General features: G+C 74.3%; 43 protein-coding genes (1 of these 43 only partly in view). 18 read left to right on the forward strand and 25 right to left on the reverse strand.

Going from position 1 to position 51,440, the window contains the following annotated elements; all coding sequences use genetic code 11:
- Positions 1-570: the beginning of a hypothetical protein gene (locus ACFYON_RS16670; RefSeq protein WP_354874778.1), read on the reverse strand. 1,002 nt of this gene lie to the left of the window's left edge; only the first 570 of its 1,572 coding nucleotides appear in the window; the start codon lies at positions 568-570; its stop codon lies beyond the left edge, outside the window.
- A 36-nt stretch (positions 571-606) separates the two neighbouring features.
- On the opposite strand from ACFYON_RS16670, the gene mptB (ACFYON_RS16675) reads away from it, so the two are divergent.
- Positions 607-2,019 (forward strand): polyprenol phosphomannose-dependent alpha 1,6 mannosyltransferase MptB, encoded by a 1,413-nt coding sequence (gene mptB, locus ACFYON_RS16675; RefSeq protein WP_387188780.1) that lies wholly within the window; start codon positions 607-609, stop codon positions 2,017-2,019.
- Positions 2,020-2,030: 11 nt separating this feature from the next.
- Positions 2,031-3,518 (forward strand): polyprenol phosphomannose-dependent alpha 1,6 mannosyltransferase MptB, encoded by a 1,488-nt coding sequence (mptB, locus tag ACFYON_RS16680; RefSeq protein ID WP_355015302.1) that lies wholly within the window; start codon positions 2,031-2,033, stop codon positions 3,516-3,518.
- Positions 3,519-3,743: 225 nt separating this feature from the next.
- Here mptB (ACFYON_RS16680) and glnA read toward each other — a convergent pair whose 3' ends face one another.
- Entirely contained in the window at positions 3,744-5,168 is a 1,425-nt protein-coding gene (glnA, locus tag ACFYON_RS16685; protein ID WP_355015301.1) for a type I glutamate--ammonia ligase, read from the reverse strand.
- Between the two features lie 183 nt (positions 5,169-5,351).
- Between glnA and ACFYON_RS16690 the strand changes: the two genes are divergently transcribed.
- On the forward strand, positions 5,352-5,753 hold the full coding sequence (locus tag ACFYON_RS16690; RefSeq protein WP_387188779.1) for an RDD family protein: 402 nt from the start codon (positions 5,352-5,354) through the stop codon (positions 5,751-5,753).
- A gap of 61 nt (positions 5,754-5,814) precedes the next feature.
- On the opposite strand, the gene ACFYON_RS16695 is transcribed toward ACFYON_RS16690, so the two are convergent.
- On the reverse strand, positions 5,815-6,504 hold the full coding sequence (locus ACFYON_RS16695; protein ID WP_354869830.1) for a DUF4191 domain-containing protein: 690 nt from the start codon (positions 6,502-6,504) through the stop codon (positions 5,815-5,817).
- Between the two features lie 215 nt (positions 6,505-6,719).
- Between ACFYON_RS16695 and ACFYON_RS16700 the strand changes: the two genes are divergently transcribed.
- The gene (locus tag ACFYON_RS16700; RefSeq protein ID WP_354869832.1) at positions 6,720-6,890 is read left to right on the forward strand and encodes a hypothetical protein; all 171 of its coding nucleotides are present in this window, start codon (positions 6,720-6,722) and stop codon (positions 6,888-6,890) included.
- A complete protein-coding gene (locus ACFYON_RS16705) occupies positions 6,887-9,919 on the forward strand; it encodes an AAA family ATPase (RefSeq protein WP_354869834.1) in 3,033 nt (1,010 codons plus the stop codon). The genes ACFYON_RS16700 and ACFYON_RS16705 overlap by 4 nt, the downstream gene beginning before the upstream one ends.
- On the opposite strand, the gene ACFYON_RS16710 is transcribed toward ACFYON_RS16705, so the two are convergent.
- Both ACFYON_RS16710 and lipA read right to left on the reverse strand, forming a co-directional pair.
- Positions 9,879-11,513: a DUF423 domain-containing protein gene (locus ACFYON_RS16710; protein WP_354869836.1), complete on the reverse strand. Its 1,635-nt coding sequence runs from the start codon at positions 11,511-11,513 to the stop codon at positions 9,879-9,881. The two genes, ACFYON_RS16705 and ACFYON_RS16710, sit on opposite strands and share 41 nt — an antisense overlap.
- Before the next feature lie 60 nt (positions 11,514-11,573).
- Entirely contained in the window at positions 11,574-12,620 is a 1,047-nt protein-coding gene (gene lipA, locus ACFYON_RS16715) for a lipoyl synthase (RefSeq protein ID WP_354869839.1), read from the reverse strand.
- Between the two features lie 356 nt (positions 12,621-12,976).
- Here lipA and aspS point away from each other — a divergent pair, with 356 nt between their 5' ends.
- Positions 12,977-14,263 carry an aspartate--tRNA(Asn) ligase gene (gene aspS / locus ACFYON_RS16720; protein WP_354869841.1) on the forward strand — a complete coding sequence of 429 codons (1,287 nt, stop codon included), beginning with the start codon at positions 12,977-12,979 and terminating at the stop codon, positions 14,261-14,263.
- A 365-nt stretch (positions 14,264-14,628) separates the two neighbouring features.
- On the opposite strand, the gene ACFYON_RS16725 is transcribed toward aspS, so the two are convergent.
- The 3 genes from ACFYON_RS16725 to ACFYON_RS16735 form a co-directional block, all read right to left on the reverse strand.
- Positions 14,629-15,021, reverse strand: a complete 393-nt coding sequence (locus ACFYON_RS16725) for a VOC family protein (RefSeq protein ID WP_354869844.1) — start codon at positions 15,019-15,021, stop codon at positions 14,629-14,631.
- A 5-nt stretch (positions 15,022-15,026) separates the two neighbouring features.
- Positions 15,027-15,668, reverse strand: coding sequence for a lipoyl(octanoyl) transferase LipB (gene lipB, locus ACFYON_RS16730; protein ID WP_354869846.1), 642 nt, complete (start codon positions 15,666-15,668; stop codon positions 15,027-15,029).
- A gap of 70 nt (positions 15,669-15,738) precedes the next feature.
- The gene (locus ACFYON_RS16735) at positions 15,739-17,550 is read right to left on the reverse strand and encodes a DUF2079 domain-containing protein (RefSeq protein WP_354869849.1); all 1,812 of its coding nucleotides are present in this window, start codon (positions 17,548-17,550) and stop codon (positions 15,739-15,741) included.
- A gap of 173 nt (positions 17,551-17,723) precedes the next feature.
- Here ACFYON_RS16735 and ACFYON_RS16740 point away from each other — a divergent pair, with 173 nt between their 5' ends.
- Positions 17,724-18,947, forward strand: a complete 1,224-nt coding sequence (locus ACFYON_RS16740; protein WP_354869852.1) for a PHB depolymerase family esterase — start codon at positions 17,724-17,726, stop codon at positions 18,945-18,947.
- A gap of 21 nt (positions 18,948-18,968) precedes the next feature.
- On the opposite strand, the gene ACFYON_RS16745 is transcribed toward ACFYON_RS16740, so the two are convergent.
- From ACFYON_RS16745 to lpdA, 6 genes are all read right to left on the reverse strand, one after another.
- Positions 18,969-19,868: a TIGR01777 family oxidoreductase gene (locus tag ACFYON_RS16745; protein ID WP_354869854.1), complete on the reverse strand. Its 900-nt coding sequence runs from the start codon at positions 19,866-19,868 to the stop codon at positions 18,969-18,971.
- 127 nt (positions 19,869-19,995) lie between these two features.
- The gene (locus ACFYON_RS16750; protein WP_355015295.1) at positions 19,996-21,006 is read right to left on the reverse strand and encodes an aldo/keto reductase; all 1,011 of its coding nucleotides are present in this window, start codon (positions 21,004-21,006) and stop codon (positions 19,996-19,998) included.
- 11 nt (positions 21,007-21,017) lie between these two features.
- Positions 21,018-21,965: an LLM class flavin-dependent oxidoreductase gene (locus tag ACFYON_RS16755; RefSeq protein ID WP_355047463.1), complete on the reverse strand. Its 948-nt coding sequence runs from the start codon at positions 21,963-21,965 to the stop codon at positions 21,018-21,020.
- 104 nt (positions 21,966-22,069) lie between these two features.
- Entirely contained in the window at positions 22,070-23,404 is a 1,335-nt protein-coding gene (locus tag ACFYON_RS16760) for a low temperature requirement protein A (RefSeq protein ID WP_355047462.1), read from the reverse strand.
- 135 nt (positions 23,405-23,539) lie between these two features.
- Complete coding sequence (gene sucB, locus ACFYON_RS16765; protein ID WP_354869865.1) at positions 23,540-25,420, reverse strand: 2-oxoglutarate dehydrogenase, E2 component, dihydrolipoamide succinyltransferase; 1,881 nt, start codon at positions 25,418-25,420, stop codon at positions 23,540-23,542.
- 67 nt (positions 25,421-25,487) lie between these two features.
- The gene (gene lpdA / locus ACFYON_RS16770; RefSeq protein WP_354869868.1) at positions 25,488-26,879 is read right to left on the reverse strand and encodes a dihydrolipoyl dehydrogenase; all 1,392 of its coding nucleotides are present in this window, start codon (positions 26,877-26,879) and stop codon (positions 25,488-25,490) included.
- Between the two features lie 177 nt (positions 26,880-27,056).
- Here lpdA and ACFYON_RS16775 point away from each other — a divergent pair, with 177 nt between their 5' ends.
- Complete coding sequence (locus tag ACFYON_RS16775; RefSeq protein ID WP_354869870.1) at positions 27,057-27,386, forward strand: hypothetical protein; 330 nt, start codon at positions 27,057-27,059, stop codon at positions 27,384-27,386.
- Positions 27,387-27,462: 76 nt separating this feature from the next.
- Here ACFYON_RS16775 and ACFYON_RS16780 read toward each other — a convergent pair whose 3' ends face one another.
- Entirely contained in the window at positions 27,463-29,031 is a 1,569-nt protein-coding gene (locus ACFYON_RS16780) for a leucyl aminopeptidase (RefSeq protein ID WP_354869872.1), read from the reverse strand.
- A gap of 165 nt (positions 29,032-29,196) precedes the next feature.
- On the opposite strand from ACFYON_RS16780, the gene gcvT reads away from it, so the two are divergent.
- On the forward strand, positions 29,197-30,321 hold the full coding sequence (gcvT, locus tag ACFYON_RS16785) for a glycine cleavage system aminomethyltransferase GcvT (RefSeq protein ID WP_354869875.1): 1,125 nt from the start codon (positions 29,197-29,199) through the stop codon (positions 30,319-30,321).
- A 10-nt stretch (positions 30,322-30,331) separates the two neighbouring features.
- Here the strand turns inward: gcvT and ACFYON_RS16790 are convergent, their stop codons facing one another.
- The 4 genes from ACFYON_RS16790 to ACFYON_RS16805 all read right to left on the reverse strand — a co-directional run bounded on the left by ACFYON_RS16790 (position 30,332) and on the right by ACFYON_RS16805 (position 34,631).
- Entirely contained in the window at positions 30,332-31,621 is a 1,290-nt protein-coding gene (locus tag ACFYON_RS16790; protein ID WP_354869878.1) for a DUF2314 domain-containing protein, read from the reverse strand.
- Positions 31,622-31,684: 63 nt separating this feature from the next.
- Positions 31,685-32,458, reverse strand: a complete 774-nt coding sequence (cobS, locus tag ACFYON_RS16795) for an adenosylcobinamide-GDP ribazoletransferase (RefSeq protein ID WP_354869880.1) — start codon at positions 32,456-32,458, stop codon at positions 31,685-31,687.
- A complete protein-coding gene (locus tag ACFYON_RS16800; RefSeq protein WP_354869882.1) occupies positions 32,448-34,373 on the reverse strand; it encodes a bifunctional adenosylcobinamide kinase/adenosylcobinamide-phosphate guanylyltransferase in 1,926 nt (641 codons plus the stop codon). Before ACFYON_RS16800 ends, cobS begins: the two co-directional genes overlap by 11 nt.
- A gap of 48 nt (positions 34,374-34,421) precedes the next feature.
- The gene (locus tag ACFYON_RS16805) at positions 34,422-34,631 is read right to left on the reverse strand and encodes a hypothetical protein (RefSeq protein WP_030500114.1); all 210 of its coding nucleotides are present in this window, start codon (positions 34,629-34,631) and stop codon (positions 34,422-34,424) included.
- 175 nt (positions 34,632-34,806) lie between these two features.
- On the opposite strand from ACFYON_RS16805, the gene ACFYON_RS16810 reads away from it, so the two are divergent.
- Positions 34,807-35,007: a hypothetical protein gene (locus ACFYON_RS16810; protein ID WP_354869885.1), complete on the forward strand. Its 201-nt coding sequence runs from the start codon at positions 34,807-34,809 to the stop codon at positions 35,005-35,007.
- Positions 35,004-35,798 carry a site-2 protease family protein gene (locus ACFYON_RS16815; RefSeq protein ID WP_128138698.1) on the forward strand — a complete coding sequence of 265 codons (795 nt, stop codon included), beginning with the start codon at positions 35,004-35,006 and terminating at the stop codon, positions 35,796-35,798. Before ACFYON_RS16810 ends, ACFYON_RS16815 begins: the two co-directional genes overlap by 4 nt.
- Positions 35,799-35,849: 51 nt before the next feature.
- On the opposite strand, the gene ACFYON_RS16820 is transcribed toward ACFYON_RS16815, so the two are convergent.
- Entirely contained in the window at positions 35,850-36,848 is a 999-nt protein-coding gene (locus ACFYON_RS16820; RefSeq protein WP_354869888.1) for an aldo/keto reductase family protein, read from the reverse strand.
- A 67-nt stretch (positions 36,849-36,915) separates the two neighbouring features.
- Entirely contained in the window at positions 36,916-41,619 is a 4,704-nt protein-coding gene (locus ACFYON_RS16825; protein ID WP_357708951.1) for a WG repeat-containing protein, read from the reverse strand.
- Positions 41,620-41,780: 161 nt separating this feature from the next.
- Between ACFYON_RS16825 and ACFYON_RS16830 the strand changes: the two genes are divergently transcribed.
- The 3 genes from ACFYON_RS16830 to ACFYON_RS16840 are packed head-to-tail and all read left to right on the forward strand — an operon-like array spanning position 41,781 to position 44,453.
- Entirely contained in the window at positions 41,781-42,632 is an 852-nt protein-coding gene (locus tag ACFYON_RS16830) for an ABC-2 family transporter protein (protein ID WP_354869894.1), read from the forward strand.
- A gap of 46 nt (positions 42,633-42,678) precedes the next feature.
- Positions 42,679-43,479: an ABC-2 family transporter protein gene (locus ACFYON_RS16835; protein WP_354869897.1), complete on the forward strand. Its 801-nt coding sequence runs from the start codon at positions 42,679-42,681 to the stop codon at positions 43,477-43,479.
- A complete protein-coding gene (locus tag ACFYON_RS16840) occupies positions 43,476-44,453 on the forward strand; it encodes an ATP-binding cassette domain-containing protein (protein WP_354869899.1) in 978 nt (325 codons plus the stop codon). The genes ACFYON_RS16835 and ACFYON_RS16840 overlap by 4 nt, the downstream gene beginning before the upstream one ends.
- Here the strand turns inward: ACFYON_RS16840 and ACFYON_RS16845 are convergent.
- Positions 44,437-44,997: an XRE family transcriptional regulator gene (locus tag ACFYON_RS16845; protein WP_354869902.1), complete on the reverse strand. Its 561-nt coding sequence runs from the start codon at positions 44,995-44,997 to the stop codon at positions 44,437-44,439. The genes ACFYON_RS16840 and ACFYON_RS16845 overlap by 17 nt on opposite strands.
- Before the next feature lie 66 nt (positions 44,998-45,063).
- On the opposite strand from ACFYON_RS16845, the gene ACFYON_RS16850 reads away from it, so the two are divergent.
- A complete protein-coding gene (locus ACFYON_RS16850; RefSeq protein WP_354869905.1) occupies positions 45,064-45,801 on the forward strand; it encodes an AzlC family ABC transporter permease in 738 nt (245 codons plus the stop codon).
- Entirely contained in the window at positions 45,795-46,103 is a 309-nt protein-coding gene (locus ACFYON_RS16855; protein WP_354869907.1) for an AzlD domain-containing protein, read from the forward strand. The genes ACFYON_RS16850 and ACFYON_RS16855 overlap by 7 nt, the downstream gene beginning before the upstream one ends.
- 77 nt (positions 46,104-46,180) lie before the next feature.
- Here the strand turns inward: ACFYON_RS16855 and ACFYON_RS16860 are convergent, their stop codons facing one another.
- From ACFYON_RS16860 to nadA, 3 genes are all read right to left on the reverse strand, one after another.
- The gene (locus tag ACFYON_RS16860) at positions 46,181-46,786 is read right to left on the reverse strand and encodes a DUF3043 domain-containing protein (RefSeq protein WP_354869910.1); all 606 of its coding nucleotides are present in this window, start codon (positions 46,784-46,786) and stop codon (positions 46,181-46,183) included.
- A 78-nt stretch (positions 46,787-46,864) separates the two neighbouring features.
- Positions 46,865-48,220, reverse strand: coding sequence for a UDP-N-acetylglucosamine 1-carboxyvinyltransferase (gene murA / locus ACFYON_RS16865; RefSeq protein ID WP_354869911.1), 1,356 nt, complete (start codon positions 48,218-48,220; stop codon positions 46,865-46,867).
- A gap of 214 nt (positions 48,221-48,434) precedes the next feature.
- The gene (gene nadA / locus ACFYON_RS16870) at positions 48,435-49,610 is read right to left on the reverse strand and encodes a quinolinate synthase NadA (RefSeq protein ID WP_354869913.1); all 1,176 of its coding nucleotides are present in this window, start codon (positions 49,608-49,610) and stop codon (positions 48,435-48,437) included.
- Between the two features lie 43 nt (positions 49,611-49,653).
- On the opposite strand from nadA, the gene ACFYON_RS16875 reads away from it, so the two are divergent.
- Both ACFYON_RS16875 and erpA read left to right on the forward strand, forming a co-directional pair.
- The gene (locus ACFYON_RS16875; protein ID WP_354869916.1) at positions 49,654-50,814 is read left to right on the forward strand and encodes a glycerate kinase; all 1,161 of its coding nucleotides are present in this window, start codon (positions 49,654-49,656) and stop codon (positions 50,812-50,814) included.
- Positions 50,815-50,953: 139 nt separating this feature from the next.
- Positions 50,954-51,322 (forward strand): iron-sulfur cluster insertion protein ErpA, encoded by a 369-nt coding sequence (erpA, locus tag ACFYON_RS16880; RefSeq protein WP_269704820.1) that lies wholly within the window; start codon positions 50,954-50,956, stop codon positions 51,320-51,322.
- The last annotated feature ends 118 nt before the right edge of the window (positions 51,323-51,440 follow it).

Consider the following 51,440-nt stretch of genomic DNA (forward strand, 5'->3'; position numbering starts at 1 on the left):
CGGTACGGCGAGCAGCAGGCCGTCGGCGTACCGGCGGGTCAGCAGCAGCGCGGCACCGGCGAGCCCGACGAACAGCCCGGCCACCGGGCTGGCCGCCGAGGCGAGCAGCGCGGCGGCAACGGCGGCGACCGGCCGGGCGCGGCGGGCGGGGACGGTGAGCGCGAGCAGCGCGGCCAGGCCGAACGCGACGCCGAGGGCGTAGGTGACCCGGCCGGAGACCAGGTTGCCGGCGATCGTCGCCACGCCGACCAGGCTGCCCAGCAGTGGGCGGGGCACCCGGGTCCGCACCAGCAGGGCGGCGAACGCGGTCGCGGAGGCGAGCAGGGCGAGCGCGCCGGTCAGGCGTACCCCGAGCAGCGCCATCAGCGGCGGCGAGACGAGGCTGTAGCCCCACGGGTGCACGCCGCCGTACCAGCGCAGATCGACCAGGGCGGCCCCGTGGTCGGCGAAGAAGCCGGCGCGGGCGACCTGCGCGGACAGGTCCGAGCCGGTGGCCGGCAGGATGAGGTGGAGCACGGCGAGGACGAGCGCGGACACGGTGGAGACCGCCACCACACGACCGCCCCGCATGCCCACCTCCTGATCGCGAACCACCGTACTGGCAGCATGTCGGGCGTGTCTCACCACCTCTCGCGTTGGATCGGCCTGGCGGGTTCGGTGCTGCTCGCCGTGGCCGCGTTCCTCGGCGGCGCCCTGCCCGACGGCGAGTTGCGTCCCACCCCGGTCAGCATCTGGCAGGGCCCGAACGGGCCGCTGACCATCGGGTTGTGGCTGGTCGGCACCGGGCTGCTGGCGTGGGCCTGGTGGTCGCTGCGGGACCGGGTGCCGTCGTCGCGCTGGGTGCTGGTCACCGTGGCGCTGTGGCTGCTGCCGATGCTCGTCGCGCCGCCACTGGGCAGCCGCGACGTGTACGCGTACGCGTGCCAGGGCGCCAGCTTCTCGGCCGGGATCAACCCCTACGACCAGGGCGTGTCAGCGCTGCCCTGCCCCTGGCTGGACACCATCTCCTACATCTGGCGGGACACTCCGGCGCCGTACGGGCCGCTGTTCGTGCTGCTCGCCGGCGCGGTGGTGGAGGCCACCGGCTCGCTGCTCGGCGCCGTCGCGCTGTTCCGGGTGCTCGCCGTGGCCGGGGTGGCGCTGACCGCGTGGGCCGTGCCGGTGCTGGCCCGCCGCTGCGGGGTGCCGCCGCAGCGGGCGCTCTGGCTGGCGCTGGCGAGCCCGCTGGTGCCCGTGCACCTGGTCTCCGGCGCGCACAACGACGCGCTGATGATCGGCCTGCTCGTGGCCGGACTGGCAGTGGTGGCGGCCCGACCGGGCCGGCCCGGACCGCTGCTCGCCGGTGGGGTGCTGCTCGGACTGGCCGCCGCCGTCAAGATCACTGCGCTGGTGGTGATGCCGTTCGCCGCGCTCGCCGCGATCGTCGGGGCGTACCGGATCAGGACGCTCGTGCGTGACGGCGGGTGGGTGGTCGGCGGCTCGCTCGCGGCGCTCGCCGCGGTGACAGTCGTCTCCGGCCTGGGCCTGGGGTTCGTCAGCGGGCTCGAACAGGGCGGGCTGGTGGTGGCCTGGACCTCGCCGCCGACGGCGGTCGGGCAGACCGTCGGCTACCTGCTGGTGCCGTTCGGGGTGCACGTCGACGCGTTGCCGGTGACCCGGGCGATCGGCATGGTGGTGCTGGTCGCCGTGCTGATCTGGCTCTGGTTCCGGTCGTTCCGTCGCGGTGAGCCGTTCTGGCACGCCGGCCTGGCGCTGACCGCCACCGTCGCGCTGTCCCCGCTGTTCCACCCCTGGTACTGGCTGTGGCCGCTGGCGGTGCTCGCCGCCACCGCCCGTCGCACCCTGTGGTTCTCGATCGTCACGGTGGTGTCGGCGTTCCTGGTGCTGGCCGACGGCACCGGTCTGGCCCGGTACTCCAAGATGCCCGGTGCGCCGCTGATGACCCTGTTCGTGATCGGGCTGGTCGTGTGGTTGGTACGGTCGGCTCGCAAGGGTCGGCAGCCGGTTCCCGTGGACTGAGGAGTGTGCCGGTGAGCGAGCCCGACGGACCCGTCCGGCCGGTCGCCGCCGGTCTCGCCCGCCACGCCGGTCTCGCCGGGGCGGTGCTGCTCACCGTCGCCGGGTGGCTCGGCGGCGCGCTGCCCGGCACGCCCTCGCGCGCCACGCTCGCCGCGATCTGGGCATCCCCGCACGGACCGGTGACGCTCGGCTGCTGGCTGGCCGGGACGCTGCTGCTGGTCGGCGCCTGGTGGTCGCTGCGGTGGGGCACGCCGTCCGGCCGGTGGGCGTACGTGACCGCCGGGCTCTGGTCGCTGCCGCTGCTCGCCGCGCCGCCGCTGGGCAGCCGCGACGTCTACTCGTACGCCTGCCAGGGCTGGACGTGGACGCAAGGGCTCAGCCCGTACCGGGTGGGGGTGGCGGCGGCCGGCTGCCCGTGGACCGGTTCGGTGTCGCCGATCTGGCGGGACACCCCGGCGCCGTACGGGCCGTTCTTCGTGCTGCTGGCCGGGCTCGCAGTCCTGGCCGGTGGCGGCCTGATCGGGACGATCGTCGCGCTGCGGCTGGTCGCGGTGGCCGGGGTGCTGCTGGCCGCGCTGTGCCTGCCCGGCCTGGCCCGCGCCGCCGGGGTGCCCACCCGCCGGGCCGCCTGGCTGGTGCTCGCCTGCCCGCTCGTCGGGATCCACCTGATCGCGGGCGCGCACAACGACGCGCTCGCGCTCGGGCTGCTGCTGCTCGGCCTGCTGGTGCTGGTCCGCCTGCCGGGCAGGCCGCGCGCGCTGCTGGTGGCCGGCATGCTGCTGGGCCTGGCCGTGGCGGTGAAGGCGGTAGCGGTCGTGGCGCTGCCGTTCGCGGCGCTCGCCGTGGTGCACGGCCGCTACACCTGGCGCGCGCTGCTGCGCGGCGGCGGACAACTGGCCGCGTCGGTGCTCGGCACGCTGCTCGTCCTCTCGCTCGCCACCGGCCTCGGGCTGGGCTGGGTCGGAGGGCTCGGCCACAGCGGCGACTCGCAGCAGTGGACCTCCCCGCCCACGGCCGTCGGGTTCGTGATCGACTACGCCGGCGAGCTGGCCGGGCAGCGGCCGGCGGCGGTGCCGGTGGTCCGGACCGTCGCGCTGGCGCTGCTGGCGGGGACGCTGATCGCGCTCTGGTGGTGGGCGTGGACGGCGCTGCGCCGGCTCGACGACGCCCGGCAGCGGGTGGCCCGGCTGACGACGGCCCGGCACCGGGTGGCGCTGCTCGGCGCGGGACTGGCGCTCGCCGCCACGGTGCTGCTCGCGCCGGTCTTCCACCCCTGGTACGCGATCTGGCCGCTGGCGTTGCTCGCGGTGGCGGCGGTGCCACTTGCCCGGGAGGCCTGGTTCGTGGCGCCCTGCGCGGTCGCCGCGCTGCTCACCCTGCCGGACGGCTCCAACCTGGCCCGGTTCACCAAGGCGCCGGGCGCGGTGCTGATGACCGTGCTGGTGGCGGTCGTCGGGGTGATCGGCGTCCGGGCCGCGCTGCGCCGCCGCGCTGGATGAACGGCCGGGGGGGGGGGGGGGGGGGGGGGGGGGGGGGGGGGGGGGGGGGGGGGGGGGGGGGGCGGGGGGGGGGGGGGGGGGGGGGCGGGGGGGGGGGGGGGGGGGGGGCGGCGGCGGCGCGGGGGGGGGGGCGCCCCCGCCCCCGCCCCCGCCGCCCGCCCCCCCGCCCCGGCCCCCCCCCCCCCCCCCCCCCCCCCCCCCCCCCCCCGGTGCTGACGAGCGTGCTCAGCAGTCGAAGTACATCGCGAACTCGTGCGGGGTCGGGCGCAGACGCACCGGGTCGACCTCGTTGGCCCGCTTCCAGTCGACCCAGGTGGAGATCAGGTCGGGCGTGAACACGCCGCCGTCGAGCAGGTAGTCGTGGTCGGCCTCGAGCGCGTTGAGCACCTCCGGCAGCGAACCGGGCACCTGCTTGACGTCGCCCCACTCCTCCGGCGGGAGGTCGTAGAGGTCCTTGTCGATCGGCGCCGGCGGTTCGATCTTGTTCTTGATGCCGTCGAGACCGGCCATCATCATGGCCGAGAAGGCCAGGTACGGGTTGCTGGACGGGTCCGGCACCCGGAACTCGACGCGCTTGGCCTTGGGGTTGCTGCCGGTGACCGGGATGCGGGTGCAGGCGGAGCGGTTGCGCTGGGAGTAGACCAGGTTGACCGGGGCCTCGAAGCCGGCCACCAGACGACGGTAGGAGTTCACCGTGGGGTTGGTGAAGGCCAGCAGCGAGGGGGCGTGGTGCAGCAGGCCGCCGATGTACCAGCGGGCGGTGTCGGACAGGCCGGCGTAGCCGGTCTCGTCGTAGAACAGCGGTTCGCCGCCGCGCCAGAGGCTCTGGTGGGTGTGCATGCCGGAGCCGTTGTCGCCGAACAGCGGCTTGGGCATGAACGTCGCGGTCTTGCCGGCGGCCCAGGTCTCGTTCTTGACGATGTACTTGAACATCTGGAGCTGGTCGGCGGCGTGCAGCAGCGTGGAGAACTTGTAGTTGATCTCCGACTGGCCGGCGGTGCCGACCTCGTGGTGCGAGCGCTCGACGGTGAAGCCGCCGTCGACGAGGCGACGCACGATCCGGTCGCGCAGGTCGGCGTAGTGGTCGACCGGCGGCACGGGGAAGTAGCCGCCCTTGTAGGCGGTCTTGTAGCCGCGGTTGCCGCCCTCTTCGATCCGGCCGCTGTTCCAGGCGCCCTCGATCGAGTCGATGTAGTAGAACGACTGGTGCGCGGAGGTCTCGTGGCGGATGGAGTCGAAGATGTAGAACTCCGCCTCGGCGCCGAAGTACGCGGTGTCCGCGATGCCGCTGGCGGCGAGGTAGGCCTCGGCCTTCTTGGCGACGTTGCGGGGGTCGCGGGAGTAGGCCTCGCGGGTGAACGGGTCGTGGATGAAGAAGTTCAGCGCGAGGGTCTTCTGCGCCCGGAACGGGTCGATGAACGCGGTGGCGACGTCCGGCAGCAGCAGCATGTCGGACTCGTGGATGGCCTGGAACCCGCGGATCGAGGAGCCGTCGAAGGCGAGGCCGTCGGTGAACACGCTGTCGTCGAACGACTCGACCGGCAGGTTGAAGTGCTGCATCACGCCGGGCAGGTCACAGAAACGTACGTCGACGAACTTCACGTCCTCGTTGGCGAGGTATCGCAGGAGTTCCTCGGAATTGGCGAACACACGTCCTCCTGGCAGGTTCACTCCGGTAGCTAACTACTGGCGACGCTATGGCCGAGGGGTTGCCCTGCCGTGTCCCGTCTGTTTCCGCCGTGTTACGTCGCTTGCGGAGCGTCATCCTAGCGCTCTCTGGTGCGGAATGTCGGAATTTTCGTCGACGGTCGAGGCGGCGTTACCCTGGCCGCTGTGACCGATACCGCCGCCACACGGGTGCCGCCCGCCACCGACCCCGCCTTCACCCCGCCCAGCCTCGGCCGCCGCTTCGGCGCCCTGATCATCGACTGGGTGCTGTGCCTGATGGTCGCCCGGGCCTTCTCCGACCCGGTCCGCGACGGCTGGCCGCCGGTCCTGGTGCTGATCCTGGAGTACGGCTTCTTCATCGGCCTGTTCGCCCAGACCCCCGGCATGTACCTGACCCGGCTGCGCTGCGTCTCCTGGGCCGACGGCGGCCGGATCGGGGTGCTCCGGGGACTGCTGCGCGGCTTCCTGCTGGCCCTGGTCGTGCCGGCCCTGCTCATGGACGAGCACCGGCGCGGCCTGCACGACCGGCTCGCCGGGTCGGTCGTCACCGACGCCCCGCGCCGCTGACCCGCACGACGAAGGAGCCGGCCCCGCACGGGGACCGGCTCCTTGGCGCGTACGCCGGACGTCAGCGACCCCGGGTCTGCCGGAACGCGCCGCGCGCCGGCCGCATGTTCTTCGGGACCGCGCCCTTGGGCATCTGCGGTCGCGCGGTCAGCGCCTTGAGCCGCTTGTCGAGCGCGTTGACGTCCTTCGGGGACAGGGCGCGGGGCAGCCGCATCAGCGTCATCCGCAGCTTGCGGACCGGCAGCTCACCCTCGCCCTGACCGATCACGTAGTCGTGCAGGGGAGCGGTGCCGATCACCTTCGCCAGGCGGCGCTTCTCCTGGCCGAGCAGGCCGCGTACGCGCTGCGGGTTGCCCTCGGCCAGCAGGATCACGCCCTGCCGGCCCACCACCAGGTGCACCATGTCCATCTGGGTGGTGGAGCTGACCGCCGGGGTGACCCGCCAGTCGCCACGCATGCTCTCCATGATCTGCGCCGCCGCGCCCGGCTGCCCCTCGGCGGCGTTCATCATCGCCTTGTTCGAGCGCAGGTTGAGCACGATCAGCACGGCCAGCAGGGCGAGCAGGATGCCGATCGGCAACCAGATCCAGCCCCAGGCGATCACCGCGACCACGGTGAGCGCGAGCGGGATCAGCACCGCCGCCGCCGTCAGCGGCGCGAACCACTTGTCCTGCTTGGCGGTGAACCGGAACACCATCCCGATCTGCTTCAGCCGCTGGCCGAACGAGACCTTCTCCTGGGGCTTTGCCATACCGCAGAGTCTAGTGGTCGGCGCGCACCCCGTTGATCCGTGGCCGCCCCCTGCGCCGAGGGCTGAGTACCTTACCGCCGCGGCGGCCCGAATCGGCCCGCCGGTAAGGAGGCCGGGCGGGCGAAGATCAGGCGGCGTACCCATGCACCGGGGGCACCTTCGCGCGGAGAGTCGATCTCGACAGGGAACGACACCGCACGACAGGGAGATTCGAGATGTTCGGCAACGACGCAGACCTCATCCTCAGCATCCACCGCAGCCACGCCGCCGAGTTGCAGGCCGACGCCGCCCAGGACCGGCTCGCCCGGTCGCTGCCGCGCCGGCACCCGCGCGGATGGCTCGGCCGCCGCCAGCACCACGCCCGCACCACCGACGCCCGCCGGTGACCGCACCGGCGGCCGTGACCGGGTTCGTGGGCGCGGCCGGACCGGCGACGTCGCACGGCCCGATCGGGCCGGTCGGGCCGTCGGAGGGCCGTGGCATGCTCGACGACGTGACCGTACGCGCCGCCAGCACCGTCCTCGTCGGCCGCCGGCCCGAGCTGGCCGCGCTCGGCGACGCGCTGGCCCGGTCCCGGTCCGGCGAGCCGACGACGGTGCTCGTCGGGGGCGAGGCGGGCGTCGGCAAGACCCGGCTGCTGGAGGAGTTCGGCACCCAGGTGGACGCGGCCGGCGCGCGGCTGCTGGTCGGCCAGTGCCTGGAACTGGGCGAGGCCGGCCTGCCGTTCGCCCCGTTCGCCGCCGCGCTGCGCGACGTGCTGCGCCACGACGGGCCGGCCGCCTTCGCCGGCTACGAGGCGGAGTTCGCCCGGCTGCTGCCGGAACTGGCCCGGATGCCGGCGGCCGTCGCCGCGCCCGCCGGACCGGCCCTCGCCGACACCCCGCGCGGCTACCTGTTCGACCTGGTCGCCGAGCTGTTCCGACGGCTCGCCGAGGAACGCCCGCTGGTGCTGGTGATCGAGGACCTGCACTGGGCCGACCGGTCCACCCGCGATCTGATCGGCTTCCTGGTGCGGGCCGCCCGCGCCACCCGCCTGCTGGTCGTCTGCACGTACCGCACCGACGAGCTGCACCGGGGGCACCCGCTGCGGCCGTTCCTCGCCGAACTGGACCGGGTCCGCGGCGTGGACCGGATCGACCTGGGCCGCCTCGACCGGGACGGCACCGCCGCCGTACTGGCCGACCTGCTGGGCGTCGAGCAGTACGCCCGGACCGTGGACGACGTGCACGAACGCACCCAGGGGAACCCGTTCTTCATCGAGGAGCTGGCCGCCGCCGGTGGCCCGGTCGGCTGCGCGGCCATCCCGGAGACGTTGCGCGATCTGCTGCTGGCGCGCGTCGACCGGCTGCCCGAGCCGGCCCAGCGGGTGCTGCGGATCGCCGCCGCCGGGGGCACCCGCTTCGCTCACCAGCTCCTCGCCGAGGTGGCCGGCCTGCCCGAAGCCGAACTGGAGGACGCGCTGCGCGCCGCCGTCGCCGGGCAGCTCGTGGTGGCCGACCCGGACGGCGACTACGAGTTCCGGCACGCGCTGGTCCGCGAGGCGGTGCACGACGACCTGCTGCCCGGCGAGCACGCGCGGCTGCACGCCCGCTACGCCGCCGCGATCGAGGCCCAACCGCACCTGGTCGCCGCCGGTCGCGCGCCGGCCGAGATCGCCCACCACTGGTACGCGGCGCACGACCACCCTCGCGCGCTCACCGCCGCCCGGGTCGCCGCCGAGGCGGCGGAAGAACGGTACGCGTACGCCGAGCAGAGCCGCCTGCTGGAGCGCGTCCTCGAACTGTGGGAGCAGGTGCCGGACGCCGCCGACCGGCTCGGCATGGACCACCTGCGCCTGCTGGAGGACACGCTGACCGCGGCGGTCACCGCCGGTGACCTCAGCCGGGCGCTCACGCTCACCCGGGCCGCGCTGGCCGAGGTCGACTCCGACGCCGAACCGCTGCGCGCCGCCCGCCTGCTCGACCACCGGGGCCGGCTGTTCGCGCTGCTCGGCAAGAGTGACGGCGCGACCGAGCTGCGCGAGGCGTACCGGCTGGCGGCCGCCGCCCCCGACGGCCCGGAACGGTTCGGCGTGCTCGCCGACATCGCGTCGCACCTGATGAAGGTCGACCCGCGCGAGGCCGCCTCGGTCGCCGCCGAGGCCGCGGCCGGCGCGTCCGAGGTCGGCACCGACCTGGTGCTGCTGCCCACCCGGATCGCCCTGCTGCACCGCCTCGACGGCACCCCGGAGCGCGGGCTGGCGGAGCTGCGCCGGGTCGAGGCGCGGGCCCGCGCTGCCGGTGACTCGTGGGCCCTGGTCAGCGCGCTGGTCTTCCTCTCCGACGTGCTCTACGAACTGGGCCGCTACGACGAGTCGGAACAGGCCGCCGCGGCCGGGGTGAGCGAGGCGCGCCGGGTCGGCATCAGCCGCTCGATCGGGGCGTACCTGCTGTCGAACCGGGCCGAGGCGCTGATCGCGCTGGGCCGCTGGGACGAGGCGGACGCCACCTGCGCCGAGGCGGCCCGGATCGACCCGCCCGGCGTCTCCGGGCTGCACTGGCTGCAACTGCGCGCCGGGCTCCACCTGGCCCGCGCCCATCCCGCCGCCGACGAGGTCGTCGGGCGGGCGCTGGCGTTCCTGGGCCGGCCGTACCTCTGGCCGAACCACCGGCTGCCGCTGCACGAGCTGCGTGTGGAGGCCGCGCTCGCCGCCGACGACAAGCCGGAGGCGGTACGCGCGGCGCGCGCCGCCCTGGCCGACGCGCACCTGGCGGACCTGCCCCGCGAGGGCTGGCCGGTGCTCAACGCGGTGGCGCGTGTCGCCGCGCTGACCGGGGACGCGACGCTCGCCGCCGAGGTGTCGGCGGTGGCCGCCGCGCTGCCCGCCCGGCACCCGGCCGAGCACGCCCACGCCGCCCACGTCGCCGCGATCCTCGGCGGTACGGCGCCCTCCGGTCCCGCCGACGCGCTCACCAGGTGGCGGGCTGCGGTGGCGGCGTGGCGTACCGCCGGGCAGCCGTACCCGCTGGGCCGGGCGCTGCTCGGGCTGGGCGAGGTGGCAGCGGCGGCGGGCGAGCGCGACGAGGTGGCCGCCACGGTCCGGGAGACGGCCGAGCTGGCCGCCCGGCTGGGCGCCACCCCGCTGCGCGAGCAGGCGGCGACGCTGGCCCGCCGGGTCGGGCTGCGCGGCACCGGGCGACCGGGTCCGGACCTGCTGACCAGCCGGGAGCAGGAGGTGCTGCGGCTGGTCGCCGAGGGGCACAGCAACAGCCGGATCGCCGAGCGGCTGTTCATCTCGCCGAAGACGGCGAGCGTGCACGTGTCCCGGATCATCGCCAAGCTCGACGTGACCAACCGGGTGGAGGCCGCCGCGCTGGCCCACCGCCTCGGCCTGCTCAGCGGCGAGGCAGGTAGATCCGCCAGCCGGGCACGGTGACCACGTCGAGCGTGCCCGGTGCGGCGCCGACGCGGTGGTCCAGCCGCGTGGCCAGCGGCGAGCCGGCCGGCGCCACCCACGCCGCGTCCGGGTCGGCCGCCACTTCCCGCCGGTACGCGGGCAGCCGGTCGAAACCGGGGCTCAGGTCGTCGTCGACCACGGCACAGAGCACGTTCTCGCCCGTCGCGTAGGTGAGCCGGTTGCACGTCCAGTAGCCGCCGCGTACGTGCCGGACGTCGAGCGCGCCCAGCGTGTCCACGAGCGACCGATGCCGGTCGGCCTCGGCGTGCACGTCGGGCGCGGTGCGGACCACGTCCACGGTGGCCGCCGCGCCGGTGCCGAGCACGCCCGCGAGCACCGCCAGCGCCCCGGCCCCCGCCACCCGGGCCATCCCGCGCCGTCGGTCAGCGCGGTGGGTCAGCCGGCGGGCGGCGAGCGGGCGGGCGGCCTGCCACAGGGGCCAGAGCAGGGCGGGGACGGCGACCGCCAGGCACGACAGGTAGCGGCTGCTCTCGATCGGCGTCTGCCCGGCCGCGTTGCTCACCGCGTACGCGGCGAGGATCCCCGCCGCGCCGCCGAGCAGCGCCAGCCGCACCCCGGCCGACACCCGCTCCACCGAGCGCGGACCGCCGGGAGCACGACGGAGCGTGTGCCACGCGGCGAGCGCGGCGAGCACCAGCAGCACCGGGAACGCGACGGCCCACCAGAGCTGCCAGGTGGCGCACCGGCCGGGTGAGCAGAAGCCCATCGCCAGTGGCGGCCCGAGGACCAGCGCGCCGTGCAGCCGGTCCGCCCAGTCCGCGGGCGTGCCGGTGCCACCCGCGGCCAGCACCGCCGTCACCGGGTTGCGGCCGTGCCGGATGCTGTCGGCGAGCATCGGGGCCGTGCCCAGCAGCAGCGCGCCGGCCAGCACCAGCCCGGCCCGGCCGGCCAGTTCCCGCCACCGCCACGCCACGAGCAGCGCGCCGAGCGTCAGCACGTACGGCAGGATCAGCGGGTCCACCCAGAGCAGCACCCCGGACATCAGTCCCCAGGCCGCCCAGCGGGGCAGCCGCGCGCCTACCCCGGTCACGCAGAGCCCGACCGTCAGCAGCGCCAGCGCGGCGCCGGCCGGGTTCAGCTCCGGGTAGCCGCCACCGGCGATGAGCTGGTTCTTCACCACCCGGTCGGAGCCGAGCGCCAGCACGGCGACGACGAGCAGGGCGTACCAGCGGTCACCGCCGAGTCGCCGGGCCAGCCGCCAGGACAGCAGCAGGAACAACGCGTACAGCGCGAGCGTGGGCAGCCGCAGCACGAGCACCGACGGTCCGGCGAGCGCGACCAGTGGCGCGGCCAGGTACGCCTCCAGCGTGCCCATGTACGCCTGGCCGTAGAACCACACCGGGAAGCCGTCACCGCGGGCGATGTGCAGGGCGGCCAGCCCCATCGTCGCCTCGTCGCTGTTGGTGGGCGGCGCGTCGGTGAACAGCAACGCCAGCCGGTAGCCCACAGCGACGAACCCGACGAGCACCGCGAGCAGCGTCGGCGACGGCAACCGCCGGGGCGTACGAGGGCGCACGACTTCGCGTGGCTCCTCGCGTACCCGGGCGCTCATGCCTGTGATCATGGCATCCGGCGCGCGGCCGGCGGTGGGTGACGCGGTGACCGGCCGGCCTCAGCCGGCGACGGCGACCTGCTCGCGGGCGGTGAGCGCCTGCTGGTAGAGCCGGCCCGCGCGGTACGACGAGCGGACCAGCGGACCGCTCATCACGCCCGCGAAGCCGATCTCCTCGGCCTCCTCGCGCAGCTCGACGAACTCCTCCGGCTTGACCCAGCGGGTCACCGGGTGGTGCCGGGGGGAGGGGCGCAGGTACTGCGTGATGGTGATCAGCTCGCAGCCTGCCTCGTGCAGGTCGCGCAGCGCCTGGGACACCTCGGCGCGCTCCTCGCCCATGCCCAGGATCAGGTTGCTCTTGGTGACCAGGCCGTCGGCCCGCGCCTGGCGGATCACGTCCAGCGAACGCTCGTAGCGGAAGGCCGGGCGGATCCGCTTGAAGATGCGCGGCACCGTCTCCACGTTGTGCGCCAGCACCTCGGGCCGCGAGCCGAAGACCTCGGCGAGCTGCTCGGGCACGGCGTTGAAGTCGGGGATCAGCAGCTCGACACCGCAGCCGGACTGCAGCGCGTGGATCTGCCGGACCGTCTCGGCGTAGAGCCAGGCGCCGCCGTCGGGCAGGTCGTCGCGGGCGACACCGGTGATGGTCGCGTACCGCAGGCCCATCGCCGCTACCGACTCGGCGACGCGCCGCGGCTCGTCGGCGTCGAACTCGGCCGGCTTGCCGGTGTCGATCTGGCAGAAGTCGCAGCGCCGGGTGCACTGGTCACCACCGATGAGGAAGGTGGCCTCCCGGTCCTCCCAGCACTCGTAGATGTTGGGGCAGCCGGCCTCCTGGCACACCGTGTGCAGCCCTTCGCGCGAGACGAGCCCGCGCAACTGGGTGTACTCCGGGCCCATCTTGGCCTTCACCTTGATCCACGGCGGCTTGCGCTCGATCGGCGTCTCGGCGTTGCGCGCCTCGATCCGCAGCATCCGCCGCCCCTCGGGGGCGACAGCCGCGGTGCGCGCTGGCTGCTCAGTCGTCGGCGCGGATTGCTCGATCGTCACAAAACCGAGCGTACGCCGGTCGGCGCCGGTCGATGAACGGCAGGCGACGGCCGTCACGCCGGAATCGCTGTGACACCGGACACCAGGGGCGAAAAAACCCGGTCACAGCGAGGCGTGCGCGGTGCTAGCGTGCCGGGCAGAGCTGTGACGGAGCCGAGTAACGGACCGATCCGCGAGTACAGAGAGCCGCCGGTTGCTGTGAGGCGGTCTGGCGCCGGTCCGCGAAGACCCTCCCGAGCTGTGGGAAGAACGGCGCCCCGCGCCCAGTAGAGCCCGCCCGGCCGGCCCCGGTGAAAAGGCGACGAACGAGGCTCCCGCGCAGTCGGGGGCGAAGGTGTGGTGGCACCGCGAGGTTCCCGCTCGCCCACACCTCCCTGGGGATCGCGTTGCGATTGGTCAAGGAGGTAGTCGTCGTGCAACGCATCCTGTCCAACCAGATTTCCGCCCATGTGGGTGCCACAGTGCGGCTCGCCGGCTGGGTCCACCGTCGCCGGCTGCTCAAGTCGGTGGCCTTCCTGATCCTCCGGGACGCCGCCGGGCTCGCCCAGGTGGTCGTCGCCGCGCCCGTCGTGCGCGAGCAGGTCGAGGCGCTCACCGAGGAGACGGTCGTCGAGGTCGTCGGCACTGTGGTCGCGAACCCCACCGCGCCCGCCGGGGTCGAGGTCGTCGAGCCGACGGTACGTCCGCTCGGGCCGCCCGCCGTCCCGCCCCCGTTCGACCTGTACCGGCCGGCGCTCACCGCCACCCTGCCCACCCAGCTCGACCACGCGCCGGTCGCGCTGCGGCACCCGGTCCGGTCCGCCGCGCTGCGGATCTCAGCGGCGGCCGTGGCCGGCTTCCGGGCCACGCTCGACGGGCAGGGCTTCGTCGAGGTGCACACGCCGAAGGTGGTCGCCTCGTCCACCGAGAGCGGGGCGAACGTGTTCGCGCTCGACTGGTTCGGGCGGCCCGCCTACCTGGCCCAGTCGCCGCAGTTCTACAAGCAGCTCATGGTCGGCGTCTTCGAGCGGGTCTACGAGGTGGGACCGGTGTTCCGCGCCGAGCCGCACGACACGGTGCGCCACCTGGCCCAGTACACGTCGCTCGACGTCGAGCTGGGGTTCGTAACCGACCACCGGGACGTGATGACGGTGCTGCGGAGCACCTTGACCGGCATGGTCGACACCGTCGCCGACCGGGCCGGTGGCGCGCTGGCCACGATCGGCGTGACGGTGCCGTCGGTGCCGGCCGAGATCCCGGCGGTGCACTTCACCGATGCGCTGAAGATCGCCGGGGCGCCGGCCGACGAACCCGACCTGGCGCCGGCGCACGAGCGGGCGCTGGGGGAGTGGGCGCTCCGCGAGCACGGCAGCGACTTCCTCTTCGTCACCGGGTACCCGATGGCGAAGCGTCCCTTCTACACCCATCCGGACCCGGCCCGGCCCGTGTACTCGAACGGTTTCGACCTGCTGTTCCGGGGCGTGGAGCTGGTCACCGGCGGGCAGCGGCTGCACCGGCACGCCGACTACCTGGCCGCGCTGGCGGCGCGGGGCGAGCCGGTCGAGCCGTACGCCGGGTACGTGGACGCGTTCTGGCACGGCATGCCGCCGCACGGCGGCTTCGCGATCGGGCTGGAGCGGTTCGTCGCCCGGCTCACCGGCGCGGCGAACGTCCGGGAGGTGACCGCCTTCCCGCGCGACCTGCACCGCCTCACGCCCTGACGGCTGCGGAGGCCAGCCACGGAGAGTGAGGGAAGGCTGTGTCGCGTCGAAGTGACGCTCCGTGATGATGCGTTCGGGCCGGTTGGGTGCCCTTGTCGGTGGCGGATTGCTCTGAGCAGGGGTAATGGCGAACGGTCTCCCCGAGGGAGGGATGGGTGTCTGTGCCCTTTGCTCTGCAGCCGTGGACGCAACGATCGACCGGTAGTTACCGTCGCGTATGCGGCTGCAGAGCAAAGTCCGCGGAGGGGTGTAAGCCTCGGCTCGGGAGTGTCACTCACGGTGACCGCTCGTGGGTGGGCCGGGCGGGCGGCGATCCGGGCCCGTCGGCACGCGTGTCGAGGGGATGCTCGGGGCCAGGGGAGCAGTCAGGCCGGGCCGAGCAGGTCCCAGGGGTTGCCGGCGATGTCCCGGAAGACCGCGACCCGGCCGTACGGCTCGGTGCGGGGTGGCCGGACGAACTCGACGCCCGCGTCGACCATCCGGCGGTACACCGCCTCGAAGTCGTCGACCCGGAGGAAGAAACCCACCCGGCCGTGGGTCTGGTCGCCCACCGCGCCGGCCTGGTGCTCGCCGTCGGCGCGGGCCAGCAGCAGGCCGGTGCCGCCGCCGGGCGGGCGTACCACCACCCAGCGCTTGGGCCGGCCGTCGTTTGTCAGCGAGGGCGTGTCCTCGGCCAGCTCGAACCCGAGCACCTCGGTGAAGAACGCGACGGCGGGGTCGTACTCGGCCACGACGAGCGTGACCAGGTCGAGCCGCACCCGGCTCAGACCCGGGTCAGCGTCGGCAGGTGCCGCTCGACCACCGGCAGCACGTCGGCGACGGTGATCGGCCGGCCCAGCTCGGCGGTCAGCGAGGTGACCCCGGCGTCGCGGATGCCGCAGGGCACGATCCGGTCGAAGAAGCCCAGGTCACAGTCGCAGTTGATGGAGAAGCCGTGCAGCGTGACGCCGCGGGCCACCCGGATGCCGATAGCGGCCACCTTGCGGGCCGGGCCCTTGTCGTCCTCCGGCACCCACACGCCGCTGCGGCCCTCGACCCGGCCGGCGGCCAGCCCGAACTCGGCGCAGACGTCGATCAGCAGCTGCTCGGTGCGGCGGACGTACGCGACCACGTCGACCGGGTCGGGCAGCCGGACGATCGGGTAGCCGACGAGCTGCCCCGGGCCGTGCCAGGTGATCTTCCCGCCGCGGTCCACGTCCACCACCGGGGTGCCGTCCATCGGCCGGTCCCACGGTTCGGTGCGCTTGCCGGCGGTGTAGACGCTGGGGTGCTCCAGCAGCAGCACGGTGTCGCCCTGCTCGCCGGCCACCACCGCCTCGTGCAGCCGGCGCTGCTCGTCCCAGGCGGCCCGGTAGTCGAGCAGGCCGGCGCGGACGGCGGTCAACCCGGAAGTCGTCACGCTCACCCGTCCAGCCTAGTCCCGCCGTCCGGGAACCGGACCCGTGAGCCTCGTCGCGATCGGGCCGAGGCGGCGGTCAGTCCGGCACCCGCCACAGCCAGACGTCCTCCACCCGCTCGGGCGGACCCAGCAACTCGGTGGCGGTGCGCCGCAGCGCCTCCTCGTCGACGTCGAACTTGGCGCCGTGCACCCGGTCGGGCAGCACGACCGCCTGGACGCCCCAGTAGCGCAGGTCCGCCCGGGACTCGCGGATGCTGCCGTCGGTGATGATCGGCACGAGCCCGGTCCGGCCGGCCTGGTCCATCAGCGAGTCGAAGGTGCGTGGCACCGGGCCGATCCGGCCCCGGCCCTCCGGGCCGCCCGGTCCGAGGAAGAACCCGGACGGGATCCGGAACTCGCCCTGCCGGTGGGCCAGGGCGTACGCCTGCCAGCGCTGCCCGTCCGGGTAGACGTCGACGGTCAGCGGCAGCGGGGTGAGCACCCCGTCGGGCGGGACGTAGCGCTGCCAGGCGCCGGTGGTGATGAACGCCGGGATCGGTTCCCGGATGCTGGTCAGCAGCGGGGTCGGCACCAGCGGCAGCAGCGCGGCGACGAAGCCGAGCGCCCAGGCGAACCCGGTCGACCGGTGCCGGAGCGGGCGGGCGCGCAGCGAGTCGATCGCGTACGCCAGCAGCAGGCCGATCACCGGCGCGACCACGAGCGCCAGCCGGGACGGCAGCGCCGCGTTGATCACCGGCAGGTTGTCCAGCACCCCGAACGGCAGCGTCTGGTCGAAGCGGCGTCCGTTCCACTTGACCGAAGGGCCCCACGACAGCACCGCGAAGACCACAGCCGTCACGCCGAGCGCGGCGAGCGTGGCCCGGAACGCGCGGTCCGCACGCCGCCACAGCAGCGCGAAGCAGGCCAGGGCGAGCAGGAGCAGCGGTACGCCGAAGAACGAGTTCTCCTCGGTCGGGTTGGGCGCCAGCGAGGTGCCCCACCCGGCCCAGCCGGCGAGCGACCGGCGCGGGAACGACCCGTACGCGGCGATGTCCTCGGAGTGGATCAGCGGGTCGAAGCCGGTGCCGTGGAACCGCTGCGGCCCGAGGAAGTGCAACCAGAGCGGGTACGCCAGCAGCGCCCCCGCGACGAGCGCCGTCACGCCCAGCCCGGCGGCCATCCGGGGCAGCGCGGCGCGTACCTCGGACCGGCGGACCGGGTGCAGCGCCCAGACCGCGAGGAACACGCCGAGCGCCAGCGCGGTGAAGAACAGCCCTTCGGCGGCGATCGAGAACGCGGCCGCCACCAGCAGACCCAGCACGATTCCGCCGGTGACCGCCCGGCCGGGCCGGCGCAGCCGGAACACGCCCCAGATCAGCAGCGGCACCAGCCATCCGGCGGTCCAGTTCAGGTGTGCGTTGGCGTGCGACACCATAGCCGGGCAGAAGGCGATGAACAGCGCGCCCACCGCGGCGGCCAGCCGGCTGCGTACCAGGTGGCGGCTGAGCAGCCAGTACCAGGCAACCGCCGTCGCGGCCAGGTTGAGCGTGAGGATCACCAGGAACGTCGCGGGCGGCCCGATCAGGTACGTCAGCGGCGCGAAGACCGCCGCGTACACGGTGATCGAGGTGTTGACCGCGAGGTTCACCCCGTCCGGGACGTTGATGAGCGTGGTGTACAGCGGGTTCTGTCCGTGGGTCAGCGCGTGCCCGCCGAACGCCAGCAGCCACTCGAACAGCGCCTGGTCGCTGGAGTTGACGGTGATGGCGCGGCTGTTCGGATCCCGCCACATGCCACTCGTCACCCAGAGGGCCAGGGCAAGCGCGGCGAGCGTGACCAGCAGGTCGGCACGCCGGTCGCGGACGCGCGCCGGCGCCGGGCCGGTGGCCGGGGACGGGGAGGAGGGCACGCAGCGGACGTTACCAACCGGACCTGGGCAGACCGCCCGGACGCGGAACTCACCCGCACACTTTGGTGGTCGTGAATGTGTGAGCGGCGGCCATACCGGTGTGACGAAACGCGGCCGTAACGTCGCGGCAATCCGGAGGTGACTCAGTTCACATTCCACGATCGGGAGGTCCCGTGCCCCGCTCCTCATCCCTCATCGCCCGCGTCGCCGGGGCGGCGGCCGGAGTCGTGCTGGCCGCGGCCACCGCGCTGGTCGCCGCCCTTCCGGCCCAGGCCGCCACGCTCACCCAGGTCACCGGTTTCGGCTCCAACCCCGGCAACCTGGCCATGTACGCGTACCGCCCGGACGGCCTGCCCGCCGGCGCGCCCGCCGTGGTGCTGCTGCACGGCTGCGTGCAGAACGCCTCCACCTACGTGGCCAACTCCGGCTGGCAGAAGTACGCCGACCAGTGGAAGTTCACGCTCATCGCGCCGCAGCAGCCCAGCGGCAACAACGCCAACTCCTGCTTCAACTGGTTCGAGACCGGCGACACCGCGCGCGGCCAGGGCGAGGCGCTGTCGATCAAGCAGATGGTCGACTACGCGAAGACCAACTACGGCACCGACGCCGCGCGGGTCTACGTCAGCGGCCTCTCCGCCGGTGGCGCGATGAGCGCGGCCATGCTCGCCGCCTACCCGGACGTCTTCGCCGCCGGCTCGATCATCGCCGGCGTCCCGTACCGCTGCGCCACCAGCACCGTCACCGCGTTCAGCTGCATGAGCCCGGGCGTGGACAAGACCCCGGCGCAGTGGGGCGACCTGGTCCGCGGCGCGTACGCCGGCTACACCGGCAAGCGCCCCCGGGTGGCGATCTGGCACGGCACCAGCGACACCACTGTCGCGACCGCGAACGCCGCCGAGTCGCGGGACCAGTGGACCAACGTTCTGGGTGCGCCGACGACGCCCACCAGCACCTCCACGCTGCCGGCCGGCACGAGCCTGGAGGTCTACGGCGCCGACCAGGTACGCCTCTACCGGGTCTCCGGGATGGGCCACGGCACCCCCGTCGACCCGGGCACGGGCGCGGACCAGTGCGGCACCGCCGGGGCGTACTTCCTGGACACCATCTGTTCGACGTACCGGGACGCGGTCTTCTTCGGGCTCGGCGGTGGCGGCGCCTCGCCGAGCCCGACCCCGACGGCGACCGCCTCGCCCTCGCCGACCGCCTCGCCCTCGCCGACCAGCGCGCCGGTCTGTGTCACCGCGAGCAACTACGCGCACGTCGTGGCCGGGCGGGCCTACCAGTCCGGCGGGTACGCGTACGCGCTCGGCAGCGGGCAGCGGATGGGCCTCTACAACACCTTCTACACGAGCACGCTCAAGCAGACCGGGCCCGCGTACTGGGTGATCGGCTGCTGAACCGCCGCGCCGCCCTCCCGGTCAGCCGGTGAGGGCGGCGCGCAGCGCGCCCGGCAGGTCCGGGTGCGTCCAGCGGAAGCCGGCCCGGTCGAGCACGCCCGGCAGCACCCGCGTGCTGGTCAGCGCCTCCTGCGCGAAGCCGCCGAGCGCGACCTTCAGTGCCAGCGCCGGGATCGGCATGACCGCCGGGCGGTGCAGTTGAGCGGCCAGTTCCCGGGTGAACTCGGCGTTCGTCACCGGTGCCGGGCCGACCACGTTCACCGGGCCGGCCACGTCGTCGCGGTTCAGCAGGAACGTCGCGGCGTCGAGCCAGTCCCGCATCGAGATCCACGGCAGCCACTGCCGCCCGTTGCCCAGCTTGCCGCCGACGCCGAGCCGGAACGGCAGGAGCTGTGGCTTGAGCAGGCCGCCGTCGCGGTGCAGCGGCAGTCCGGTACGCAGGCGGACCACCCGTACGCCGGCATCCTCGGCCGGGCGGGTCGCGGCCTCCCAGACCCGGCAGACGTCGGCGAGGAACCCGTCACCGGCCGGCGTCTCCTCGGTGACCGTCCGGTCGCCGGTGTCGCCGTACCAGCCGACGGCGGAGGAGTTCAGCAGCACCGCGGGCCGGTCGGCGGCGGGCAGGCCGGCGATCGTGATGGCGAGTGTGGTGGTGCTGTCCACCCGGCTGGTCCGGATCACCCTCCGGTAGTCGTCGTTCCAGCGCTTGTCGCCCACCCCCGCGCCGGCCAGGTTCACCACCGCGTCGGCCCCGGCGACGCACTGCGGGTCCAGTTGCGCGGCGGACGGGTTCCACCGCCGCTCGGCGGGCGTGCGCGGTGGGCGGCGGACCAGGCGGGTGACCTGGTGGCCGTCCGCGGTGAGGCAGTCGACCAGTCGGGTGCCGAGGAAGCCGGACACGCCGGCCATGAGGATCCGCATGTTCACATCTTCGAGTACGGAGCGGGATTCGGATGCCTTGAGCGAAATCACTCACTCGTCACGCCGGCCGCTTGCGTACCGGCCGACGCCGCGCATCAGTCGGCCGGTGGCCGTGCGGCCGAGCCGGTCAGGCGCCGGCCGGGACGGTGCGCAGGTCGGCGAGCAGGCGTTCCACCTCGGCGAACGCGTCCTGCGGCAGCGGCCCGTACGCCAGCGCGCCCAGGTTCTCCTCGGCCTGCGCCACAGTCCGGCAGCCGGGGATCGGCAGCGTGTGCGGGCTGCGGGCGAGCAGCCAGCCGAGCGCGCCCTGGGCGAGGGTCCGGCCGTCGGCGGTCAGCGCCTCGCGGACCCGGGCCACCCGCTGCGCCCACTCGGCGCGGGGTACGCCACCGGAGAACCAGTCCAGCCACTCCGGCGCCACGCCGCGCACGTCGTCGCCGCCCCGGGCGGCCGGCGCGTCCTGGTACTTCGCGGTGAGCAGGCCCATCGCCAGCGGCCCCCGGTTGAGGCTGGCCAGGTCGAACTCCGCGCACACCGCGAGCATGGCGGCGTTGTCCCGCAGCACCGACTGGTCGTGCTGGATCGCCGCGCAGTGCGCTCCCGCCCCGGCGAAGGCGCGCGCCGAGGCGGGGTCGTCGGTGCTCCACCCGTACGCCCGGATCTTGCCTTCGGTCACCAGGTCCTCCAGCGTGCCGACGAGGTCCAGTGCCCGCGGCACCGGCAGGCCGCCCAGGTGGAGCTGGTAGAGGTCGACGTGCTCGGTGCCGAGCCGGCGCAGCGAGCCCTCCAGGCTGCGGCGCGGGTATTCGGCTGTGGCGTCCTCACCGAGCGCCTGGCGGGTCTCCTCGTCGGTGGGGTAGCCGAACTTGGTGGCGATGACCGCCCGCTCCCGGCGGCCGGCGAGCGCGCGCCCGAGCACCCGCTCGCTGTGCCCCGCGCCGTAGTTGCTGGAGGTGTCGAAGAGCGTCGCGCCCAGGTCGAGAGCCCGGTGGACGGTGCGTACCGACTCGTCGTCGTCCACCTCGCCCCAGCCGAGCGGTTGGCTGCCGTCCCAGAGGGGCCCGCCGATCGCCCAGCAGCCCATCCCGATCGCGCTGACCTCGATGCCGCTGCGGCCCAGCCGTCGTGTCGTCGTCATGGGCACAGTGTTCACTGTCGAGCGTGCTCGAAGTCCAGCTCTTTTCCCGCCAGCCGGGGCAGGAGCGGGGCGAGCGCGTCGACGGCCCCGGCACGTACCACGAAGCGGGTGACGCCCCAGCGGCGTTTGTGCCCGGCCACCGCGGCGACGATCTCGTCGGCGGTGCCGACGAGCACGAACGGGGTGGCCAGCACCTCCGCCGGAGTGAGTCCGGTCTCGGCGGCCGTCACGGCGGCGGCCGCCTCGGCGTCGTCGGTGACGGCGACGTGCTGGACCAGCGCCTCCAGGACCGGCGGCGTCTCCCGGCCGGCCGCTCCGGCCGCCACGTGCGCGAGCTGCGCCTCGATCTGGTCGGCCCGCCACCTGACCTCGTGCTGGTGGCCGTCGGGCAGGGTACGGCCGAAACCGGTCAGGCCCACCACGTCGGCGTGCGCCCCGGCCCAGCGCAGCAGCGTCGAGTTGGCGGTGCCCACCGTCAGCGGGACGCGGTCCTGGACCGGCCGGGGCTCCTTGAGGCGGGCCGCGTACGCGCTCAGCTCCTCGGTGTCCACAGTGACCTCGTCGCCGGCCAGCAGCGCCCGTACCGTCTCGGCCACCGCGACGCAGCGGCGGACCCGGCCGGCGACGCCGGGGCGCTCGCGCCCGACGGCCCGCCACTCGGCCGGGGTGTGGCCCGCGCCGATACCGAGCCGGGCCCGCCCGCCGGAGACCACGTCCAGGGTGGCGACGTCGGCGGCGAGCAGGATCGGCTCCCGGACGGCGGCGTTCGAGACGTACGAGCCGAGGCCCAGCGTGCTGGTCACCGCCGCCGCGGCGGCCAGCGCGACGAACGGCGACGCGCAGTCGCCGGGGTGGTCGGCGGCGAACAACGCGTCGAAACCGGCGGCCTCGACGGTTCGGGCCAGCTCGGTCCAGCTCGCCGCGTCGGTGGGCTGGGACTGCACGGAGAAGGTCGCCATCGGCCCAGCATCGGCGCGTGCGCGGCGGTGGGCCACCCCGCACGCGCCGATTCTGCCGACGGCCGAACCCTCGGCGCCCTGTGCGGTCGTCGCGGGCGCGTGGTTCACCCGTTCTCGTCGCGGTCCTCCGGTGGCTCGTGCCATCGGGCCCGCCAGGCCGCCTCGTGCGCCTCGTGGCTGGCGCGTTCCTCGAACACCAGCCTCCGCAGCGCGTGCCGGCCCTCGGCGAAGACGATCACCTCGACGGCCACCATGCCCACGGTGACGGCGGTCAGCATGCCCAGCGCGACCAGTCCCGGCACCCGTTCCGCGGCCGGGATGGTCACGCCGAGCAGCAACGCCGTGCCGACCCGGGTCCAGCTCAGCGTGTGCAGGGTACGGAGCTGGAACAGCATGTTGCCGCAGAGGTAGCAGATGACGCCGCCGAACAGCAGTGGCACGCCGGGACCGTGCGCCGGCTCGCCGGGCGGCACGTTCGGGTCGGCGATCCCGTGCACGATCGTCTCGGCGCCGAGCGCGAACAGGATGATGCCCGCGATCATCGGCAGGAACAGGTACGCGTACGCGTCCCGGGCCATCGCCACCCGAGGGCCGTCCTGCGCGGCGTGCAACGCGATCCGGGCGGCCGGCCCGACCATGTCGTAGTGCGCCCACCAGAGCGCGGCGGTGAAGAAGATGCCGAGCACCGACGCCGTCACGGCCGGCCAGGTGGGCGGCTGCCCGCGCAGGTTGCTGCCCACGCCCACCGAGATGACCGACTCGCCCAGCGCGATGATCAGGATGAGGTCGTACCGCTCGGTCCAGTGTTCGGCCGACGCGACGCCCCAGCCCCAGGTGCCGGCGAGGATGCCGGTGCCGTACTGGAGCAGGATGGCAGCGCCCCACAGCACGTCCCGGAGCACGGCCGCCGAGAACAGGTCGTCGATCCGCGGCGGCAGCAGTGCGGCGATCAGCAGCAGCGCGGTGCTGCCGATCAGCTCCGGGGCGAACCGGATCAGCTGCCGGCGCTCGTTCGGGCTGTCCCGGACGGCGTGCCGGTAGAGCAGGAGGTGCACCACCCGCAGGACGGTGTAGCTGAGCGCCGCGACCATCGGCCCGGCCGCGTTGCCGTGCGGGTCGCGGAACGCGTTCGGCAGTGACAGCGCGAACGTGAACAGCGCGGCCATGCCGACTGTCATGAGCACCGGGACGAAGCCCTCGCCGAGGCGTACCCGGGTGGCGACCACGCTGTGCACCACCCACGACCACCAGAGCACGGCGAGGACCAGCAGCGCGTGCAGCAGCGCCCCGCCGGTCACCTGGAGCGCGGTGGCCCGGGTGATGATGAAGAACGAGAAGACGAAGACCAGGTCGAAGAAGATCTCGAAACGGTCCACCCGGGCGCCCGGGGCCACCGGCACGGCCGGCCCCAGGCGTCCCCGCCACCCGTACGAGCCCACCGGCCGAGTCTGTCAGCGTGGGTCCGGGCCGCGGGCCGATTCCGGTCAGTCCAGCCGGTGGCGCACGCCCTGGTCCGCCCTGGCACGAGAAAGGGCGCGCGGCGTGTCGCCGCGCGCCCTTCAGCCGTATCGGATCTACAGACCCAGCTCGGCCTCGAAGTTGCCGCCCTCCAGCCGCTCCTTCACCGCGGTGAGGAAGCGGGCCGCGTCGGCGCCGTCGATCAGCCGGTGGTCGTACGACATGGCCAGGTAGACCATCGACCGGATCGCGACGACCTCACCCAGCTCCGGGTCGTTCACGACGACCGGGCGCTTCACCACGGCGCCCGTGCCGAGCATCGCCGACTGCGGCGACGGCACGATCGGGGTGTCGAACAGGGCGCCCCGGCTGCCGGTGTTGGTGAGCGTGAAGGTCGCCCCGGCCATCTCGTCCGGGGTGATCTTGTTGGCCCGGGTGCGCTCGGCCAGGTCGGCGATCCGCTTGGCGATGCCGCCCATGTTGAGGTCACCGGCGTTGTGGATGACCGGCACGAGCAGCCCGCGCTCGGTGTCCACCGCGATACCCAGGTGCTCCGCTGCCGGGTAGGTGATCGTCCCGCCGTCCAGGTCCATGCTGGCCTGGATGATCGGGTACGTCTGGAGCGCCTCGATCGCGGCCAGCGCGAAGAACGGCAGGAAGGACAGCTTCACGCCGTGCTTGGCCTGGAACGAGTCCTTGGCCCGCGCCCGCAGCCTGGCGACCTTGGTGACGTCGACCTCGACGACGGTGGTCAGCTGCGCCGTCTCGTGCAGCGACTGCTGCATCCGCTTGGCGATGGTGGCCCGGATCCGCGGCAGCTTCTCCGTGGTGCCCCGCTTGGCGCTCGGCTCCGGCTTGGCGGCCGGCTTGGCCGGGGCCTCGGCCTTGGCGGCCGGCGCGGCCGCAGCCGGCTCCGGCTTGGCAGCCTTCGCCTTCTCGGCCGCCTCCAGCACGTCCTGCTTGCGGATGCGGCCACCCACGCCGGTGCCCTTGAGCGAGCCCAGGTCCACGCCGTGCTCGGCAGCGAGCTTGCGCACCAGCGGCGTCACGTACCCGGCGGCGTCCTCGCCGTACTCGGCCGGGACGCTCGGGCGCTGCTGGGCGGCCGGCGCGGCCGGCTGGGCCGCCGCCTCGGCCTTGGCCGGCTGCGCGGCCTGCTCCGTCTCGGCGGCCGGCTCGTTGTAGGACGCGCCCGGGGTGGGCTCCTCGACCTTCGGCTCCGGCTTCGGCTCGGCCTTGGGCTCGGGCTCGGGCTCGGGCTCGGGCTCGGGCTTCGCCTCGGCCTTGGGCTCCGGCTTGGGTTCGGGCTTCGGCTCCGCCTTCGCGGGCGCGGCGCCGGCCACCCCGACGATCGCCAGCACGGCGCCGACGTCGGCGGTCTCGTCCTCGGCGACCTTGATCTCCTGCAGCGTGCCGGCGACCGGCGACGGGATCTCGGTGTCGACCTTGTCGGTGGAGACCTCCAGCAGGGGCTCGTCGACCTCGACGGTCTCGCCGACCTGCTTGAGCCAGCGGGTGACGGTGCCCTCGGTGACGCTCTCGCCCAGGGCCGGCATGGTCACCGGCGTGCCCTCACCGGACGGCGCGGCGGGCTCGGCGGGCTCCTCGACGGCCGGCTGCTCGGCCTCGGCGTCCGGCTCGGCGGCGGCCTCCTCGGCCTCCTCGGCCTGCTCCGGCTCGGGGCCGGTGCCCTCGGCGGCGGCCGTCGGCTCGGTGGCCGGCTCGGCCTCCTGGGTGGGCGCCGCGCCGGCGTCCTCGCCCTCACCGGCGATGACGGCCAACTCGCTGCCGACCTCGGCGGTCTCGTCCTCGCCGACCACGATCCGGCTCAGCACGCCCGCCGCGGGCGACGGGATCTCGGTGTCGACCTTGTCGGTCGACACCTCCAGCAGGGGCTCGTCGACCTCGACGGTGTCACCCTCCTGCTTGAGCCAGCGCGTGACGGTGCCCTCGGTGACGCTCTCGCCGAGCCGGGGCATGGTGACCGATACCGGCATGTTCTCCAGACTCCTTTGTTCCCCTGGTGGGATCATCGCCCGTCGCCGGACGCCGCGGTTGTCGTGGTCAGTTGTGCGCGTGCAGCGGCTTGCCGGCCAGGGCCAGGTGCGCCTCGCCCAGAGCCTCGTTCTGCGTCGGGTGGGCGTGCACGAGCTGCGCCACCTCGGCCGGGTACGCCTCCCAGTTGTAGATGAGCTGCGCCTCGCCGATCAGCTCACCGACCCGGGCGCCGACCATGTGCACGCCGACCACCGGGCCGTCGTCCACCCGGACCAGCTTGACGTGGCCGGTGGTCTTGAGGATCTGGCTCTTGCCGTTGCCGCCCAGCGGGTAGTTGTACGTCTTGACCTTGTCGGCGCCGTACTGCTCCTTGGCCTTCGCCTCGGTCAGGCCGACCGACGCCAGCTCCGGGTCGCAGTAGGTGACGCGCGGGATGCCGGCCTCGTCGATCACGGCCGGGTTCTTCCCGGCGATCTCCTCGGCGACGAAGATGCCCTGCTGGAAGCCGCGGTGCGCGAGCTGCAGGCCCGGCACGATGTCGCCGACCGCGTAGATGTTCGGCACGCTGGTGCGCAGCCGCTCGTCCGTCAGCACGTAGCCGCGGTCCATCTTGACGCCCTGCTCCTCGTAACCGAGGCCGGCGGTGTTCGGGCCGCGGCCCACGGCGACGAGCAGCAGCTCGGCCTCGACCGTGTCGCCGCCGGAGATGGTCAGCTTCACGCCCTTGTCGGTCTTCTCGACCTTCTCGAACGGCTTGCCGACCTTGAAGTTGATCTTCCGCTTGCGGAACGCCCGCTCCAGCGCCTTGGACGACTCCTCGTCCTCGGCGGCGACCAGCCGGGGCAGCGCCTCGACGATGGTCACGTCCACGCCGAAGGACTTCCAGACGCTGGCGAACTCGACGCCGATGACGCCGCCGCCGAGCACGATCGCCGAGGACGGGATGCGGTCCATGGTGAGCGCGTGGTCGCTGGTGATGATCCGCTCGCCGTCGACGTCCAGACCGGGCAGCGTCTTCGCGTACGAGCCGGAGGCGAGCACCACGTTGCGGCCGGTGTAGCGCTTGCCGTCCACCTCGACGACGTTCTTGCCGACCAGCTTGCCGGCGCCGGCCACGAAGGTGATCTTCTTGTTGCCGCCCACCAGGCCCTGCAAGCCCTTGTACAGGCGGGCGATCACGCCGTCCTTGTACGAGTTGACCGCCTTCATGTCGATGCCCACGAGCTCGGCCTTCACGCCGAACTGCTCGGACTCGCGGGTCTGGTCGGCGATCTCGGCGGCGTGCAGCAGCGCCTTGGTCGGGATGCACCCGTTGTGCAGGCAGGTCCCGCCGAGCTTGCTCTTCTCGATGAGGGCGACGGAGAGGTCCAGCTGGGCGGCACGCAGCGCCGCCGCGTAGCCGCCGCTACCACCTCCGAGGATGACGATGTCGAAGGTCGTGTCGTTCGGCTCGCTCACATCCAACTCCCAGTTCGCGTCACTGCATCGGGGGTTACGGCGGAGTAACAGGCACACCCCACCTCGGTCATCTTGTCACCACCACGGACCGGGCGCGTACCGAGGTGCCCAACGACACGTCGGTGACACGTACCCTTGGCACCGTCTTCGATCACGCGTGGGGGAGGAGTGGATTCGGTGGGGCTGTTCCGACGACGCAAGCGGGCGGCCCCGGCGAGCCGCGACCGCGCCGCCGACCGCGCCGATCTGGACCATTTGGAGAACTTCGTCCGGACCCGCAAGGGTGTCGAGGCGTACATCGAGCCCCGGACGACGGTCACCGAGACCACCGTCATGCTGATCGCCGACGACGGCGAGTGGACGCGGCGGCGGGTGGGCGGGCCGGACGAGGCCCGCCGCTGGGCGCACCGGACCGCCATCCCGATCTACGACGTGCGGCTGATGGGCTACCCGCAGCGCATGCGCGACTACAACGAGCGCCGCAAGCGCCGCCCCGAGCTGTACTGAGCTGTCCGAGCGCAAGTGCGGAGAAGGGCCCCTTCCGCAACGCCAGGCGTTGCGGAAGGGGCCCTTCCTGACAACTTCAGCCGTTGGCGGCGACGTCCTCGACCAGGTGCACGAGCGTACGCACCGGCACGCCGGTGCCACCCTTGGTCCAGTAACCGGTCGCCTCGCCCGAGTGGTAGCCCGGACCGGCGATGTCGATGTGCGCCCATGCCACGTCGTCGGTGACGAACTCGCGCAGGAACACGCCGCCCTGGAGCATGTGCCCGGCCCGGTCCATCCCGGCGTTGACCTGCGAGATGTCCGCGACGTCGGACTCCATGCCCTTGCGCACGTCGTCCGGCAGCGGCATCGGCCAGGCCGGCTCGCCGGTCGCGTCACCGGCCACCCGCACCCGCTCGCACAGCTCCGGGGTGCCCATCACGCCGGCGATCCGCTTGCCCAGCGCGATCACCTGCCCGCCGGTCAGCGTCGAGGTCTCGAACAGGTAGTCCGCGCCGTCCGCGCAGGCCCGCGCCATCGCGTCGGCCAGCACCATCCGGCCCTCGGCGTCGGTGTTCAGCACCTCCACCTTCTTGCCGTTGAACATGCTGATCACGTCGCCCGGCCGGTAGCTGGTGCCCGACGGCATGTTCTCCGCCATCGGCAGGTAGCCGGTGACGGTCACCGACGGCTTCAGCGCCGCGACCGCCAGCATGGCAGCGCCGACCGCCGCCGCGCCGGCCATGTCCGACTTCATCTCCCACATGCCCTGCGCCGGCTTGATCGAGATGCCGCCGGTGTCGAACGTGATGCCCTTGCCGACCAGCGCGACCCGCTTGCCGTTGCCGCCGCCCTCGGGCGTGTAGGTGAGCTTCACCAGCCGCGGCGGGGCCTCGGAGCCCTGACCGACGGCCAGGATGCCGCCGTAGCCGCCGGCCTTCAGCGCCGCCTCGTCCAGCACCTCGACCTCCAGCCCCGCCTCGCGGGCGGCGGCGGAGACGACGTCGGCGAACGCCGGGGGACGCAGCTCGTTCGGCGCGGTGTTCACCCAGTCCCGGCTGGTGCGCACCGCGCCGGCCACCGCCTGCGCCCGCGCGACCTCGGCCTGCGCGGTCGCGTCGGCCGCGTCCGGCACCGCCACCAGCACCTCGGCCACCGGCTCCCGCCGGGTCGGCTGCGGCTTGGTCTTGTAGCCGGCGAACCGGTAGCCGCCCAGCAGCGCGCCCTCGGCGACCGCGCGCAGCGCGGCCGGGGCGTCGGCGTCGTCGGGCAGCGGCAGGGCCAGGGCGACGCGCGAGGCGCCGGCCAGCGCCCGCACCGCCGCACCGGCGGCCCGGCGCAGCGACTCCGGGGCCGGAGCGGCGCCCGAGGGCTCCGGGCCGAGGCCGACGGCCACGACCAGCGGTGCGGTCACGGTGCCCAGCGTGGCCAGCTTGATCACCTCGCCCGGGCCACCGGTCGCGCCGAGCAGGGCCAGCGTCTCGGTCAGCTTTCCGTCGAACGCGGCGGCGATGCTCTCCCCGCCGGTGGCCAGCAGCAGGGCGTGGGCGGCTGCGCCGCTGCCCGGCTCGGTGGTCTGGCTGTGCACGCCGATCACGATCGCGTCGACGGCGAGTTCGGCGGGGTCGGTGTCGACCAGGCTGAGGGTGGTGCGGGGCGATGTCACGAAAGCTACTCCGGGCGGGCCGGGCCGGCCGCGTCGTCGCGTACCGGCGATGAAGTGTCTCCGGCGGCAACCTACCCGCCGGGAGGCATGGCTGTCCCGCCGATGCGTGCCGACGGGATCCCGCCGATGCTATCCACAGCAGCCCCGGCCGGTAAGTTGCCACCCATGACCGAGGTGACCTCCGACGCCGCCGAGACCCGGCTGCGCCGCTCCCCGCTGCACGAGCGGCACACCGCGCTCGGCGCGAAGTTCGCCCCCTTCGGGGGCTGGCAGATGCCGCTCGAGTACGCCGGCGGCGGCGTGCTCAAGGAGCACACGGCCGTCCGCGAAGGCGTCGGCGTGTTCGACGTCTCGCACCTGGGCAAGATCCGGGTCACCGGGCCGGGCGCCGCGGAGTTCGTCAACGGCTGCCTCAGCAACGACCTCGGCCGGATCGGCCCCGGCCAGGCGCAGTACACGCTCTGCTGCGACGACACGACCGGCGGCGTGGTGGACGACATCATCGCCTACCTGCACGCCGACGACCACGTCTTCCTGATCCCCAACGCCGCGAACACCGCCGAGGTCGCCCGCCGGCTGCGCGCCGCCGCGCCCGAGGGCGTCACGGTCACCGACCAACACGAGGCGTACGCGGTGCTCGCCGTCCAGGGGCCGCGCTCGGCCGACCTGCTGGACGCGCTCGGGCTGCCCACCGGGCACGACTACATGAGCTTCTCCACCACCACGCTGGACGGTGTGGAGCTGACCGTGTGCCGCACCGGCTACACCGGCGAGCTGGGCTTCGAGCTGGTCGTCCCGGCCGAGCACGCGGTCGCCGTCTGGGACGCGATCTTCGCGGCCGCCGGCGACGTACGCGCCTGCGGCCTGGCCGCCCGGGACACGCTGCGCACCGAGATGGGCTACCCGCTGCACGGGCAGGACCTGTCCCCGGAGATCACCCCGGTGCAGGGCCGCTCCGGCTGGGCGGTGGGCTGGGACAAGGCGGCGTTCTGGGGCCGCGACGCGCTGCGCGCCGAGAAGGCCGCCGGTCCGCCCCGTACGCTGCGCGGCCTCGCCGCCGTGGACCGGGCCATCCCGCGACCCGGCATGGCCGTGTACGCGGGCGACCGGCGGGTCGGCACCGTCACCAGCGGCACGTTCAGCCCGACGCTCAAGCACGGCATCGCGCTGGCGCTGATCGACACCGACCCGAAGATGCCCGACGGCGACGAGCTGGAGGTGGACATCCGGGGCCGCCGGGCCCGGATGCGCCTGACCAGGCCGCCGTTCGTCGAGCCCTCGGTGCGCTGAGCCGGGCGGGTCAGCCCTCGCCGCGCTCGCCGGCGTCGAGGACCGCCTGCGTCCAGCCGCCCTCCAGCACGCCGGTGCCGTCCAGCACCGCCCAGTCGACCACGTCCGACGCCTCCACCACGACGGGCGAGCCGATCCGCACGCTCGGGTCGGTGTCGGCGTCACTGGCGCTGGCCGCGACGATCCGTTCCGGGGTGTCCCACGAGGTCACCCCGGCCCAGACGTACTCGGGGCCGTCGTCGCCGGGCAGGCCGTACTTGACCACGAGCTGGCTCTCCTCGGGCAGCCGCCCGGCCAGGAAGCGGGCCCGGATGTCGCCGAGCGCCTCCCGGGCGGTCTCCACCGCGCGGCTCATCGCGTCACCGGTGCGGGTGTAGCGGACGTCCGGCTGGATGCCGTTGAACAGCGTCGCGCAGGCGGCGGCGAAGTAGCGGCCGGGCGGCCCCGGATGCCCGGGCGGCGGGTTGAGGCTCAGGAACGAGTCCGCGTCCGGGTCGGTGGCCGGGTCCAGTTCCAGCCGCAGCAGCACCGGCGCGGTCGCGCCGTGCTGCTCCGGATTGCCGTACGCCACGGCGATGTCGTGCCCGGTCACCGTGGCCAGCACCGGTAGCTGCACGAACGCCGGCACCTCCTCGGCGGTGAGCCCGTCGGTCCAGTCCCGCAGCAGCCGCCGGGCCGCGCCCGTCATCACCGCGCCCCACGCCCGGGTCAGATGGTCCGGTACGCCCTGGGCCTGCAACTCCAGCAGCCCGAACCGGCGCAGCCCTTTGGTGGTGAACCAGAGCCCGTCGGTGTCGGAGGAGTAGGGCACCAGCACCCAGTCGACGAGCCGGATCCGGCCCTGTTCGTCGGGCAGCGAGCGCAACGCCGTGGCCGGGTCGAGGAACTGGAGCCCGAAGACGTCCACCACGTCCCCGCCGACCGTCTCGGCGACCGCCGCGGCCACCGCGCGGGCAGCCCACTCGTGCGCGGGCGGCCAGCCCGGCCGGTACTCGGCCTGCACCACCACCAGGTGGGTGGCGGCGGCCAGCCGGGCCAGCTGCTCCTCGGTGGCGCCGAACGCGGTGAGCAGGTCCGGCGGCAGCTCGGGGAACTCGTCGACGGTACGGGTGTCCACGGTCATCAGCGGGCTGTCGAGCATCTGCCGGGCGAGCCCGTGCACCGGCTCGGCGAGCCGGCCGGCCAGCCCTTCCACAGCTGTCTTCGGGCTCACCTTCGGCAGCCCGGTGATCGGCACCAGGTAGGTCGCGTCGAGCGACTCGGGCACCGGTACCGGCAGGAAGTCGTCCGTGATGAGCATGCCGTCCCCCTCGACCGTGCCGGTGCACTCGCCCCGAACGCTACCTGCCCGGACCGGTGACGTTCAGCCGGTCAGCACCAGTCCCAGGTAGGACAGCGTGGTGACGACCTCCACGAGCGCCCCGAGCACGTCGCCGGTGATGCCGCCGAAGCGGCGTACCAGGTGCCGGAGCAGCCCGGCCGCGACGGCGAGCGCGCCGAGCACGGCGAGCGGCCCCTGCCACGGACGGTCCGGTACGGCGGGCACGGCCGCCAGCGCGACGGCGAGCGCGCCGAGCGCCAGCGCGCCCCACCCGACAGTGCCGGCGACCAGCGCGCCCAGGCCCTCCGGCCGGGCCGCCGGCACGCCGCGGCGGCAGGCCAGGCCGACGGCGAGCCGCCCGGCCGCGGTGGCCGCGACCACGGCGGCGAGCGCGGCGAGCGCGTCCCGGCCGGCCAGCTCCGCGAGCACCGCGCTCTGGAGCAGGAGTACGAGCACCAGCGCGACCACCCCGAACGGGCCGACGTCCGGCTGCTTCATGATCTCCAGCGCGGCCGGACCGCGCCGGTACGAGCCGAGCGCGTCCACGGTGTCGGCCAGCCCGTCCAGGTGCAGGCCCCGGGTGAGCAGCGCGCCCAGTCCCACCGTGACCACGGCGGCGACGAGTGGTGGCGCGAGCGTGCCGGTGAGCAGCAGCACCCCGCCGAGTACGACGCCGAGCAGCGCGCCGACCAGCGGGGCGAGCGCCATCGCGGTGCCCGCGGCGGCCCGGTCGACGCGTCCGGCGCGTACCGGGAGGGTGGTGAACGTGGTGAGCGCCAGCCGGATGCCGTCGGCGAGCCGTGCCTCAGTCGGCACGTCGGCCGGGGGCGACCGGCTCGTCGGACCCGGTCGTGGCCGGTCCCGGCCCGGCCGGCTCCGGCTCGGCGAAGTCCGCGTCGTCGCCGGTCTGTTCGTCGTCGTCGGGGCCGCCCAGCGACGGGTGCACCGGCAGCGTGGCGGCGAGCGTCAGCGCGGAGCGCAGCAGCGGCAGCGCGGCCAGCGCGGTCGCCCCCTCGCCCAGGTCCAGCCGCAGGTCCACCAGCGGGGTCAGGCCGAGCACGTCGGCGGCGAGCCGCACGCCCGGACGACCGCCGTGGTCGGGCAGCAGGCACCAGTGCCGGGCCTGGCCGGCCAGATCGCGGCTGACCATGGCGGCGGCGGCGCCGACCGGCCCGTCCAGCAGCACCGGCACCTTACGGGCGGTGGCGCCCAGCAGCACGCCCGTGGCCAGCGCGATGTCGCCGCCGCCCAGCTCGGCCAGGACGTCCTTCGCCTCCCGGGCGGAGCGCCGGGTGCGGTGCAGCGCGTCCCGCACCGCCGCGCAGCGGACCATCCAGGCGGCGTCGTCGATCTCGCCCTGCTCGGTGACCACCCGGCCGAGCACCGTCGGCGGCTCCGCGCCCGCGGTGGCCGCGAGCACCGCCGCGGCGGCGGCCTCGGCACCCGCACCGCACGCGGCGAGCACCAGCAACTGCACGCCCGCGTCGGCGGCCTGCTCGGCGAGCCGCCAGCCGTAGCGCAGCGCCGCCTCCACCTCGTCGGCGGACAGGGCCGGACCGTCCTCGATCGGCGCCGAGGCGGGCGCCTCGACGATCTGGAGGCCGGCGCGGTTCTCGGCGGCGAGCCGGGCCAGCGCGCCCCGGCCGGCGCGGGCCTGCCGGGCGCGGCGGTCCGACTCACCGGTCGTCGCGCCGGCCGACGCGCCGCCCACGTGGTCGCCCCGGATCAGCAGTACGCGAACCGAGTCCCACGGCCGCGGCGTCGAGGTGCCCTGGGTGGCGGCGGCGAAGCCGACCACCTGTTCGAGCACGCCGAGGCCGGCGCCGGGGATGTCGAGGGTGGCGAGCCGGTCGACGGCCTGCGGCCCGGTGTAGTCGTCGGGCATCGGCAGTTCCATGCCCGGCTGGATGACCAGGCCGGTGGCGATCATCGGCAGCGCCATGGTCGGCGCGGCCCAGTCGCCGGTATCCGGTGCTCCGGGGGTGGCCGGTGCGGGCACCGGTGCGGCGGCGGGTGTGAGCACCTCGGGCAGCGTCACGTCCCCGGCGCCGAGATCGGCCGGTACGGCTCCGGTTGTCGCGGTCTGCCTCGGTGCGGGCTGGAGGGCCGCGGGCCGGAGGGCTGCGCCACGGCTCGGTGCGGCCTCGGGGGAGGTGGCCGCGAGCGGCACGGCGTGCGCAGGCGCGGCCGGCTTGAGCCACGCGGCCTGCCCGGCGACCACGAGCGCGACCGCGTCGCAGGCGTCGGCGACCGCGCGGTTGGTCGCGCCGAGCGCGTCGGTGAACGCCCGGCCCAGCGGCGTGGTGGGTACCAGGGACAGACCCACCTCCGGGCTGACCAGCACCACCCGGGCCGCGCTGGAGCGCACCGCCGTGGCCAGCTCGGTGATCGTGGCGGTGTCGTCAGCCGGCTGGTGGGCCGGGTCGAGCAGCACCGTCACCCAGCCGCCCAGGTCGTCCACGAGCAGCGTCTCGTTCGGTCCGGCGGTGGCGATCACCTCGACCAGCCGGCCCGGATCCGCGGCGGTCTCCTCGGTGGTCCAGCTTCCCGGCCGGCGGGCGCGGTGCGCCGCGAGGCGGGTCGCCCACTCGGTGTCCTCCGGGTCCCCGGCGGGGGCGGTGGCCACGTATCGGACCGTGGGCGCGTCGGCGACCAGTGACTCGGCGAATTCGGACTTGCCGGAGCGGATACCGCCGAGCACGAGGAGGGTGTGCCACCCGTCAACGGACATGCCCCGTACCTTAGATGCCGCCGCCCGGGCGGGGCAGTGAGAGGTGGCTCATCGCGGTCGGCGCTCGGGGGCCTCGAAGCGATAGTCGTTGGGATTCACGTCAACCGGCTTCGGATCCTCCTGCCAGGCTCCCTCGCCGGGGCGGGCGAGGAGCGCGTCGAGCAGCTCCTCCCGGTCCATCTCGTGGGCCGCCTCGATGCCGCCGCGTACCGCCATCGCCCGCACCTCCTCGGTGTCCATCTCCCGCAACGGCCGCATGGTGTCCTCCCTCGCTGACGACGTCCGTCGTGGATACCCCGTTGGTGACGGCCGAACCTTGCGGGCACCCGCGCGTCGGCCCGCGCCGGTCGAGGGGTGAAGCGTCGTGGGCGGGCGACTAGGCTTGCGGAGGTTTGGCGTCCTGCGGGGCGACGGCGGCGAGGGGAGACGCGGCATGGCGTGGAGCTGGCGGTACGAGGGCGCGAACGGCGACGCGGTCGACGGACCCGACGAATCGTTCCCGAGCCAGGCGGACGCCGAGTCGTGGATCGGCCAGACCTGGCGGGAGCTCGCGACATCCGGCGTCACCACGGTCGTGCTTGTCGAGGACGACCGGGTGGACTACCGGATGAGCCTGCAACCCCCGGCCGAATGACCGGCTACGACCGCCCGGGTGAGCCGCTGGTCCTCGGCGTGCCCCGGGCGGCGTTCCGGCCGAGCCCGATCTTCCTGGCCCTGGTGGCGCTCTTCGTCGCCTCCGGGGTGATGACCTGGAACCGGTACGGCAACGTCGGCTTCGACGTGTTCCTCTTCGTCGTCTCCGGGTGGCTGGTCTCGCTCTGCCTGCACGAGTACGCGCACGCCGTGGTCGCGTACCGGGCCGGTGACCGGGACATCGCACACCGCGGCTATCTCACGCTCAACCCGCTGAAGTACACCAGCCCGCTGCTGTCGATCGTGCTGCCGGTGGTCGTGGTGCTGCTCGGCGGCATCGGCCTGCCCGGTGGCGCGGTCTGGGTGGACCGGCACGCCATTCCCGGCCGGCTGCGGCACACGCTCGTCAGCCTGGCCGGGCCGGCCACCAACGTGCTGTTCACGCTGGTGCTGGTGGCGGCGGTGGCGTGGGGCCCCGAGCTGGGTGGGCCGCTGGAGTTCTGGGCCGGCGTCGGGCTGCTCGCGTTCCTCCAGCTCACCGCCAGCGTGCTCAACCTGCTGCCGGTGCCGGGCCTGGACGGCGGCAACATGCTCCAGCCCTGGCTCAGTCCCGCCTACCGGCGGATGTACGACCTGTTCGCCCCGTACGGCTTCATCCTGCTGTTCGCGCTGCTGTGGAGCCCGCAGATCAACCGGGCGTTCTTCGGCGCGGTCTTCGCCGTCGGCGACGCGCTCGGCCTGCCGCGCGAGCTTTACCAGATCGGCTACGCGCTGATCCGCTTCTGGGAGTAGCAGGCCCGTCGTTCCCGGGCCGGCGCGAACCGGCCCGGGAACGACGCGACGTCACGGACGCTGGGCCGGGCTCTCGGTCTTCGCCGGGTCCCGCTCGGTGACCGGCTCGACGATCTCGTCGATCGCCTTGAGCAGATCGGCGTCGAGCTTCACGCCCGCCGCCTTCACGTTGTCGTGCACCTGCTCCGGCCGGGACGCGCCGACGATCGCCGAGGAGACGTTCGGGTTCTGCAGCACCCACGCGACGGCCAGCTGCGGCATGGTCAGCCCGGCCTGCTCGGCCAGCGGCTTGAGCCGCTGCACCCGGGTCAGCACGTCGTCGGTCATGAACCGGGCGATGAACCCGGCCCCGGACTTCTCATCGGTGGCGCGGGAACCGGCCGGCGGCGGCTGGCCCGGCAGGTACTTGCCGGACAGCACGCCCTGGGCCATCGGCGACCAGACGATCTGGCCGATGCCCAGCTCCTCGCTGGTGGGGACGACCTCGGTCTCGATGACCCGCCACAGCATCGAGTACTGCGGCTGGTTCGAGATCAGCGGGATGCGCAGCTCACGGGCCAGCGTGTGCGCCTCGCGCAGCTGCGACGCCTTCCACTCGGAGACGCCGATGTAGTGCGCCTTGCCGGAGTGGACGACGTCGGCGAATGCCTCCATCGTCTCCTCCAGCGGGGTGCTGTAGTCGTAGCGGTGGGCCTGGTAGAGGTCCACGTGGTCGGTCTGGAGACGGCGAAGCGAGCCGTCGATCGACTCCATGATGTGCTTGCGGGACAGGCCCCTGTCGTTGCGGCCGGGACCGGTCGGCCAGTAAACCTTGGTGAAGATCTCCAGCCCTTCGCGACGCTCGCCCTTGAGCGCGCGGCCGAGCACCGACTCGGCGCGGGTGCCCGCGTACACATCGGCGGTGTCGAAGGTGGTGATGCCGCTGTCGAGGGCGGCGCGGACGCACGCGACCGCCGCGTCCTCCTCCACCTGCGAGCCGTGGGTGATCCAGTTGCCGTACGAGATCTCGCTGACCATCAGGCCGGAGCGGCCCAGGTGACGGAATTCCATGCTCCCGACCCTAGACCCGCCCGGTCCCGGACGCCGTCCGGCGCTCCCCGGCGGCGTGAGGCACAGGTCAGAGCACCGGGCTGGCATCGGCCAGCAGCCTGTCGATCTCCTCGATCACGGCCGCGCGGCCCGGGTGCACCGGGTCGATGAGCGGTTCGCCGCGCCGGTCCAGCGCCCCCCACCGGCCCGACTCGATGGTGAACAGGAACGCCACCGGGTGTACCACGACCGTCGGGTACGCGGGCGCTACCACCACCCGGCCGGTCCGGTCCACCACGCCCCGGCGGCCGGCCAGCTCGACCACCGCCAGTCCGTCGGCGGTGAACCCGTCGGCCACCCGCCCGTCCACCGGCGGCATGCCGATCCGGTGGTAGCGGGTCGGCACCACCACCTCGCCGGCGAGGTTCACCGCGCCCCAGCCGCCGTTCTGCCGTACCGCCGCCAGGCCGTTGCGGAACGGCCGGGCCTCCTCGTACCCGGGCGGGATCTTCACGATGTTCATCCGGTCGACGGCCATCCACCGGCTCTTGCCGTCCATCGACACCCAGGACAGCCCGTCGGAGAAGGGCAGCACCGACCGGTAGCCGTTGTTCGCCTCGATCAGCGCCGCGCCGGACGTGTCGATCAGCGCCCAGCGGGACGCCTCCGGTCGCCGTACCCAGGCCACTCCCTCGTGGAACGGCTGCGCCTCGGCGTACCGGTGCGCGACGACCATCTCGCCGTCGGCGTCCGCGTACCCCCAGAGCTGCTGTTCCTCGTCGAACGTCGCCACCGGCGGCCGCGGCGTGCCGAGCACCTCCTCGGGCCGGCGCGGCGCGGGCCCGAAGCCGTCGGCGGCGGCCCGTTCGGCGACCGCCGCGAGCGCGATCTCGACCCGGCCGTTCAACTGCGCGTCCTCGCCGTGACGCAGGTCCAGTGCCCGCTCGAAGTGCAGGCACGCCTCGGTCAGCCGGCCCTGGTCGTAGCAGCACCGCCCGGCGTGTTCGTGCAGCAGCGCGCGCAGCCGGTCCGGCAGCTCCGGCGAGTTCGCCTCCGCGAACAGCCGGTCCGCCTCCGCGTGGTCACCCCGCCACCGCAGCGCCTCGGCGAGCCGCGCGCGGGCCATCGCGGTCCGCCGGAACTCGCCCGTGGCCTCGGCGTACGTGACGGCCAGCCGCGCGTCGTCCAGCGCGTCGTCCAGGTCACCCAGCACGCGGGACGCCACCGCGCGCAAGCTGAGCAGCCGGGCCCGGCTGCGGTTGTCGAGCGCCGTGTCCAGCTTGCCCGTCAGCCCGTCCCGGATGACCCGCAACCGCGCCGGATCGGGCGCCTCCTCGCGCAGCGCCCGCGGGTCCAGCCGCCAGGCGACAGCGGCGAGGGCCTGCTCCGGGTCCGCCGGGGGCGGCGTCGCCGGCTCGGGGGTACGCGGAGACGGCGCGTCGTCGGTCCGACCGGCCGGCTCCGGTCGTGCTGCCCGCTCGCGGCCGTGCTCCGGTTCGGCGCCGGGCTCGTCGGTCGCCGTCTCGGCGGGCGTGACCGGGGTGTCCTGCGGCGTGCCGGCGGGTTCGGCCGTATCGGCGGGCTCGTCGCCGGGTGCGGGCTCGGTGGGGGCGACACCGGTGTGGCCGACGCCGGCAGGTCCCGTGGCGTCGTCGGCTTCGGCATGGGCGGTAGCGCCGGTCGTGGTGCGGCTGGGCGCGGGCTCGTCGTCGGCCACCTGCCGGGCCGGCGTCACGTCGGCGTGGCCGGCGTCGACCGGATCCGCAGTGCCGCCGGGCCTGTCGCCCGTTGCGGGGCCGGTGCGCGTGACATCGGCACGACCGGTGTCGGCCGATCCCGGCGTGCCGCCTGCCGATACGCGGTCGGCGTTCCCGGGGTCGGCGTTCCCGAGAACCGTGGGCGCGCCGCCTGGCGTGGCCTGCTCGTCGCCGGTGGGGCGGGCCGGCGTGCTCGGGTGCCCGGCCGCGGGGGCAGGCGTCGCCGCGGCGTCTGCCGTAGGCGCGTCGGACGTCGTCGTCGAGGCCCCCATCGCCTGCGGCTGGTCCTCAGCGGGCGAGCGCGTACCCGAAGGCGCCGCACCGGCGGGCGGCGCCACCACGTCGTCGCCGGGTTGCCGCGCGGCGGGCGCGGCATCGCCGGTCGCCGGCTCGGCCCCGTCCGTCGAAGATCTTGGTAGGAAAGGGCCCCCAGGAGGGCCGGAACCTTCCAAGATCTCTGGCGGTTCCGCGTTCTGCGAGGGCGGGGGTGCGGGCTGGCTCGGGCGGAACCACGCCTCGGGGCCGGAGGCCGTGACCGGAGAGGTCTTGTCCGCAGGTCCGTGCTCCGCCCGCTCCGACGGCTCGACAGGGCGGCCGGTGGTCGCCCCGGTTTCACGCCGTGTCGTGCCCGCCGTCGTTGCGGCGTCCACGACGCCCTCCGGACGGTTGGCCTCGATGGCCGGTGTGGGCAGGGCGGCTACTTCGGACTGCCGACGATCGGCATCCGTGCCCGGCGCGACCACGCCGGGCACCGCGGCCTCGGGCCGGCTGGTCGCGTCCGCCTCGGCGTTGGGCTGCTCGGTCGCGTCCGCCTCGGCGGCGGGCCGGGGCACGATCGGGACCGGTGGGGCGACCGGGCGCTCCACCGAGCCCGGGGGCGTGGGCATCGCCCGCTCGGCGGAAGGCGGGCCGTGATGATCGCCGGTCCGGTCCTGCGGTGATGCCGGTCGGGTCGCGCCTTCGGCCCGGTCCTGCGGCGGCGTCGGCCGGGTCGCGTCCTCGGTCCGGTCTGCCGATTCGGTGCCGCCGGCACCCCGTCCGCCGGGAGCGGACGCGCCGGAGGCGGGCGGGTCGGAAGCAGGCGCCTCGAAGGCGGGCGGGCTGGAAGCGGGCACGCCGGCACGCGGCGGCATGGGTGTGACCACGCCGGGAGCCGGGGCGGTCGCGACAGGCGCGCCGGCCCCCGGCGCGGGAGATGGGGATGGTGGGGCGTCGCCGACCGGGGCCGGCGGGTGAGCGGCCGGCCGTACCGGCCACTGCGCCGGCGGCGCGGACCTGGGCGAATCCGGCGGTGCCGACCCGCGTACGTCCGGCGGCGCCGGACCCCGGTCGGGTGATCCCGGCCGGTGCCCGTCGGGGCGTGCCGGCCACTGCTGGGCGCGGGCCTCGGGGCGGACGGTGACGTCTGGCTGCGGCCGACCGGGTTCGGGGCGGGACGGGGCGGTGGGCGGCCGGGTGGCGGAGGGCTGGGAGCGCGGCTCGTCGCGGGAACCGGCGAGGTCGAGCTGGTCGCCCGGATCGGCCGGCCGGGTGTCCCGCGAGCCGGGACGGCCGGAACCGCCCTGTTCCGGGTGGCGTACGTCGGCTCGGGCGGCTTCGGACGGCGGCATCGGGTAACGCGGCGCCGCGGGCCGGTCCGTGGACGGGTGCCGGCGGTCGTCCGGCTGCCGCGGATCCGGCTCCGGGCGGGAACGTGGCTCGACGATCGGCCACTCGCCCTGGTGCGGGCGGGGCCGGTCGACCGGCTGGCGCTGACCCTGCCACCGCTGGTCGGCGGCGGGACGCGACGTGCCGTAGCGATCGGGCGGCTCGGTCTGGGACCGCCCGTTCTCCGGCGCGCGACGCCGGGTCTCGGGGTGCGCGGCGGCCTCCCGGCCCGGCGCGTGACCGTCCACTGGCGTACGGCCGTCCACTGGCATACGGCCGTCCACTGGCGTACGGCCGTCCACCGGCTCGCGCCGGTCCCCCGGAGGGCGGCGGTCCGGCTCCTGCCAGCCGTCACGGTGCGGCTCGCGCCGGCCGTCACGGGCCGGTCCGACCCATCCGGCCGCGCCCCGCACCGGCGGAGTCACAGCGCCGTCGCGCCGGTCGACGGGGCGCCCGGTGCCGTGGTCACGCCGTCCGTCCGACGGGGGTTCCCGCCGGTCGTCCGGGAAGACGCCACGGCGTCCGTCGGACGGAGACTCGCGACGCCCGGTGGGGGAGTGGTCGGGCCGAGCGTCGGGCGCGGCGCCCCACCGCTGTCCCGAAGCGGCCGGACGGCCCTCGGCCGGGTGCGGGCGATCGGCCCGGCGGTCGGCGGCGTGCGGGAACTCGTTCGGCTCCGGCATCCAGCCGGGCTGAGACGGCCGGCGCGGCGCGGCGTCGGGGCGCGTCCAGCGTTGGTCGAGACGCTCGGGCGGCACCGGCGGCCCGGGGCGGCGCCGGTCCTCCGGCCATGGCCGCCCGCCGTCCGCGGCGGGTCCGTCCGGGTGTCCACGCCGGTCGTCCGGTGCGGCACCGGCGGGGCGCGGCCCGCCGCGACCCACGGGTCCGGCCGGGTACGCCCCGCGTGAAGCCGGCGGACCGCTCGACTCGGCCCCGCGCGGACCGGCCGGACTGGTCGGGTACGTGCCGTGCGCGCCAGCGGGACTGACCGGATCGACCCGGCGCGACCCGGCCGGGCTCACCGGATGCGTGCCGTGCGGACCCGCCGGGCTCACCGGGTACGTGCCGTGCGGGCCCGCCGGGCTGACCTGGTGCGTGCCGTGTGGGCCCGCCGGGCTCACCGGGTACGGGCGGTGTGGGCCGGCCGGGCTGACGGGATACGAGTCGTGCGGCCCAGCCGGGCTGACGGGGTACGCGTCATGGGGAGCGGCCGGGTTGACCGGGCGTACCTCGGCCCGGCCGACCACGGCGCGACGGGGCGGAGTCAGGTTCTCGATGCCGATGTCACCCGGGTAGCGCTGTCCGGGGAACTGCGGCTGCCACTCGTGGGTGGGCTCGGCGGCCCAGGCCGGTTCGGCCGGCTCGCGCCAGCCACCCCAGCCGCTCATCGGCAACCCCTCCCGCCGCTCGCGCGGGACGGCCCCGGGGCCGGCTCGCGTCGCTCGCTCACGGCGGTGTCACCTCATTGGAAATTCTCGCGCTGGGGCCCGGACGTACCGGTAGAGTCGCCCGGTCCAGCACGTCGTGGCTGCGGAAGGAGGGTAACGGCGTGGGCTCGGTCACCGCCACTGTCGCACCACCTACCGGCGCACACGTTACCCCATGGTTTCGGACATTCGGCGCGATCGCGGCGGCCGGGTTCCGGCGGCACGCCACCTACCGGCAGGCCGCCGTGGCGGGGTTGTGCACAAACACCGTGTTCGGCTTTCTGCGTTGCTACATCTTCCTCGCGGCGGCAGGCGCGGCGGGCACCGTGGCCGGCTACGACCGGGCGCAGCTCGCCACGTTCGTCTGGGCCGGCCAGGGGCTGCTGGCGGTCATCGCCGTCTGGGGCTGGACCGATCTGGCCGACCGGATCCGTACCGGCGAGGTGGCCGCCGACCTGCTGCGGCCGGTGCACCCGGTGACCAGCTACCTCGCCGCCGACCTGGGCCGGGCCGGGTTCGCGTCGCTGGCCCGGCTGGTGCCGCCGCTGGTGATCGGCCCGTTCTTCTTCGCCGTGTACGTGCCCCGGCACTGGGCCACCGCGCCGCTGTTCCTGCTCTCCGCGCTGCTCGCGGTGGTGGTCTGCTTCGGCTGCCGCTACCTGGTCAACGCCGCCGCGTACTGGTTGCAGGACGTGCGGGGCCCGATGATCCTGTGGACGCTCGGCTCCGGCGTGCTGGCCGGGCTCTACTTCCCGCTCGGCTTCCTGCCGGGTCCGCTGGAGACGATCCTGCGGTACGCCACGCCGTTCCCCAGCATCCTCCAGGTGCCGCTGGACGTGCTGGTCGAGCGCGAGCCGATGGCCACCGGTCTCACCCTGGTCGCGGTGCAGGCCGGCTGGGCGGTGCTGCTGCTGGCGCTGTGCCGGCTGGTCCAGCGCCGCGCCGAGCGCCGTCTGGTGGTCCAGGGTGGCTGAGCGCGGTAGCGCGTCCGGGGTGGCTGAGCGCGGCAGCGCGTCCAGGGTGGCTGAGCTGAAGGCGTACCGGGCGCTGCTCGGGGCGCAGGCGCGGTCGCAGGCGGCGTACCGCACCTCGTTCGTGGTGGACCTGGTCGGCAACGTGGGCGCCACCGTGTTCGACGTGGTCACCGTCCTGGTGCTCTTCGGCGTGACGCGGGAGCTGGGCGGCTTCACGCTGCGCGAGACGCTCGTCGTGGTCGGCCTGTCGTCGTGCGGCTTCGCCACCGCCGACCTGCTGGTCGGCAACATCGAACGGCTTCCCCGGTACGTGCGCACCGGCCTCTTCGACGCCGTGCTGGTCCGCCCGCTCGGTGCGCTGCCGCAACTGCTGCTGATGGACCTGCCGTTGCGCAAGCTGTCCCGGGCCGTGTTCGGGCTGGCCGTGCTGATTTTTGCGCTCGCCTCGGCCGGCATCGACTGGACGCCGGGACGGATCGCGCTGGCGGTGGTCGCCCCGCTGGCCGCCGTGGTCTTCTTCGGCTCGGTCTTCGTGCTGACCGCCACCGTGTCGTTCTACTGGGTCGACTCCGGCGAGCTGGCCAACGCGGTCACCTACGGCGGGCGCGACTTCACCTCGTACCCGGTCACCGTGTACGGCGGCTGGTTCCGCGCGCTGTTCGCGTACGGGATGGGGTTCGCCTTCGTCAGTTACCATCCGGCGCTGGCGCTGCTGGGCCGCGCCGACCCGCTCGGCCTGCCGCCCTGGGCGGGCTGGGCCGCGCCGGGCGTCGCGGTGGTCGCCGCGGCGCTGGCCGCCCTGGCGTGGCGCGTCGGGGTCCGTCACTACCGGAGTACGGGGTCATGAGCGTCATCGAGATGGACGGTCTGCGCAAGGAGTTCACGATCCGGGTGAAGGCCGGGCCGCTGCGGCGCGAGAAGCGGACGGTGACCGCCGTCGACGGGGTCGACCTGCGGGTGGAGCGCGGCGAGATGCTCGGCTACATCGGCCCGAACGGCGCCGGGAAGTCGACCACGCTGAAGATGCTGACCGGCGTGCTGACGCCCTCGGCGGGCCGGGCGCGGGTGTGCGGGCTGCGCCCGGTGGCTGACCGGACGCGGCTGGCGCTGCGCATCGGGGTGGTGTTCGGGCAGCGCTCGCAGCTCTGGTGGGACCTGCCGCTGCGGGACTCGTTCGACCTGCTGCGGCACGTCTACCGGGTGCCGGCCGGCGCGCACGCGGCCCGGCTGGCCCGCTGCCGGGAGCTGCTCGACCTGGACGGGTTCCTGGACACCCCGGTCCGGCAGCTCTCGCTGGGCCAGCGGATGCGCGGCGAGCTGACCGCGGCGCTGCTGCACGGCCCGGAGGTGCTGTTCCTGGACGAGCCGACGATCGGCCTGGATGTGGTGAGCAAGCAGGCCGTGCGCGGCTTCCTGGCCGAGCTGGGCCGGGCCGGCGACACCACGCTGGTGCTCACCACGCACGACCTGGCCGACATCGAGCGGCTGTGCCGGCGGCTCGTGGTGATCGACCACGGGCGGGTGGTGCACGACGGGTCGATCGCGGAGCTGCACCGCCGGTACGGCTCGCGCCGCATGGTGGTCGCCGAGCTGGACGCGGCGCTGCCCGAGCCGCCGGTGCTGCCCGGCGCGCCGGTGCAGCGGGTGGAGGCGGACGGGCGGCGGCTGGTCTTCGCGCTGGAACGGGCGAGCGTCGCCGAGGTGGTGGCCGGGCTGGCCGGCCTGACCACGTTGCGGGACATCTCGATCGTGGAGCCCGACATCGAGGAGGTGGTGACGCGCCTCTACCGCGCGCCGTCCGCGGTCACGGGTGCTCCATGACGAGCACGGCGAAGGTGCCGGGGGCCAGCGCCTCGTACTGGTGCGGGATGTCACCGGGGAAGGTGGCGTAGTCGCCGGGTGCCAGCTCGACCGGGTCGGTCTCGGGGCCGACGCGCATCCGCCCGGCGGCGACAACGATGTGCTCGACGCTGCGCGGGGTGTGCGCCTCGGCGAGCCGTACCGCGCCGGGTTCCAGCTCCAACACGTAGACGTCGCGCCGGGCGTGCGGCGCCCCGGCGGCGAGCAGCGTGGCCGAGAAGTCGGCGTGCTCGGACCCGATCCGCGGCCCCTGCCCGGCGCGTACCACCCGGACGGCGGCGCTCGGCGGTTCGACCAGGCGACTGAACGGTACGTCCAGCGCGACGCCGAGCGCCCAGAGCGTCTCCACGCTGGGGTTGCCGGCGCCGGACTCCAACTGGGACAGGGTGGACTTGGCGATCCCGGCGCGGCGGGCCAGCTCGGTCAGCGACAGGCTCGCCCGCTCGCGCTCGCGGCGCAGCGCGGCGGCGATGGTGGCGAGTGGGGGAGCGGGGTCTATCGCCATGTGTTCGCTCCATCGGTCGGTTTGTTCGGTTTGACGAACCAGCGTGCTGCGTTCAGGATAATGGACATGCGTACGGCATACCGAACGGGCGACGCCCGGGTGCTCCGCGACGTCGCCGCCATCGGCGCTGCGATGATCGCCGTGGGCGCGTCGTTCGGTGCCATGGCGGTGGCCGCCGGCCTGCCGGTGTGGGCCACGCTGGCCATGTCGGCGCTCGTCTACGCCGGTGGCGCCCAGTTCATGGCCGTCGGGCTCGTCGCGGCCGGCAGTCCGCTCGCGGCGGTCCTCGCCGGCCTGCTCCTGAACGCCCGGCACCTGCCGTTCGGCCTCGCCCTCGGCGGTGCGCTGGGCACCCGGTCGACGCGGCGGCTGCTCGGCAGCCACCTGATGACCGACGAGGCGACGGCGTTCGCGCTGGCCCGCCCGGCCGGACCGCAGCGACGCCGGGCGTTCTGGCTCGCCGGAGTGCTGCTGTTCCTGGCCTGGAACGCCGGCACCGCGCTCGGCGTGCTCGCCGGCGGCGCGGCCGGCGACCCGGCCGCCCTGGGACTCGACGCCGCCTTCCCGGCCGGACTGGCGGCCCTGCTGCTGCCCAGCCTGCGCGACCGGGAGACCCGCCGGGTGGCGATTCTCGGCGCCGGACTCGCCGTGCTGGCGACCCCGCTGCTGCCGGCCGGGCTGCCGGTGCTGCTCGCGCTCGCCGCGCTGGCCCTGCCGCTGCTGGCCCGCCGCCGCTCACCCGCCGCACCGGACGTGAAACCCGAGCCGTCCCACCGGGAAGCCGCGGGGGAGGTCTCGTGCTGATCGCGGTGATCCTCGCGCTGGCCGCCGGCACCTACGGTTTCCGGGTCGCCGGTGTGCTGCTGCGGGACCGGCTGGACCTGCCCGAATGGGCCCACCACCTGCTGCCGGTCGGCGCCGCCACGTTGCTGGCCGCGCTCGCCGCGACCGCGGCGCTCACCGAGGCCGGCGGCTTCGCCGGCTGTGCCCGGCCCGCCGGAGTGCTCGTCGGCCTGCTGCTCGCCTGGCGCCGGGCCCCGTTCGTGCTGGTCGTGGTCGCGGCGGCGGCAACCACCGCGGTACTGCGCCTGCTCGGGGTGGCCTGACGACGACGCCGGCCCGGCCGCACACGGAACGGCCCCTCACCGCCGGGGCGGGAAGGGGCCGATCGGGTCGAGCGAGGTCAGACCTTGTCGCCGATGTTCACCCGGGGCGCGGGCGCGCGCATCCGGCGGAACGTGATCGACCGCATGATCGCGTAGAAGTAGAGCGAGCCGAGTTTCTCGGTGCTCTTGGGGAAGCGCTCGCGGACCAGCCGCTTGATCTTCCGGGAGATCAGCACCGAGTCGATCAGCACGCCGAGGGCCAGCGCGCCCCAGAGCACGTTCGACAGCACCCGCACGATCGGCGGCATGGCCTGGTTGGAGCCGAACAGCACGATCAGCGCGCCGCCGAAGAACCAGGTGCCGATCGTACGCCGGGAGTCGACCACGTTGCGGGCCAGCAGCCGCTCCGGGCCCCGGTCACGCGGGCCGCCCTCACGGCGGAACTCGGCGGCGGCCTCGGCGCGGGCGGCACGGCGCTGCGCGCGGGCCTCCTCCTTGGTCAGCGGCTTGGCCGGCGCGGTCGGCCGGCGACCGGCGACCGGGCGCTTCGGCGTGACCTGCCCGAGTTCCTTCTTGCTTGGCGTGTAGCCCCGGGGGCGGGCGGCGGACTCCTCGTCGGTCGTCACAGCGGTGACGGACTCCTCGACGAGGTCGGCGGACTTGCGGCGAAACAGCGACGGCACGCGGCAAGGGTAGCCAACGGGCCGCGCCCGGTGCACATCACGGTGCACCGGGCGCGGACGAGCGAAGGCGGAGGGCGGTCAGGGGCGCTCGACGTGCGCGCCGAGGTCGGCCAGTTTGGCCTCGAAGTCCTCGTAGCCGCGGTTGATCAGGTCCACGCCGTACACCCGGGAGGTGCCCTCGGCGGCCAGCGCCGCGATCAGGTGGCTGAACCCGGCCCGCAGGTCCGGGATGACCAGGTCGGCCGCGTGCAGCTTGCTCGGCCCGGCGATCACCGCGGAGTGCTTGAAGTTGCGCCGGCCGAAGCGGCACGGGGTGCCGCCGAGGCAGTCCCGGTAGACCTGGATGTTGGCGCCCATCGTGTTCAGCGCCTCGGTGTAGCCGAGCCGCTGCTCGTAGACCGTCTCGTGGACGATCGACAGGCCGCGGGCCTGGGTGAGCGCGACCACCAGCGGCTGCTGCCAGTCGGTCATGAACCCGGGGTGCACGTCGGTCTCCAGCGCCACCGCGTTCAGCTCGCCGCCCGGGTGCCAGAACCGGATGCCGCCCTCCTGGCCCGGGCCGCCGCCGCGCGGCGGGCGCAGGTCGGTGACCTCGTACTCGCCGCCGACCGACCGGAAGATGTTCAGGAAGGTCATCATGTCGGCCTGCTGGGCGCCCAGCACCTCGACGTGACCGCGGGTGGCCAGCGCCGCCGCCGCCCAGCTCGCCGCCTCGATCCGGTCCGGGATCGGCCGGTGGGTGTAGCCGTGCAGCTTCTTGACGCCCTGGATCTCGATCACCCGGTCGGTGTGCACCTTGATGATCGCGCCCATCTTCTGCAGCACGCAGATGAGGTCGACGATCTCCGGCTCGACCGCCGCGTTGCGCAGCTCGGTGACGCCCTCGGCCATCACCGCGGTGAGCAGCACCTGCTCGGTGGCGCCCACGCTCGGGTACGGCAGCGAGAACTTCGTGCCGTGCAGCCCGTTGGGCGCGGACAGGTGCAGGCCCTCCGGCGTCTTCTCGACAGTGGCGCCGAACTCGCGCAGCGCCCGGAGGTGGAAGTCGATCGGACGCGGGCCGATGTGGCAGCCGCCCAGGTCGGGGATGAAGGCGTGGCCGAGCCGGTGCAGCAGCGGGCCGCAGAACAGGATCGGGATCCGGCTGGACCCGGCGTGCACGTTGATCTGGTCGGTGCTGGCGCTCTCGACGTTGGAGGGGTCGAAGACGAGCTCGCCCTCCTCGTCGCCGTCGCTGACCTTGACGCCGTGCAGGCCGAGCAGACCGCGGACCACCTCGACGTCACGGATGCGCGGCACGTCGAACAGCCGGCTGGGTGTGTCGCCCAGCAGGGCGGCCACCATCGCCTTGGACACCAGGTTCTTCGCGCCGCGCACGCGGATCCGCCCTTCGAGCGGAGTACCTCCGTGTACGACCAGGACGTCGTCGGTCAACGCAACCTCCAGCGCGTTGGGTGCTGCCGTGTCTAGTGGTGGGTGCACGAAGTTCATCGCTACCCGGAACGCGGCCATGGGAAAACGGGCCGCGTGTGTCGTCGCCCCGGCAGCATAGCCCTCCGTGACGGAAATGGAATCGGTCACATCGCCAGGGAGGGCACGAACCGGGGTGTCCGGTGCGTTTCCGTGCCAGCTGCGTAACCGAGGGTGATCAAGCTCCCGGGAGTGCGAGCATCTGGTCCAGCGCCGACCGAGCGTGCCGGGCGGTCTCCGGATCGACGGTGATCTGGTTCACCACCCGACCGGCGACCAGCTCCTCCAGCGCCCAGACCAGATGCGGCAGGTCGATCCGGTTCATCGTCGAGCAGTAGCAGACCGCCCGGTCGAGGAACATGATCTGCTTGTCCGGGTGGGCCAGCGCGAGCCGGCGGACCAGGTTCAGCTCCGTGCCCACCGCCCACGCCGAGCCGGCCGGGGCCGCGTCGATGGTCCGGATGATGAACTCGGTCGAGCCGACCAGGTCGGCGGCGTTCACCACCTCGTGCCGGCACTCCGGGTGCACCAGCACGTTCACGCCCGGAACCCGCTCGCGTACGTCGTCGACGCTGTCGAGCGTGAACCGGCCGTGCACCGAGCAGTGGCCGCGCCACAGGATCATCTTCGCGTCGCGCAGCTGCTCCGGGGTCAGCCCGCCGCCCGGCTTGTGCGGGTCGTAGAGCACGCAGTCGTCGAGCGAGAAGCCCATCTCCAGCACCGCGGTGTTGCGGCCCAGGTGCTGGTCGGGCAGGAACAGCACCTTGCGGCCCTGCTCGAAGGCCCAGTCCAGGGCCCGCTTGGCGTTCGACGAGGTGCAGACCACGCCGCCGTTACGGCCGACGAAGCCCTTGATGTCGGCCGAGGAGTTCATGTACGTCACCGGGACGGTGTCCGCCGCGATGCCCAGGTCGGTGAGCGTGTCCCACGCGGTCTCGACCTGCGAAAGCACCGCCATGTCGGCCATCGAGCAGCCGGCCGCGAGGTCGGGCAGGATCACCTTCTGCGCGTCCGAGGTGAGGATGTCCGCGCTCTCGGCCATGAAGTGCACGCCGCAGAAGACGATGTACTCCGCGTCCGGGCGGGCCGCCGCCTCCCGGGCCAGCTTGAACGAGTCGCCCGTCACGTCGGCGAACTGGATCACCTCGTCGCGCTGGTAGTGGTGGCCCAGGACGAACACCTTCGTGCCGAGCGCGGCCTTCGCGGCGGCGGCGCGGGCCACCAGGCCGCTGTCGCTCGGTGCGGGGAGATCACCCGGACACTCCACGCCACGCTCGGTGGCGCTGTCGCTGCCGCGGCCGAGGAGCAGCAGCGCCGTGGCGGTGTTGGACGGCTCAACCCAGGTCGAAGTCACGCCCCCATGGTCCCACAGCGCGCCCGCGCCGCAGCCGCGTCGGATGTGGCCTGCCACACTGCTGCGCATGCGCGTGCTGCTCTGCCCGGACAAGTTCGCCGGCACGCTGCCGGCCCCCGACGTGGCCGCCGCGGTGGCCGAGGGCTGGCGGGACGTCGCCCCCGGCGACGAACTGCTGGTCCGGCCGCTCGCCGACGGCGGGCCCGGGTTCGTCGACGTGCTCGCCGGAGCGCTCGGCGGGCGCCGGCTGCCGGTGCCCACCGTCGACCCGCTGGGCCGCCCGGCCGCCGGTGAGATCCTGCTCACCGACGACGGCACGGCATACCTGGAGAGCGCGCAGGCGTGCGGACTGCACCTGCTCGCCGCCGCCGAACGCGACCCGAAGGCCACCACCTCGTACGGGCTGGGACTGCTCGTCGCCGCCGCGGTCGAGGCGGGCGCGCGCACGGTGGTGGCAGGGCTGGGCGGCTCGGCCACCAACGACGGCGGCGCCGGGATGCTCGTACCGCTGGGTGTCACGCCGCTGGACGGCGCGGGCCGGGCCCTGCCGTACGGCGGCGCGGCGCTGACCGAGGTGGCCGCGCTCGACGGCGAGCCCCGGCTGCGCGGCGCCACGCTCGTCGCCGCCACCGACGTGGACAACCCGCTGCTCGGGCTGCACGGCGCGAGCAGCGTCTTCGGCCCCCAGAAGGGCGCCGACCGGGGTGACGTGCTGCTGCTGGACGCCGCGCTGGCCCGCTGGGCGCAGGTGCTCACCGAGCGGCTGCCGGACTGCCCGTCCGGGCTGGGCGCGCTGCCCGGCGGCGGCGCGGCCGGCGGTCTCGGCGCGGCGGTGCTGGCGCTGGGCGGCCGGTGCGAGTCCGGCATCGGGCTGGTCACCCGCGCGGTGAAGCTGGACGCCGCGCTCGACGCCGCCGACCTGGTGATCACCGGCGAGGGCTCGTTCGACCACCAGTCGCTGCGCGGCAAGGTGGTCGCCGGTGTGGCCGGGGCCGCCCGGGACCGGGGCGTGCCCTGCGTGGTGCTGGCGGGACGGGTGAGCACCGGGCGGCGGGAGGCCGCCGCGGCCGGGGTGACCGAGGCGCACAGCCTGGTCGAGCACTTCGGTGGCGAGGAACACGGGGGAGTGGACGCGGCGATGACCCGCCCGGCCGAAGGGCTGCGCGCGCTCGGCGCCCGGCTGGCCCGGCAATGGAGCCGCTGACCGGTTCCGCTGCTCACGCCGCCGGGTGGTGACGCCGGGAGCGGCGTACGATCGAAAGACGGACCACACCGGGAATCACTGGCGGACGTGCGGCGTTGGCCAGGACGTCCGGACCCATACCGCGCAGGGAGACTTCCACGTGACCACGCCAGCGCAGACCGAGTCGACCGAGGCCAAGGCCCCCAGCACCGTCGTCCTCACCGACGTCGCGGCGCAGAAGGTCAAGGCCCTGATCGAGCAGGAGGGCCGCGACGACCTGCGGCTCCGGGTCGCGGTGCAGCCGGGTGGCTGCTCCGGCCTGCGGTACCAGCTGTTCTTCGACGAGCGCTCGCTCGACGGTGACGTCGTCACCGACTACGACGGTGTCGAGGTCGTCGTCGACCGGATGAGCGCTCCCTACCTGACCGGCGCCACCATCGACTTCGCCGACCGGATCGACGCCCAGGGCTTCACCATCGACAACCCGAACGCGGGCAACTCCTGCGCCTGTGGCGACTCCTTCAGCTGAGTCGACCGACCGAAAGCGGGGGGGGGGGGGCGGCCGCGGGGGGGGGGGGGGGGGGGCGGGGGTAGGTGGGGGGGGGGGGGGGGGGGGGGGGGGGGGGGGGGGGGGGGGGGGCGGCCGT

The sequence above is a fragment of the Micromonospora sp. NPDC005686 genome (genome assembly GCF_042871665.1).
Classification (GTDB): Bacteria; Actinomycetota; Actinomycetes; order Mycobacteriales; family Micromonosporaceae; genus Micromonospora.

What these genes read in the sequence shown, in the direction of transcription:
- gcvT (WP_354869875.1), top strand. Translation starts at nt 29,197, where the DNA reads ATGACCGAGGTGACCTCCGACGCCGCCGAGACCCGGCTGCGCCGCTCC.
- ACFYON_RS16700 (WP_354869832.1), top strand. Translation starts at nt 6,720, where the DNA reads ATGTTCGGCAACGACGCAGACCTCATCCTCAGCATCCACCGCAGCCAC.
- mptB (WP_387188780.1), top strand. Translation starts at nt 607, where the DNA reads ATGTCGGGCGTGTCTCACCACCTCTCGCGTTGGATCGGCCTGGCGGGT.
- ACFYON_RS16875 (WP_354869916.1), top strand. Translation starts at nt 49,654, where the DNA reads ATGTGGCCTGCCACACTGCTGCGCATGCGCGTGCTGCTCTGCCCGGAC.
- ACFYON_RS16710 (WP_354869836.1), bottom strand. Translation starts at nt 11,513, where the DNA reads ATGAGCGCCCGGGTACGCGAGGAGCCACGCGAAGTCGTGCGCCCTCGT.
- ACFYON_RS16825 (WP_357708951.1), bottom strand. Translation starts at nt 41,619, where the DNA reads ATGAGCGGCTGGGGTGGCTGGCGCGAGCCGGCCGAACCGGCCTGGGCC.
- ACFYON_RS16815 (WP_128138698.1), top strand. Translation starts at nt 35,004, where the DNA reads ATGACCGGCTACGACCGCCCGGGTGAGCCGCTGGTCCTCGGCGTGCCC.
- ACFYON_RS16745 (WP_354869854.1), bottom strand. Translation starts at nt 19,868, where the DNA reads ATGCGGATCCTCATGGCCGGCGTGTCCGGCTTCCTCGGCACCCGACTG.
- ACFYON_RS16755 (WP_355047463.1), bottom strand. Translation starts at nt 21,965, where the DNA reads ATGGCGACCTTCTCCGTGCAGTCCCAGCCCACCGACGCGGCGAGCTGG.
- ACFYON_RS16750 (WP_355015295.1), bottom strand. Translation starts at nt 21,006, where the DNA reads ATGACGACGACACGACGGCTGGGCCGCAGCGGCATCGAGGTCAGCGCG.
- ACFYON_RS16805 (WP_030500114.1), bottom strand. Translation starts at nt 34,631, where the DNA reads ATGCGGCCGTTGCGGGAGATGGACACCGAGGAGGTGCGGGCGATGGCG.
- ACFYON_RS16810 (WP_354869885.1), top strand. Translation starts at nt 34,807, where the DNA reads ATGGCGTGGAGCTGGCGGTACGAGGGCGCGAACGGCGACGCGGTCGAC.
- ACFYON_RS16840 (WP_354869899.1), top strand. Translation starts at nt 43,476, where the DNA reads ATGAGCGTCATCGAGATGGACGGTCTGCGCAAGGAGTTCACGATCCGG.
- ACFYON_RS16845 (WP_354869902.1), bottom strand. Translation starts at nt 44,997, where the DNA reads ATGGCGATAGACCCCGCTCCCCCACTCGCCACCATCGCCGCCGCGCTG.
- ACFYON_RS16820 (WP_354869888.1), bottom strand. Translation starts at nt 36,848, where the DNA reads ATGGAATTCCGTCACCTGGGCCGCTCCGGCCTGATGGTCAGCGAGATC.
- ACFYON_RS16800 (WP_354869882.1), bottom strand. Translation starts at nt 34,373, where the DNA reads ATGTCCGTTGACGGGTGGCACACCCTCCTCGTGCTCGGCGGTATCCGC.
- ACFYON_RS16695 (WP_354869830.1), bottom strand. Translation starts at nt 6,504, where the DNA reads ATGGCAAAGCCCCAGGAGAAGGTCTCGTTCGGCCAGCGGCTGAAGCAG.
- ACFYON_RS16850 (WP_354869905.1), top strand. Translation starts at nt 45,064, where the DNA reads ATGCGTACGGCATACCGAACGGGCGACGCCCGGGTGCTCCGCGACGTC.
- ACFYON_RS16790 (WP_354869878.1), bottom strand. Translation starts at nt 31,621, where the DNA reads ATGCTCATCACGGACGACTTCCTGCCGGTACCGGTGCCCGAGTCGCTC.
- sucB (WP_354869865.1), bottom strand. Translation starts at nt 25,420, where the DNA reads ATGCCGGTATCGGTCACCATGCCCCGGCTCGGCGAGAGCGTCACCGAG.